Annotated in this window: 70 protein-coding genes, 1 tRNA gene, 8 other RNA genes and 1 pseudogene (2 of these 80 only partly in view); 33 read left to right on the forward strand and 47 right to left on the reverse strand. The window is 71.1% G+C overall.

The annotated features are described in order from the left end of the window. The 43 genes from ACRYR8_RS02750 to ACRYR8_RS02960 all read right to left on the reverse strand — a co-directional run. On the reverse strand, positions 1-1002 hold the 5' portion of the coding sequence (locus ACRYR8_RS02750; protein WP_432482542.1) for a hypothetical protein. The gene continues 186 nt to the left of window position 1, outside the view; 1002 of the gene's 1188 nt are visible here — the first part of the coding sequence; it begins with the start codon at positions 1000-1002; the stop codon falls past the left edge of the window. Next, positions 999-1262, reverse strand: a complete 264-nt coding sequence (locus ACRYR8_RS02755; RefSeq protein ID WP_432482543.1) for a hypothetical protein — start codon at positions 1260-1262, stop codon at positions 999-1001. Before ACRYR8_RS02755 ends, ACRYR8_RS02750 begins: the two co-directional genes overlap by 4 nt. Further along, the gene (locus tag ACRYR8_RS02760; RefSeq protein WP_432482544.1) at positions 1259-1477 is read right to left on the reverse strand and encodes an Acb2/Tad1 domain-containing protein; all 219 of its coding nucleotides are present in this window, start codon (positions 1475-1477) and stop codon (positions 1259-1261) included. Before ACRYR8_RS02760 ends, ACRYR8_RS02755 begins: the two co-directional genes overlap by 4 nt. After that, positions 1474-1797, reverse strand: a complete 324-nt coding sequence (locus ACRYR8_RS02765) for a hypothetical protein (RefSeq protein WP_432482545.1) — start codon at positions 1795-1797, stop codon at positions 1474-1476. Before ACRYR8_RS02765 ends, ACRYR8_RS02760 begins: the two co-directional genes overlap by 4 nt. Continuing rightward, the gene (locus ACRYR8_RS02770; protein WP_432482546.1) at positions 1794-2420 is read right to left on the reverse strand and encodes a toprim domain-containing protein; all 627 of its coding nucleotides are present in this window, start codon (positions 2418-2420) and stop codon (positions 1794-1796) included. Before ACRYR8_RS02770 ends, ACRYR8_RS02765 begins: the two co-directional genes overlap by 4 nt. Positions 2421-2478: 58 nt before the next feature. Further along, positions 2479-2847: a CHC2 zinc finger domain-containing protein gene (locus ACRYR8_RS02775; protein ID WP_432482547.1), complete on the reverse strand. Its 369-nt coding sequence runs from the start codon at positions 2845-2847 to the stop codon at positions 2479-2481. Then, the gene (locus ACRYR8_RS02780) at positions 2840-2956 is read right to left on the reverse strand and encodes a DUF7215 family protein (RefSeq protein ID WP_432482548.1); all 117 of its coding nucleotides are present in this window, start codon (positions 2954-2956) and stop codon (positions 2840-2842) included. Before ACRYR8_RS02780 ends, ACRYR8_RS02775 begins: the two co-directional genes overlap by 8 nt. A gap of 82 nt (positions 2957-3038) precedes the next feature. Further along, positions 3039-3602, reverse strand: coding sequence for a crossover junction endodeoxyribonuclease RuvC (locus tag ACRYR8_RS02785; protein WP_432482549.1), 564 nt, complete (start codon positions 3600-3602; stop codon positions 3039-3041). Continuing rightward, complete coding sequence (locus ACRYR8_RS02790; RefSeq protein WP_432482550.1) at positions 3599-3763, reverse strand: hypothetical protein; 165 nt, start codon at positions 3761-3763, stop codon at positions 3599-3601. The genes ACRYR8_RS02785 and ACRYR8_RS02790 overlap by 4 nt, the downstream gene beginning before the upstream one ends. Positions 3764-3861: 98 nt before the next feature. Beyond that, entirely contained in the window at positions 3862-4170 is a 309-nt protein-coding gene (locus ACRYR8_RS02795) for a hypothetical protein (protein ID WP_432482551.1), read from the reverse strand. A 25-nt stretch (positions 4171-4195) separates the two neighbouring features. Next, on the reverse strand, positions 4196-4999 hold the full coding sequence (locus tag ACRYR8_RS02800) for an AAA family ATPase (protein ID WP_432482552.1): 804 nt from the start codon (positions 4997-4999) through the stop codon (positions 4196-4198). Positions 5000-5076: 77 nt separating this feature from the next. Continuing rightward, positions 5077-5511, reverse strand: a complete 435-nt coding sequence (locus ACRYR8_RS02805) for a hypothetical protein (protein ID WP_432482553.1) — start codon at positions 5509-5511, stop codon at positions 5077-5079. Positions 5512-5597: 86 nt separating this feature from the next. Then, positions 5598-5864, reverse strand: a complete 267-nt coding sequence (locus tag ACRYR8_RS02810) for a hypothetical protein (protein ID WP_432482554.1) — start codon at positions 5862-5864, stop codon at positions 5598-5600. Next, on the reverse strand, positions 5864-6073 hold the full coding sequence (locus ACRYR8_RS02815; protein ID WP_432482555.1) for a hypothetical protein: 210 nt from the start codon (positions 6071-6073) through the stop codon (positions 5864-5866). The genes ACRYR8_RS02810 and ACRYR8_RS02815 overlap by 1 nt, the downstream gene beginning before the upstream one ends. 40 nt (positions 6074-6113) lie before the next feature. After that, a complete protein-coding gene (locus tag ACRYR8_RS02820; protein ID WP_432482556.1) occupies positions 6114-6623 on the reverse strand; it encodes a hypothetical protein in 510 nt (169 codons plus the stop codon). 100 nt (positions 6624-6723) lie between these two features. Next, a complete protein-coding gene (locus ACRYR8_RS02825) occupies positions 6724-7671 on the reverse strand; it encodes a hypothetical protein (RefSeq protein WP_432482557.1) in 948 nt (315 codons plus the stop codon). Further along, entirely contained in the window at positions 7668-8036 is a 369-nt protein-coding gene (locus tag ACRYR8_RS02830; RefSeq protein WP_432482558.1) for a hypothetical protein, read from the reverse strand. Before ACRYR8_RS02830 ends, ACRYR8_RS02825 begins: the two co-directional genes overlap by 4 nt. 191 nt (positions 8037-8227) lie before the next feature. Beyond that, positions 8228-8641, reverse strand: coding sequence for a hypothetical protein (locus tag ACRYR8_RS02835; RefSeq protein WP_432482559.1), 414 nt, complete (start codon positions 8639-8641; stop codon positions 8228-8230). Positions 8642-8735: 94 nt separating this feature from the next. Then, complete coding sequence (locus ACRYR8_RS02840) at positions 8736-8954, reverse strand: hypothetical protein (RefSeq protein ID WP_432482560.1); 219 nt, start codon at positions 8952-8954, stop codon at positions 8736-8738. A gap of 31 nt (positions 8955-8985) precedes the next feature. Then, entirely contained in the window at positions 8986-9228 is a 243-nt protein-coding gene (locus tag ACRYR8_RS02845; protein WP_432482624.1) for a glutaredoxin domain-containing protein, read from the reverse strand. Next, complete coding sequence (locus ACRYR8_RS02850) at positions 9225-9362, reverse strand: hypothetical protein (RefSeq protein ID WP_432482561.1); 138 nt, start codon at positions 9360-9362, stop codon at positions 9225-9227. The genes ACRYR8_RS02845 and ACRYR8_RS02850 overlap by 4 nt, the downstream gene beginning before the upstream one ends. 89 nt (positions 9363-9451) lie before the next feature. After that, positions 9452-9955, reverse strand: coding sequence for a hypothetical protein (locus ACRYR8_RS02855; RefSeq protein ID WP_432482562.1), 504 nt, complete (start codon positions 9953-9955; stop codon positions 9452-9454). A 60-nt stretch (positions 9956-10015) separates the two neighbouring features. After that, positions 10016-10621, reverse strand: coding sequence for a deoxynucleotide monophosphate kinase family protein (locus ACRYR8_RS02860; RefSeq protein ID WP_432482563.1), 606 nt, complete (start codon positions 10619-10621; stop codon positions 10016-10018). Positions 10622-10864: 243 nt separating this feature from the next. Further along, positions 10865-11074: a hypothetical protein gene (locus ACRYR8_RS02865; RefSeq protein WP_432482564.1), complete on the reverse strand. Its 210-nt coding sequence runs from the start codon at positions 11072-11074 to the stop codon at positions 10865-10867. An 11-nt stretch (positions 11075-11085) separates the two neighbouring features. Further along, positions 11086-11625, reverse strand: coding sequence for an antirestriction protein ArdA (locus ACRYR8_RS02870; RefSeq protein WP_432482565.1), 540 nt, complete (start codon positions 11623-11625; stop codon positions 11086-11088). Beyond that, a complete protein-coding gene (locus ACRYR8_RS02875) occupies positions 11625-11747 on the reverse strand; it encodes a hypothetical protein (RefSeq protein ID WP_432482566.1) in 123 nt (40 codons plus the stop codon). The genes ACRYR8_RS02870 and ACRYR8_RS02875 overlap by 1 nt, the downstream gene beginning before the upstream one ends. A 16-nt stretch (positions 11748-11763) precedes the next feature. Then, an RNA gene (locus ACRYR8_RS02880) (hammerhead ribozyme type II) lies at positions 11764-11824 on the reverse strand. Between the two features lie 4 nt (positions 11825-11828). Next, positions 11829-11969, reverse strand: coding sequence for a hypothetical protein (locus tag ACRYR8_RS02885; RefSeq protein WP_432482567.1), 141 nt, complete (start codon positions 11967-11969; stop codon positions 11829-11831). A 15-nt stretch (positions 11970-11984) separates the two neighbouring features. Next, positions 11985-12045: hammerhead ribozyme type II (locus ACRYR8_RS02890), an RNA gene on the reverse strand. Positions 12046-12050: 5 nt separating this feature from the next. Next, positions 12051-12593, reverse strand: a complete 543-nt coding sequence (locus ACRYR8_RS02895; protein ID WP_432482568.1) for a hypothetical protein — start codon at positions 12591-12593, stop codon at positions 12051-12053. A gap of 21 nt (positions 12594-12614) precedes the next feature. Beyond that, an RNA gene (locus ACRYR8_RS02900) (hammerhead ribozyme type II) lies at positions 12615-12677 on the reverse strand. Positions 12678-12681: 4 nt separating this feature from the next. Next, positions 12682-12933, reverse strand: coding sequence for a hypothetical protein (locus tag ACRYR8_RS02905; RefSeq protein ID WP_432482569.1), 252 nt, complete (start codon positions 12931-12933; stop codon positions 12682-12684). Continuing rightward, a complete protein-coding gene (locus ACRYR8_RS02910) occupies positions 12930-13127 on the reverse strand; it encodes a hypothetical protein (protein ID WP_432482570.1) in 198 nt (65 codons plus the stop codon). Before ACRYR8_RS02910 ends, ACRYR8_RS02905 begins: the two co-directional genes overlap by 4 nt. 52 nt (positions 13128-13179) lie before the next feature. Continuing rightward, positions 13180-13482 (reverse strand): hypothetical protein, encoded by a 303-nt coding sequence (locus tag ACRYR8_RS02915; RefSeq protein ID WP_432482571.1) that lies wholly within the window; start codon positions 13480-13482, stop codon positions 13180-13182. Between the two features lie 19 nt (positions 13483-13501). After that, positions 13502-13567, reverse strand: an RNA gene (locus tag ACRYR8_RS02920) — hammerhead ribozyme type II. Between the two features lie 5 nt (positions 13568-13572). Further along, positions 13573-14433, reverse strand: coding sequence for a hypothetical protein (locus tag ACRYR8_RS02925; protein ID WP_432482572.1), 861 nt, complete (start codon positions 14431-14433; stop codon positions 13573-13575). A gap of 26 nt (positions 14434-14459) precedes the next feature. Next, positions 14460-14525, reverse strand: an RNA gene (locus ACRYR8_RS02930) — hammerhead ribozyme type II. Beyond that, complete coding sequence (locus ACRYR8_RS02935) at positions 14526-15836, reverse strand: hypothetical protein (protein ID WP_432482573.1); 1311 nt, start codon at positions 15834-15836, stop codon at positions 14526-14528. 22 nt (positions 15837-15858) lie between these two features. Continuing rightward, positions 15859-15925: hammerhead ribozyme type II (locus ACRYR8_RS02940), an RNA gene on the reverse strand. 119 nt (positions 15926-16044) lie between these two features. Next, positions 16045-16112, reverse strand: an RNA gene (locus ACRYR8_RS02945) — hammerhead ribozyme type II. A gap of 108 nt (positions 16113-16220) precedes the next feature. Beyond that, positions 16221-16634, reverse strand: coding sequence for a hypothetical protein (locus tag ACRYR8_RS02950; RefSeq protein WP_432482574.1), 414 nt, complete (start codon positions 16632-16634; stop codon positions 16221-16223). A 23-nt stretch (positions 16635-16657) separates the two neighbouring features. After that, positions 16658-16720: hammerhead ribozyme type II (locus ACRYR8_RS02955), an RNA gene on the reverse strand. Between the two features lie 200 nt (positions 16721-16920). Further along, on the reverse strand, positions 16921-17094 hold the full coding sequence (locus ACRYR8_RS02960; RefSeq protein ID WP_432482575.1) for a hypothetical protein: 174 nt from the start codon (positions 17092-17094) through the stop codon (positions 16921-16923). Positions 17095-19514: 2420 nt separating this feature from the next. Here ACRYR8_RS02960 and ACRYR8_RS02965 point away from each other — a divergent pair. The 8 genes from ACRYR8_RS02965 to ACRYR8_RS03000 all read left to right on the forward strand — a co-directional run bounded on the left by ACRYR8_RS02965 (position 19515) and on the right by ACRYR8_RS03000 (position 25715). Further along, a complete protein-coding gene (locus ACRYR8_RS02965; RefSeq protein ID WP_432482576.1) occupies positions 19515-20681 on the forward strand; it encodes a hypothetical protein in 1167 nt (388 codons plus the stop codon). An 11-nt stretch (positions 20682-20692) separates the two neighbouring features. Then, a complete protein-coding gene (locus tag ACRYR8_RS02970) occupies positions 20693-21367 on the forward strand; it encodes a PIG-L family deacetylase (RefSeq protein WP_432482577.1) in 675 nt (224 codons plus the stop codon). Continuing rightward, positions 21367-21666 (forward strand): hypothetical protein, encoded by a 300-nt coding sequence (locus ACRYR8_RS02975; protein WP_432482578.1) that lies wholly within the window; start codon positions 21367-21369, stop codon positions 21664-21666. The genes ACRYR8_RS02970 and ACRYR8_RS02975 overlap by 1 nt, the downstream gene beginning before the upstream one ends. Positions 21667-21709: 43 nt before the next feature. After that, positions 21710-23281, forward strand: coding sequence for a fibronectin type III domain-containing protein (locus ACRYR8_RS02980; RefSeq protein WP_432482579.1), 1572 nt, complete (start codon positions 21710-21712; stop codon positions 23279-23281). 46 nt (positions 23282-23327) lie between these two features. Next, a tRNA-Tyr gene (locus ACRYR8_RS02985) sits at positions 23328-23408 on the forward strand. Positions 23409-23476: 68 nt separating this feature from the next. Next, positions 23477-24451 (forward strand): hypothetical protein, encoded by a 975-nt coding sequence (locus ACRYR8_RS02990; protein ID WP_432482580.1) that lies wholly within the window; start codon positions 23477-23479, stop codon positions 24449-24451. Between the two features lie 9 nt (positions 24452-24460). Then, entirely contained in the window at positions 24461-25264 is an 804-nt protein-coding gene (locus tag ACRYR8_RS02995) for a hypothetical protein (protein ID WP_432482581.1), read from the forward strand. Positions 25265-25286: 22 nt separating this feature from the next. Beyond that, on the forward strand, positions 25287-25715 hold the full coding sequence (locus ACRYR8_RS03000) for a phage terminase small subunit (RefSeq protein ID WP_432482582.1): 429 nt from the start codon (positions 25287-25289) through the stop codon (positions 25713-25715). Here the strand turns inward: ACRYR8_RS03000 and ACRYR8_RS03005 are convergent. Next, positions 25669-26274, reverse strand: coding sequence for a hypothetical protein (locus tag ACRYR8_RS03005; RefSeq protein ID WP_432482583.1), 606 nt, complete (start codon positions 26272-26274; stop codon positions 25669-25671). The two genes, ACRYR8_RS03000 and ACRYR8_RS03005, sit on opposite strands and share 47 nt — an antisense overlap. A gap of 26 nt (positions 26275-26300) precedes the next feature. On the opposite strand from ACRYR8_RS03005, the gene ACRYR8_RS03010 reads away from it, so the two are divergent. The 24 genes and pseudogenes from ACRYR8_RS03010 to ACRYR8_RS03125 all read left to right on the forward strand — a co-directional run bounded on the left by ACRYR8_RS03010 (position 26301) and on the right by ACRYR8_RS03125 (position 45826). Next, the gene (locus tag ACRYR8_RS03010; protein WP_432482584.1) at positions 26301-27944 is read left to right on the forward strand and encodes a terminase large subunit domain-containing protein; all 1644 of its coding nucleotides are present in this window, start codon (positions 26301-26303) and stop codon (positions 27942-27944) included. 16 nt (positions 27945-27960) lie between these two features. After that, positions 27961-29448 carry a phage portal protein gene (locus ACRYR8_RS03015; protein WP_432482585.1) on the forward strand — a complete coding sequence of 496 codons (1488 nt, stop codon included), beginning with the start codon at positions 27961-27963 and terminating at the stop codon, positions 29446-29448. Continuing rightward, positions 29438-29719: a hypothetical protein gene (locus tag ACRYR8_RS03020; RefSeq protein ID WP_432482586.1), complete on the forward strand. Its 282-nt coding sequence runs from the start codon at positions 29438-29440 to the stop codon at positions 29717-29719. The genes ACRYR8_RS03015 and ACRYR8_RS03020 overlap by 11 nt, the downstream gene beginning before the upstream one ends. Beyond that, on the forward strand, positions 29719-30294 hold the full coding sequence (locus ACRYR8_RS03025) for a hypothetical protein (protein WP_432482587.1): 576 nt from the start codon (positions 29719-29721) through the stop codon (positions 30292-30294). The genes ACRYR8_RS03020 and ACRYR8_RS03025 overlap by 1 nt, the downstream gene beginning before the upstream one ends. 14 nt (positions 30295-30308) lie before the next feature. After that, positions 30309-31409, forward strand: coding sequence for a VG15 protein (locus ACRYR8_RS03030; protein WP_432482588.1), 1101 nt, complete (start codon positions 30309-30311; stop codon positions 31407-31409). A gap of 6 nt (positions 31410-31415) precedes the next feature. Beyond that, on the forward strand, positions 31416-31967 hold the full coding sequence (locus tag ACRYR8_RS03035) for a hypothetical protein (protein ID WP_432482589.1): 552 nt from the start codon (positions 31416-31418) through the stop codon (positions 31965-31967). Between the two features lie 35 nt (positions 31968-32002). Continuing rightward, positions 32003-33034, forward strand: coding sequence for a phage major capsid protein (locus tag ACRYR8_RS03040; RefSeq protein ID WP_432482590.1), 1032 nt, complete (start codon positions 32003-32005; stop codon positions 33032-33034). Positions 33035-33100: 66 nt separating this feature from the next. Next, a complete protein-coding gene (locus tag ACRYR8_RS03045; protein ID WP_432482591.1) occupies positions 33101-33562 on the forward strand; it encodes a hypothetical protein in 462 nt (153 codons plus the stop codon). After that, on the forward strand, positions 33556-33894 hold the full coding sequence (locus ACRYR8_RS03050) for a phage head-tail adapter protein (protein WP_432482625.1): 339 nt from the start codon (positions 33556-33558) through the stop codon (positions 33892-33894). The genes ACRYR8_RS03045 and ACRYR8_RS03050 overlap by 7 nt, the downstream gene beginning before the upstream one ends. After that, positions 33894-34289, forward strand: a complete 396-nt coding sequence (locus tag ACRYR8_RS03055; RefSeq protein ID WP_432482592.1) for a DUF5403 family protein — start codon at positions 33894-33896, stop codon at positions 34287-34289. Before ACRYR8_RS03050 ends, ACRYR8_RS03055 begins: the two co-directional genes overlap by 1 nt. Continuing rightward, on the forward strand, positions 34289-34798 hold the full coding sequence (locus ACRYR8_RS03060) for a phage tail termination protein (protein WP_432482593.1): 510 nt from the start codon (positions 34289-34291) through the stop codon (positions 34796-34798). Before ACRYR8_RS03055 ends, ACRYR8_RS03060 begins: the two co-directional genes overlap by 1 nt. A gap of 14 nt (positions 34799-34812) precedes the next feature. Then, complete coding sequence (locus ACRYR8_RS03065; protein ID WP_432482594.1) at positions 34813-35376, forward strand: phage tail tube protein; 564 nt, start codon at positions 34813-34815, stop codon at positions 35374-35376. 108 nt (positions 35377-35484) lie between these two features. Further along, entirely contained in the window at positions 35485-35844 is a 360-nt protein-coding gene (locus ACRYR8_RS03070) for a phage tail assembly protein (RefSeq protein ID WP_432482595.1), read from the forward strand. A gap of 65 nt (positions 35845-35909) precedes the next feature. Further along, on the forward strand, positions 35910-36215 hold the full coding sequence (locus tag ACRYR8_RS03075) for a hypothetical protein (RefSeq protein ID WP_432482596.1): 306 nt from the start codon (positions 35910-35912) through the stop codon (positions 36213-36215). A gap of 3 nt (positions 36216-36218) precedes the next feature. Further along, a complete protein-coding gene (locus tag ACRYR8_RS03080) occupies positions 36219-39455 on the forward strand; it encodes a phage tail protein (protein WP_432482597.1) in 3237 nt (1078 codons plus the stop codon). Next, a complete protein-coding gene (locus ACRYR8_RS03085; protein WP_432482598.1) occupies positions 39455-40315 on the forward strand; it encodes a phage tail family protein in 861 nt (286 codons plus the stop codon). The genes ACRYR8_RS03080 and ACRYR8_RS03085 overlap by 1 nt, the downstream gene beginning before the upstream one ends. A 1-nt stretch (position 40316) precedes the next feature. After that, the gene (locus ACRYR8_RS03090) at positions 40317-41555 is read left to right on the forward strand and encodes a siphovirus ReqiPepy6 Gp37-like family protein (RefSeq protein ID WP_432482599.1); all 1239 of its coding nucleotides are present in this window, start codon (positions 40317-40319) and stop codon (positions 41553-41555) included. A gap of 3 nt (positions 41556-41558) precedes the next feature. Continuing rightward, complete coding sequence (locus ACRYR8_RS03095; protein WP_432482600.1) at positions 41559-41873, forward strand: hypothetical protein; 315 nt, start codon at positions 41559-41561, stop codon at positions 41871-41873. A 61-nt stretch (positions 41874-41934) separates the two neighbouring features. Further along, on the forward strand, positions 41935-42330 hold the full coding sequence (locus tag ACRYR8_RS03100) for a hypothetical protein (protein ID WP_432482601.1): 396 nt from the start codon (positions 41935-41937) through the stop codon (positions 42328-42330). A 14-nt stretch (positions 42331-42344) separates the two neighbouring features. After that, entirely contained in the window at positions 42345-43673 is a 1329-nt protein-coding gene (locus ACRYR8_RS03105) for a tail fiber domain-containing protein (protein ID WP_432482602.1), read from the forward strand. A 17-nt stretch (positions 43674-43690) separates the two neighbouring features. Beyond that, positions 43691-44674: a M15 family metallopeptidase gene (locus ACRYR8_RS03110; RefSeq protein ID WP_432482603.1), complete on the forward strand. Its 984-nt coding sequence runs from the start codon at positions 43691-43693 to the stop codon at positions 44672-44674. Positions 44675-44685: 11 nt separating this feature from the next. Beyond that, positions 44686-44862 (forward strand): annotated as a pseudogene (locus tag ACRYR8_RS03115) (holin); the annotation flags it as partial. Positions 44863-44999: 137 nt separating this feature from the next. Further along, positions 45000-45449, forward strand: coding sequence for a hypothetical protein (locus ACRYR8_RS03120; RefSeq protein WP_432482604.1), 450 nt, complete (start codon positions 45000-45002; stop codon positions 45447-45449). Between the two features lie 2 nt (positions 45450-45451). Continuing rightward, positions 45452-45826 (forward strand): hypothetical protein, encoded by a 375-nt coding sequence (locus tag ACRYR8_RS03125; protein ID WP_432482605.1) that lies wholly within the window; start codon positions 45452-45454, stop codon positions 45824-45826. Between the two features lie 89 nt (positions 45827-45915). Here ACRYR8_RS03125 and ACRYR8_RS03130 read toward each other — a convergent pair whose 3' ends face one another. Genes ACRYR8_RS03130 through ACRYR8_RS03140 form a run of 3 tightly spaced genes read right to left on the reverse strand, consistent with a single transcriptional unit; the run spans position 45916 to position 48900 of the window. Next, positions 45916-46788, reverse strand: coding sequence for a type II secretion system F family protein (locus ACRYR8_RS03130; protein ID WP_432482606.1), 873 nt, complete (start codon positions 46786-46788; stop codon positions 45916-45918). After that, positions 46785-47651 (reverse strand): type II secretion system F family protein, encoded by an 867-nt coding sequence (locus ACRYR8_RS03135; protein ID WP_432482607.1) that lies wholly within the window; start codon positions 47649-47651, stop codon positions 46785-46787. The genes ACRYR8_RS03130 and ACRYR8_RS03135 overlap by 4 nt, the downstream gene beginning before the upstream one ends. 1 nt (position 47652) lies before the next feature. Continuing rightward, positions 47653-48900, reverse strand: a complete 1248-nt coding sequence (locus ACRYR8_RS03140) for a TadA family conjugal transfer-associated ATPase (RefSeq protein ID WP_432482608.1) — start codon at positions 48898-48900, stop codon at positions 47653-47655. 157 nt (positions 48901-49057) lie between these two features. On the opposite strand from ACRYR8_RS03140, the gene ACRYR8_RS03145 reads away from it, so the two are divergent. Continuing rightward, positions 49058-52797: the 5' portion of a type VII secretion EssC family protein gene (locus ACRYR8_RS03145; protein ID WP_432482609.1), read on the forward strand. It continues 544 nt past the right edge of the window; 3740 of the gene's 4284 nt are visible here — the first part of the coding sequence; it begins with the start codon at positions 49058-49060; its stop codon lies off the right edge, out of view.

The following is a 52797-nucleotide window of genomic DNA, read 5'->3' on the forward strand; positions in this document are numbered from 1 at the left end:
GAGCAGGTCCGCCCGATGCAGGGCGCTGCTGGGCTCGAACGCCTGCCCCTGCCACCAGTCGAAGTGCCGGCCCGGCCGCCAGGCGTGGCCGTGAGCATGGGCGATGACCGTGCCGGCCACCTCGGTAGCCACCGTCAGCTCGTCCGTCTCGGGCACGAAGAACTCGACGTGCCCGAAAGCCTCGGGGTTGAGGGCTGCGGCGTCAGCGACGGCGATCAGGGACTCAGTGTCGTGGCTGTCGTCGTAGCGCGTGATGCCCTTGCCGCTGAAGCGCACGGCCTCGCCGTGATTGCCCGGCACCGCCACCATCGTCAGCCGCTCAGCCACCGGGGAGAAACTGGTCAGCGCGTGGAGCATCGTCCGGCGAGTCAGGCGGATCTGCTCGTTCAGCGTGAGCGGGGTGCGCCACACGTTCGCTCCCCCCTGGCTCACGAAACCCTCGATGTGGTCCCCGAGCCAGGCGATGTGGACGTGGCCGATGTCGAAGCGGTGCCGGTAGATGTCCAGCAGCTCCACGGCCTTGTCCAGGCAGCCGATCGTGCGCCGCAGCGTGCCCTCCACGCCGTCGCCGTCGATCTTGCCGAACTGCATGTCCCCCAGCAGCACCAGGAACCCGTAGTCGCCAGTCTCCGACACTTGCACAGGCGGCTGCGCCATCACCCGGTCGATGACCTCGGAGAGATCCGGCCGCTCGTCGCCCCCGGCCGAGCCACGGCGCTTGAAGGTGAACCGCACGGACTCCATCGGGTTGTCGATGGGGCCGTACTGGGTCTTCGTGAACCCGCTGACCTCCCACAGCGAGGCATCCTGGCCCTCCTGCGCCAGGTACTCCAGCGCGCGGCCCTCGGTGATGACGCCCTCGGGCTCGCGCAGCTCGGCGACGAGGGTGTCCCCGTTCTGCTCCAGCTTGCGGGTGTAGTCCTTGACCTGGCCGGCCCCGCGAGCCGGCACGGCCGGCCCCACGGGCGTCGCCAGCATCTCCTCCAGTAGCGGGTCGGTCACCTGTCGATAGCTCCGTCCTGCCGCAGGCTGCGGCGGTAGTCCTTCAGCCGCGTGGCGCTCACGCGGTGCCCTGCGCGCTCCAGCCACGTCTCGATGCGCGTGGCCGGCGTGCCGCCGAGCAGGTGGGGCAGCAACGCGGCCTGCCGCTCGGGGCTCAGTGCCCGCCAGGCGGCCTGGAGCTTCTGCGGGGGTGTCCCGGGAAGGGTGGCGGCCTCCTGGGCCGCCTCCGGGGCGCCCCGGGCCTCCTGTGTGGTGGTCAAGACGGCTCCCCCTGTCGCGCGATGGCTGCGTTGCTCCAGAACATCGCCTCCTCCAGCTTGGTGATCGCCAGGGCCTTCTCCCTGCCCTCGGGCAGCAACAGGTCCAGCGACTCGGCCAACGCCTTCGCGCGGTCGCGCACCCGCTGGTGCGTCTGCGCCAGCTCGGGCGTCGGGCGGTGGTAGTCGAAGCGGTTGTTGATGTCGGCACGGTTCACGCCGTCACCCCCGACCGCTCGCGGCTCAGCAGATCCTCGGCCCAGGCGATCGACACCGCCGCCACCTTAACGAGCCGGTCGAACAGCATGTCGTCGGTCGTGGAGGCCAGTGCGCGGTCGGTGCGCTCCTCCAGCAGGTGCGTCCACGTCAGCTCGTCGCGCCCGATGGCGATGTTGCGCTGCACCTTGCTGTTGCTGGCCTGCCACTGCCGGTGCGCCGTCCCGGCGCCGTCCGGCAGATGCTGCTCGCCGTACACGCGGTCCTGGTAGTCACGCTCGGCCCTGATCTGCGCGAGAACCGCGTCGAAGGGGGTGCTCACTTGGTCATCTCCTGTCCGATGTAGGCGTACAGGCGGTCAGCTCCGCCCGCGAGGTAGTTGTCCGTCACGTCGCCGTCCTGGAGACGCACGGCCTTGGCCTGGCGCAGCGCCTTGGTCACCCGAGCGTTGAAGGTGGCGCCCGCGTCGTCCGGGTCGCCCCAAACCCAGATGCGGGAGAACCCGGCGAGCATCCGGCGGTGGTGCTTCTGCCAGAGGTTGACCCCGGGCACCGCCACGGCGTGCAGGCCGATCTTCTCCAGCACCAGGGCGTCCAGCTCGCCCTCGGTGACGTGGATGTCGTCGCCGGCCCGCCAGATGGCGCCCACGTTGAACATCCGGGGGTTGTCGTCGGTCAGGGTGGCGTACTTGCCGTGCCCGAAGTCGCGGCAGTTGTGCTGCGCGAGGCAGCGGAACCGGATGGTCAGCGGGCGGCCGTCCTTGTCGAGGTACGGGATCGCCAGCCACCCCGCGAACCGGCTGTGACCGGGGTGCGGGTCCACAACCACCCCCAGGCGGGCGCGCACGGCCGTCTCGCGGTCGATTCCGCGCCCGTGGAGGTACTGGGCGGCCTGGGCGGTCACGCTGCTCTCGTAGTCGCTGACGGCCTCCTCCAGCGCCTCCATCTGCGACTCACTCAGTGGCCGCAGGGGCTCACGATCCTCGCTCAGTGCTTCTCTCCTCTCAGCGTCGCCAGGAGGGCGTGTAGCCGCCCCCCGTCTTGCTCTTGCCGGCTCCGGCCTTGCGCCTGCGAGCCCCGTAGGCGCTGCCGGTGACCTCCTCCTGTCCACCGACCTCGACCGCCCCCAGGCGGTTCTCCTTGGCGTAGTTCTTCGCCTGCGGGAAGGTCAGGCCGAGCTTGTCCATCAAGAGCTGATAGCTGTCGCCTCCGTGGAGGCAGGAGTGGCAGCTCCAGAGGTTCTTGTGCAGGTCCACGGAGCAGGACGGCGTGCGATCCCCGTGCAACGGGCAGGCGACCATCTGCTTGTCCCTGCCCTTCAGCGTCACGCCCAGGTGCTCCAGGACGTCGCGCAGCTCGGGCTTCTCAGTCATGGGTCACCTCGTAGAACTCCTCCATCACCTCGATCACCAGCGGGTCGGCCTCGTCGTCGGTCACGAAGTCGCGGTAGGCCCGCACCTCGTCGGTCAGCTCGGCGCTCACGGGCGCCCCACCAGGGCCGCCAGCAGAAGCCCGATCAGCACCCCGGTCACGATGGCTGCGGCCACGGGCTTCAGCAGTTCGATCAGCTCGGCCATGCAGCCCCCTCCAGCGCCTCGTCGGTGCGTGCGTGCGTCCGCTCCCCCAGGACTGGCTCGCCCAGCCGGCGAGCCCCCATCGCGGCGAGCACCAGCGCGTCGGCGAGGTCGTTGCCCTGGCGCCAGCCGAGCCTGGCGATCTCCACCACCTCCTCGCCGGGGATGTTCGACACGGCGGCGTTGAACACCTCCTCCTTGCCCGCGTTGCCCCGGCCGGCGGCGTACAGCGCCCGGGTGTTCGGCGGGACGGTGGCGACGCGACCGAAGGCCAGCAGCATGTCCACCACCAGCCACCACAGGCCGCTGCGGTCGTGCTGGGAGCCGACCTGCGAGCCGTAGCTGGGGTTCTCCACCACGAACAGGTCGTGGTCCACGTCGTTGACGATCTCGTGCACCTGCTGGACCACGGAGCTGATCCGCTCGTCGCGCTCCTCCAGGGTGGCCTCGCGCCGGCCCTGCGAGCGGATGCGCCAGTTGCCCGTCACCTCGCCGCCGGACACCTCGGCCAGGCCAGTGCTCGTCAGGCTCAGGTCGAGCCCCAGGACCCTCACGCGGCCTCCCTCAGCAGTCGGTACCCGTTCGGCGCTCCGAAGAAGCGGAGCTGGATGGCGGAGTAGCTGCCCCGCAGGTCGGCCGGCTTGAACAGCACGCCCTCGTCGTCCAGAAGTTGCTGCACCTCGGTGCGGTTCGTCAGCACCTTGACCCGGGCCATCGGGTTTTCCCCGTCCAGCGAGGTCTGGAGGATCTGGACCGTCAGGCCCTCGCGCCCCGGCAGGGCGTCCTCCCAGACCTGGCCGGGCTCGACGCGGCTCAGAGGATCACGCCCTGGACGCGCGCCCTGCTGAGGAGGTAGTCCAGCCACTCGCCGTGCGCCTTCGGGCGTCGCACCGAACCCTTGGCGCTGAACTGGCGGGCCACGATGATGCCCTCGTCGTCGCGGACGATCGACATGCGGATCTCCAGCTCGGGCCGGAACCCCAGCTTGCGGTGAACCTGGCCCTCCAGGTACTGCAAGGCCGCTGCGCGCGTCTCGGCGTTGCGGTAGGCCCACTCGGCGATCTGGACCGTCTCGTCGTACTCGACCGTCTCGAAGTCCAGCTCGATGATGCCGCTGCTCACTCAGAAGCTCCTTACTCGTCGGGGGTCAGGACGTCGGCCGCGTGGCCGAAAACCTGGTCTTGTCGGGCTGGCAGTACATGAGGGCGTAGGTGTTCGCCGTCGGGTCGGACGGCCCCATGCGCTGCTTGATGCAGGCGACGCGGTACTCCAGCGTGTGCGGGTCCAGCGCCACGCTCAGGGACAGCTCGGGCTTCTCCGACAGGCCGCCCTTCACCTGGTCGCGCGAGGGTGGCGACCACGGGTCGGTCCTGGCGTCCCAGCTCTTGTCGCTGGCGTGGTGGAGGATGATGACCGTCGCTCCGGTGTACCGCGACAGGTCAGTGGCCCCCTGCATCACGGCCATCTGCTCGGTGTAGTCGGACTCGGCGCCCTCGAAGTCCATGAGGTTGTCGAAGACGATCACCTCGGGGTAGGCGTTGTGCAGCTCGACGTAGGCAGCCATCTCCTCGTCAACGCGCTCCCACGACAGCGACCCGAAGGCGAAGGTCAGCTTGCTGTCGGCCAGGGCCTCCAGGTAGCGGTCACGATCCCCGCTCGCCATGCCGGCCTCGACCTGCTCCGTCGTTTCGCCCGTGAACATGGACGCGAGGCGACTGGAGGCGGTGAACGCGCTCATGTCGGCCGAGAAGTACAGGGTGGGCAGGTTCATCTGCGCCGCCCAGAACAGGGCGAAGCCCGACTTCTGCGTGCCCGACCGGCCGGCCACCATGATGACCTCGCCGTGGCGGGGCCGAACGCCTCGTGCGTACAGGCCGCTGAACGCCTCGACGCGCGGGAGTTCCCGTCCGCTCTCTGCGTGCAGTGCCAGTGAACGTCCCGGCGTCAGCACTGTGTTCTCCTCTCGCTTGGTGGGCCGGGGGTGAGGGGGCGGGCGGTTCCACGAGGTTCCGCCCGCCCCCGGTTCACTCAGTCGAAGTCCGGCACGCTCTCCATCGCCTCGCCGATCGCGGCCTCGCGCTTGGTGTAGTAGTCGGCGACCTTGGCCTCGGTGCTGGCGTCGGTGTCGCGGAAGACGTAGCCGCTGCCGCCCTTGGTGGGGATCTTGCGGACGATGCTGACCATCGCCTGCCCCATCGCCTGCTCCAGCGTGGAGGTGAGCATCCCGTGGACGACCTTGGCGTTCTTCAGCGTCTCGGTCGGCTCGCCCTTGTCGAGCGACTCGGAGGTGGCGAACACCGCGATGTCGGCGTACACCTCGTCGCGGATGCGGGTCTGGCCCTGGTAGGTGTTCGGCACGCCCTTCTCGATACGCTTGGGCTCGATCAGCAGGGCGAGGTCGTTCATGTGGTCGGCCGGCTTGAAGAACGCGCCGCCGGTGAAGTCGCTGGCCTTGGCGAACATGAAGATGAAGCTCCGTTCAGTCAGGGGTGTGGTTGTAGCCGTGGTGGCTGGTTCCGGTACTAGGTACGCCGGGCGAGGCCCAGGCGCTACAGTCCGAGAGCGGCGCGCATCTTGCTGGCCCGCTCCTGGTAGTCGATGAACGCCTCGCTGGTGGCCCTCTCCAGCTCGTCCAGGCGCTCGATGTCGCGCTGCACCGCCATGCGGATCGAGAACATCTGCTCGGTGGACAGGTCCAGGTCGGCCAAGGCGGCGGCGCAGGCGCGCTCTGCGGCCTCTGCGGTGGCGGCGGCGGCGTTGAACTGCTCCTCGAAGGAGGGCGGCAGGTCGGGCCGGCGCTCCAGGAGTCCGAGCATCAGCCCTCGTCCTCCCCCACGCCGATCGCCTCGACCTCGGCGACCTCCCAGTCCCCCTCGTCGGGGTAGTGGTGGTCCAGGAACATCAGGCTCAGCGAGCGGTCGGAGTTGAACGCCAGGTCCCGCGCCTGCTCCTCGTCGTATGCCTCGACCTCGATCACCGTCGAGACGGCGTTCGTCAGGTGCACCCGGTAGGTGGTCTTCGTCATGCCCTCCCTCTCGCTTACACTGTCACACTGGGTCATGCGCTCAGCCGGCCGCCTTCAGCGTGCGCCCCCTCGCCTTCCAGGCGGCCATGATCTCGTCGTCCCCGAAGATGCCGGTGCCCTGCTGCTCGGCGTACAGGCGCTTCAGTGCATCCACCGACTCCTGCTGCTCGATCAGGGCGAGCATCGCCTCCTTGGGGCTCGGCTCGTCCGCAGCCGGCGCCGCAGGTGCCGCAGGCGCCGCAGGCGCAGCGCCCTGGCCGCCACCCACGCCAGCCCACGGGTCGCCGCTGGGCTTGGCCGCCGGGGCGCTGCTGCGCGGGTCCGGGGTGGACGGCGGGAGCACCCGGCCGCCGAGCACCCGCTGCGCGGTGCCGCCAGCGTGGGCGGTGCGCGTCGCCTCCAGGGTGATCTCGTGGAGCGTCAGCTCGCTTACACTCTCACGGTCCATCCCGAAGTAGGACACGATGTCCTCCCGGACGGCCTCCGGGGAGCCCTTGAAGACCGCCCACGAGTCGTCGTACCCCTTGCCGTACTTCACTGTCACGCTCACGCCCCGCTCGGGTCCGCTCCACGCCTCAGCCGTCATTCTGTGTGTTCCTCCAGTCTCTCTGACCACGCCGGGCGTAGTCTATCACACTTACACACTCCGGTCAAGCAGCCAGGGCGAAGGGGCGCAGAGCCCGACGCCCGAGGTTGCGGGCCACGCGCACCCGCTGGGCGAGCTGCGCGCTCTCGTAGCCGATCTTCAGGTCCACCCAGTAGACGGTGCACTCCCCCGAGCCAGCGGGCAGGTTGATGATGACGCCCCAGTTCTGGTTGACCGGCGGCAGCGGCGAGTACGCCTTGGCCGCCTCCTCGGCCGGCACCTCGCGCTTCTTCCAGGCCGCGAACTCCCTCTTGTCGGAAGTGTCCACCGGGAACATGCGCCAGTCGTACTTCTCGCTGCGCGAGTAGACGGCGAGCTGCATCGCCATCTTCAGGGCGCCGTAGTCCACGGTCCCCGTCTTCAGGTCGCCGATGAGGTTGCCCGCAGGCTCCCCGTCCGGGTCGAGCCCGCCATACCACAGGATGCGGTCGGTGGTGCCCTGGGTGGACAGCTCCGCGTTCACGCAGGACTGCTCGACCGCCAGGACGTCGAAGTCGATCGTCGCCATCTGGTAGGCCAGCATGTCGGCCCGGTCCTGCTCGGTGATGTCGGCCGGCAGCGCCTCGCCTCGGTCGATGTACTCGCTGAGCAGGTGCAGGCGCGTGCCGTCCTCGCGCTTGTCGTTCGCGCCGCTGATCTGCATGAGCCGCTCCGCCAGGGCATTCAGCTCGTCGCGGTTGCCCGTCAGGTCGCCGAGCAGCTCCATCACCCGGTTCAACAGGCGCGGCTCCTTGGCCGCCCCCACCATGACCATGCGCTTGTACCACTTCGCCAGGCTGCTCTTGTCCTCCAGCGCGTCAACGAAGGTGGTCACGCGGGTGAGTGCTGTGGGCTTGCCCCCCTCCTTGGGCACCACCAGCGGCCGGCCGTTGCTGCGGGGGATCTCCAGCACCTGCGACTGCACCTCGGCCTGCGCCGGGGTCATGCCGCTCGGTCTGAGCAGGGTCGTCAAGACACCTCCATCGGGTCGTCGGGAACATGGTCTGCTGCGGTGTGCTCGGCCTCGCAGTGGGCGTAGTTGCAGGTGGGGATGATGGGCGTGAGGTGGATGCGGACCCAGGCGTCCTCCGTCAGGGTCCCGCCGTCCTCCTCCTGGGATAACAGCTCATAGCCCCACGCGAGCAGCATGTCCAGCGCCAGGACGATCAGCGCGTGCTGGGCGTCCCAGTGGGCCTCCATCCAGAACTCGGAGCGGTCGACGTCCAGGCGGATTCGGAGACCGAGGTGGCTGGCGTCGATCCACTTCGGCGGGGTGCACTGCCCCAGCAGCCGACGCAGATCCCGGACCCCAAGCGCCAGCCGGTCACCGTCAAACACGAGCTACCCCCCACTTGCCATTGCCTTGAAAGTGTGCTTGCCCATGTGACCTCCCCTCGGGCGTGAGGATGATGGCGCACCCAGCGCCGAGGGGAGGTCGCTGCTCGGCCATTTAGGCTACAACGCACAACTACCGAGAGTGTGCAACCTGAATCCGGATCGATCCAATGCAACACATCCGCAAGATGTGCTTACGCTGTGTAAGAATCACAGTCACACCGAGCGGGGCCATCCGGGCGGTAGTGCAGCGCATCCGGGTGGTCCTTGAACCACTGGATGCGCCGCTCCAGCTCGGCCTCCTCGGCCGGGCCGTTCGCCTTCATGGCCTGGCGCTTGCGCTCCTGGAGGCGGTGGGCGAAGTACGTGGCCGGCGTGCCGTTCCAGACGGGCAGCACCCAGGTGCGGAACTCCTCCCCCGTGGCGCCCCCGATCACCAGGGACTCGGCATCCTTGCGGGCCTGCCCCTCGGTGGCGTAGCGGCCGAGGGCCACCTTCGCCGCCTGCGCGTCGGCCGGGTCCAGCCAGCGGTGCTCGGGCGAGTAGTACATCTGCCCCACCACCGTGTACTGGCCGCGCTCCTCGTACAGCTCCCACGCCTTCGTCATCGCGGCGGCGGCGGCGTCCTCGACGGACTCGTACTCCCCGTCCAGGACCTCGGCCAGCGCCTTGATCTGCTTCTTCGTCGGACTGATCGCCAGGTCAGACCTCCACGGGGTGCATCGTCACCGACCCGACGGTCACCACGGGCGGGCGGGCGATGCCGGCGCCGGCCAGGCTGCGGCGCACTCGGTCGAGCGCCCCGCGCGGCCCACCCGCGCTGCCCTGCACGCGGTGCAGCAGCTCGAAGACCGCCGACGCCTCGGTGTCGCTCAGGTCCAGCAGCACGCGGCCCTCCAGTGTTGCGGTGCCTGCGCCCACTCGGCTCACCATTGCCACTCGAACGTCCTCCTCATGCCTTCAGTGCGCGGATGCGGTCGGGGCGGAACCCCTCCCACCTCTGGTCCTGCACCGACTCGCCGTCGGTGACTGTGACCACGGGGCTCGTCGTGTGCCCCAGGGCGATCAGCGCCGCCGCCACGTCCGGGTCGGTGGACGTGTCCACCTCAACGAACGGGATGCCCTCGGCCTCTAGCAGTCGCTTGGTGGCGCGACAGGGCTGGCAAGCGGGCTGACTGTAGACGGTGACGTTCAGGCGGCCACCTCCAGGCGTCGGTCGATCAGCTCAGCGATCCGGCCCTCGATGTCCTCGCGCGCCGCCCGCAGCGTGGTGCGGTGCTTGCGCTGCACCAGGGTGGACAGCTCGGCGTCGATGTCGGCGATGCTCAACGTGCTCCTCTCCAGAGCGTCGGGGATGCTTGCGTGCCGCGCGCCCGGCTCGAACGGGCTGCTCTCCTGAGAGGGCGGGCTGCCTGGCGTCAGGCGGTGGGCGGCAGGTACTCGACCAGTGCGCCGTGGATGTCGACCGCCTCGCGGGTGAAGCCGGCCACGGTCCCAGTGCGGGCGCTCACCCACTTGTTGAGTCCCGTCTTCAGGCGCAGGTCGTGCGGGTCGGGCGTCCCCGTCGACCGCTCCCGCAGCAGGCGGATCAGGGTGCCGACCGGCAGGGACTCCAGCGCCCCCCCGTCACCCACGTAGGCCCCCACCTCGAACCGGGGCGCGGGGGCCTCGTCGGGCAGCGCCTCCGGCTCCACCTCGGCGGCGTAGACGTAGGCCCCGGTGTCCAGACGCACCGTGTAGGGGTGCACCTCGCCGTAGAACCTCACCGTGCCGCCCGTGCGGACCACCTCCCCGGCCAGCCCCTCCGTCAGGGGCGAGGTCAGTGCTCGGCGCACCACCACGCGGTCGCCCTCCTGGGTCAACCCCTGGGCCAGCTCACGGATCGCGTCGTTGATCGTGTCCACCAGGCTCTCGAACGTCATGGTCCCCATCTCGTCAGTTCCCCTTTCCATCGCCCTGCTCACACTCGCACGCTAACACAGTCACAGACACCCCACAACCAGGTCGCGGACGACCTGCTGGAGCATGGTGGTGGAGCCCACGTTGTCCACCACCAGGTCGAAGTCGTACCCGTCGAGGGCCGTCTCGCTTTCGTGCACCCCGCCGTCCTCGCTCACGGCCGGCCCGACGCCGGGGCGGTTCACCCGGATCACCAGGCCGTCGCGCTCCCGGATGGCGTCCGCCTCGTTCGGGAAGCGCACGTCGGTGATCGCCACCCTGTCGCCGGGCAGGTCACCCATCAGGGCGTCGACCCACACGTTCTCGCCGAACAGCCGGCGCCCGACGTCCGTGCCGAGCCGCTGGAGGATGCGCCGCACCTCGGGGTACTCCTCCTTGGCCCCCTCCCAGCCGTTCGCCGCCACGACCTCGGCCAGGCGCACCTCCTCCTCCCACTCGTAGTCCTCGTGGCAGTCGCGCATCTCCCGGATGTACTGCGTCTCCGCCCCGACCACCGGATTCAGGGTCAGCGCGGCCTCGCGCAGCTTGTCGGCGTAGGCCGCCAGCCTGTACCCCTGAGACACCAGCGCCTCGGCCGCCGTGTTCTTGCCGCTGCGGGCGTACCCGCTGAACCCCACCAGGGCCGTCACTCGCCCTCCTCCTTCGGCTTGTGGCACTCGTGCTCGCACGGGGCGTACCGGCACCCCGAACAGTCCATCCCTGGCAGGCACCAGCCCGACCAGTTGACTCCCTTGCTCACACCAGGTCCCGCGTGAGGCGCTTCACCTCCAGCTCCAGCTCCATGTCGGCGATGAACCGCTCGACCTCCAGCTCGGCGTCGAGCATGTCGAAGTCCAGCTCCAGGGTGTCCATGTAGTCAGCGAGTCCTCTCGTCAGCGGTCGTTGTCGACGCTCTCCAGCGCCAGGGCGTGCAGTTGGATGTCCTCGGGGTCCACCCCTCGCGGGATGGCGATGATCTTCGGAACGTCGGCCAGCGTGGTGTAGCCCTCGATCACGGCGACCCGTGCGTGCTGCACCTCGCCGCCGTGCGAGAAGGCCACCACCCAGTTCTCCGTGCGGGCGTCCGTCTTGATGGCGGGCATGCCCCCTCCTCTCAGTTCGTGAAGACGTGCACGGCGCCGCCGGCCTCGATGGTCCAGACGTCACCGCCCAGTTCCATGTCTCGGGCGTACTTCTCGAAGTCGATGTAGTAGCGCAGCCCCTCGGGCACCTGGGCCAGCAGGCCGGTGTCCTCCAGGAAGTCCTCGGCGTACCCGGTCAGGCTGTCGTGCTCGCCGCGCCAGTGCTCCTCGAACTGGTCCGCCAGGTCGTCGTCCAGCAGGCTCAGCCCGACGTGCTGGGCGTACTGCACCACCAGGCGGACGTCGAGGCGTCGCTCCTCAGCGAGGTATCGGTGCGCCTCGGCCATCTTCTGCGCGTGGGCCGGCGAGCATTCCCCCTCCATCAGGCCGTCGAAGTCGTCGCCGTCCATGCACCACAGCTCCTCGTGCTCGGCCGGGAGCGGGCGGGGAAATGTGCTGTGCACGTCCTGGATCGTCACGCTCGCGGCGCCCTCAGCCGCGTACCACTGGCCGACCAGGCGGCCCTCGTTGTAGCAGGCCAGGCAGCCGATCCAGACTCTCGGCTCGCTCATCACCATCGCCCCCCGTCCATGTCGTCGCGCGGCGTCAGCAGCAGGATCACCGTCCCTGCGGCGAGCAACTGCACCTGGAGGAGCAGGCGTGCCAGCCGCCCCTGTTTCGTCATCGCGTCCATCCCCCCCGCTCCTCTCTGTCGGCTGCCTCATCAGGACCGGGGAGCCACCCCGGCCGACCCCCGCAGGGGTTTCGGCTCGGCCTAGTCACGCCAAATCCGGTCGACGTCCTCCTGGGTCAGGGGCCTCGGCGGTCGCCGCTTCTCCCTGCGCGCCTGCTCCTGCTCGTGGCGCCGCTGCGCCTCCTGCTGCGCCTCCTGCGATTCGCCCTCCCCGTGCTCCATGAGTTCCCCCTCTGCTCTCGGCTGCCTCGTCAGGACCAGGGAGCCACCCCGGCCGACCCCCGCAGGGGTTTCGGCTTGCGACTACCAGCCGCGCGGTTCGACGGCGACCGGCTGGCCGTTCTCGAAGGTGATGAGGTAGACCACGACCTCACCGTTGGCGGCGTAGACGTTGGCCCCACAGATCAGGTTCCCCATCGTCCGGCAGTCCCAGCGAGGGTCGTCCTCCATGATGACCTCGGGCTCGGGCGTTGCGGTGGGCGTCGGTTCGGTCACCACCACGGGCGGGTCAGCCACGTCGCGGGTGCCGCGCGTCACCACGGGCGCCGGGGTTTGCGTCGGGGCCTCGGTCGCGGTCGGCTCGGGCGTCTCGCTGGCCGTCACCACGGGGGCCGGCTCGGCGGGCACCTCAGTGCTCACCGACACGATGTCCGGCGTGACCGTGGCCCCGGCGTAGGGGCTCACCAGCGCCCCCGGCTGGTCGCCGGCCGACTCCTGGAGGCGCTGCTCCACCACCTCGCGGTGCGCCCTGTCCACGTCCTGCGGCTGCGCCACCAAGGCCATTGCCCCGGCCACCACTGCCATCGGTGCGCCGATCAGCACCGCAACCCCTCTCGCCCTGCTCATGCCCATGTCGTGCTCCTCTCCTCGCGGCTGCCTCATCAGGGGCCGGGAGCCACCCGACCCGACGCCCTCCCGGGCGTTTCGGCTTGCGTCAGTCACCGCTCGACGTGTGCCACCCGAGCACCGCCTCCAGCTCGGAAGCCACGTCCCGCAGTGCAGCGGCGTACCCGTCCCGCTCGCTCTCCTCGTAGGCGCACTCCTCGCAGGCGCAGCGATCCTCGGACTCCAGGTCCGCCTCCTTGCGCTCGTCCATGCGCTCGGCCCGCTTGCGCAGGGCCTCGATCAGCGCGTGCACGTCCTCGTCCAGCTCGCCCCTCGACGCGGGGGCCACGGCCTCTGTCATCGCTCCTCCTCCAGGTAGTCAGTGACGATCTCCAGCAGCGCGCTCAGGTCATCGCCCGAGGCCATGTAGAGGTCCACTCGGGCGTCCCAGGCGTCGAACTCCAGGCTGTCGGCCAGCCTCTTGTGCGCCTCGACGCGCCTCGCCTCGCGCTCCCCGACCTCGCGCACCTTCTCGGCCAGTTCCGCCCTCGTCATCGCCCCCCCTCCAGTTCGTCCAGCAGGTCCAGCAGTTCATCCCAGTCGGGGATCACAGCTCGTCCCTCACGTAGTTCAGGGCGGCGTCCTCGTCCGCCAGGTGGGCGTGCTCGTCCGCCGTCTCCACCACGTCCGGGTCCTCGTCGCCCAGGGCGTGCCCGGAGATCCACTGCGCGGCCACCTCGGGGCGCCCGGCCTCCTTGAACACCCGGGCCAGCGCGTTCGCCTCGTGGCAGGTCAGCTTCTCGCCGACGTGCAGGGCCACCATGTCGGCGAACACGTCGGCCAACTCCTCGACGGCGCCCAGGACCGCCACCTCGCGCCGCCGCATCTCCAGCTCCGCCATCGCACCCATCAGGAACCTCCGTCACGTCGTTGGCTTGCCTCATCAGGGGCGCGGGGGCCACCCGTCACCCGACCCCCTCGCGGGGGTTTCGGCAGTGCGTCAGTCGTTCTCCTCCACGTCGGTGATCTCGTAGTCCGGGTGGACGCTCAGGTACTTGGTGCGACCGAAGTCCACCGATCCGACCAGCTCGTCGTAAGCCTGCTGGCGGGCGTCCTCCTCGTCCGTGGCCTCCTCGATCTCCACCGTGACGTAGGCAGTCACCGCCACCTCGACCGTGTAGGACTTCTTGCGGTTCAGCGCCTCCAGGCCCAGCTCCTCCAGCCACTCGTCGGCCCGGCCGCACCAGTCGCGGTCCTCGGCGTAGTGCCCGACCCGTTCGCGGATCTGCTCCTTGAACTCGGCCAGCTTCGACTCGGCCAGGCGGCGCCGGGCCTCCAGGGAGGCAAGCGAGGGGGCCTCCTCGGTCACGTCACCGGGGAACACCCACATCGTCTCGCCGCCCCGATGGTCGTCGCGGGTCACCGCCTGCCAGTCGGCGCGGGTGGTCAGCAGGCGCTTGCCCCCGGCGAAGCCGTGCTCGACGTTCGTGGCGGTCAGCACGGTTCCGTTCTCGAAGCGGTGGTAGCTGCGGTCACCGATCACGCGGTACTTCTTCCCCGGCACCAGCTCGGTCGCGGGGACGTCGCGGCGAGGCGCGGGGGCGTCCTCGACCACCAGTTCCAGGTCGCGGGGCCGGACGTAGGCCACCCCTCCCATGACGCTGTGGTCTGCGGCAGTGAGGCCCTCCCAGTCGTCGCGGGAGGTCGCCAGGAACAGGCCGCCGCCGTTCGCCTCCAGGCCGGTCACGATGGTGCCGGTGGCGAACCCGTGGAAGCTGGTGTCGCCGATCACGCGGTACTTCTTGCCGCGCTCGACGGTGGTGACCGGAGCAGCGGTGGCGGTGTCGATGGTCGCAGTCATGGTGGAGTTCTCTCCTCGCGTCAGGGGGTGGCTTGCCATCATCAGGAGCAGGGGAGCCACCCCTACCCGACCCCCCGGAGGGGGTTTCGGCACTAGCTGGCGGTGTAGATCACGGCGCGCAGCTTCGCTGCCACGTCGTAGCTGTTCGCGTAGTCGGCGTACCCGGTTCCGTCGGCGCGGCGCACCACCCAGTCGCCGTCCGAGTCGAGGCGTGCCACGCGGTCGTCGTTCAGGGTGACGATCGACCCCTCGGTGGTCGGGAAGCCGTCCGGCAGGGCGGAGGGCAGGCCCAACTCCCCCAGCCACATCTCGATGTCGCGCTGCCACCCCTGGCGGCGAGCCTCGGAGATCACCGCCGTGCGAACCTTCTGGCGGAACTCCTCCAGCTCGGCCTCGGCAGCTTCGGCCCGCGCCAGGGCGGCAGCCACCACCGCGTCGCCACCCTCGGCCGGCGTCGGGGCAGACTCCTCCCCCGTCACCAGCTCCACCTGGTCGGCGTTGATGTAGCGCAAGCGGCCACCGTCCGGACCGTCGAACACCACCCGCAGGTCGCCGTCCCCGTCGCGGGCGCCGGTCACCCTGCCCTCGTCGCCGCGCTTGATGCTGTCCACCCGGTAGCTCGCGCGGGAGCCGTAGGTGGGGCTGTCCACGATCACGCGCACCCGGTCCTCCACCTGCGGCTCGCGCTTCTCGGCGGGCGCCTCGGCGGGCTCGTCGGTGATGCGCTCCAGGCAGCTCGGGTGGGCCAGCGAGGTCCGGTGCGGGCGGTGGTCCCACCTCACCCGCGCATCGCCGTGCATGCTGGCCCCCGGGGCGTCGACCAGCACGCCGGTCGCGCCCAGGTCGGCCTCTGCGGTGTAGACGCTGCCGCCGTTGGCGGTGTGCGGGCCGATCAGCTTCACGCGGTCGCCCACGCCCAGCGGCTCGGGCGCCTCGGCCTTCGGCGTCACGCGCTGCACCTGGCCCTCGCCGACGTAGAACGTGCCCCGCCAGTCGACCGTGCCCTCGGGCACCCGCACTTCCAGGGCGTGATCGCTCGCCCGCTCCCTGACCTCCACGATGGCGCCGACGTGCTGTCGGTAGTCTTCGAGGCGCATCGTGCCGCCCGCGCCCAGGCCGAGGTAGGCGGCGTCCTCCCCGTCGAACAGCACGCGCACCTTGTCGCCCGGCTCGTAAGCCGACGCGGGCTCGGTCTGCGCCTTCCACTGGTCGGCGTACCACTTGGAGCCGTGGCGGTGGTGCGTCGGGTCGATCACCTCGAAGCGGAGGCGCCCGGCCTGCGGCTGTTCAGCCAGGGCCGCGCCGGTCACGCCGGTCAGGTCCGGCACCCCGTCGGCCCGGTGAACGGTCACGCGGGTTCCGGCGGGCAGCGGGCGGGTCAGGTTCTCGGTCGCAGTCGTCATGTAGTGGTGCCTCCCCTAGTTTCGTGGCTTGCCATCATCAGGAGCACGGGAGCCACCCGTACTCGACCCCGCAGGGCGGGGTTTCGGCGCGATCAGAGGTGCATCACCTGGCCTCGCTTGAAGGCCCGCACCTGCGCCCGCCGACGCCGCTCCGCCCCTGCCGCCTTGCGCTCGAACTTGTCCATACGCATTGGAATCGCCCCTCTCGTTGTGGCTGCCTCATCAGCGACCGGGAGCCACCCGGCCGGACCCCCTGCACCGCAAGGGGTTTCGGCTTACACAGTCACACCACGGTCACCAACAGGGCGACCATGCATGCCAGGAACCATGCGAGCGTCAGGAGTTCCAGGACGAACCGGCCACGCGCCGTGAGTTCCAGCTCGTTCACGCGGCCACCGCCGTCCGGCCGTACAGGTCGTCCATGCGGATCTCCTCGCCACGCGCCAGGTTGTAGATCGCCTGCTGCCCGTGCTGGTAGGCCAGGGCCACGGCATCGGAGAAGTCGCGGACGATCACGCTGACGTCGAGCACCAGTCGGCTCCCGTCGATCCAGGCGCCGAAGTACCGGTTCAGGCCGGACAGCTCCTCGCGGTGCTTCTCGATGTACCGGGACACCAGGTACCCGATGAACTCGTCGTCCAGCTCGTGCACCTCCTCGAAGCCGGCCAGGCTGACGGCATACCCCCGCGTCGGGGTGTCGTCGCCGGTCAGGCTCAGGGTGCAGCCGTCGTTCTCGAAGATCAGGTCCGTCGCCGCGTCAACGACCTCGGCAACGTGGTCAGCGATCAGCATGGGCATGGGAGTCCCCTCTCAGGGAAGTTGGTTGGCTGCCTCATCAGCGACCGGGAGCCACCCGGTCGGACGCCCCGGAGGGCGTTTCGGCTCGTCAGTGCACGATCAGGCCGAGTTCATCCAGCGCCACCAGCAGCGCCGGGCCTAGCGACAGGACCCAGATCGCCACGATGACGTCCCACGTCCTCGCCAGGCTCTCCTCGCTCACACTTTCACACCCAGCCCAGGAAGGCCGCGCCAGCACCCAGCAGGCCGCTCGCAGCGAGCCAGCCCATCGTCGTCCGCAGGGGCCTCACTTCCAGGTCACCCCGTTCAGGTAGCCGACGCCGGTCATCTGCCCAGCCTTGCGGCCGTGGTAGCCGCACAGGTCGTACAGCTTGCCGCTGGCGGCACCGGCTGCCGTGGCGACGGCGCGCTGAGCGCAGCAGGGGAACATCGGCTCGTTCTTCGCCAGGCTGACGGCCATCACAGGCTCCTCATCGTGGGGCGGTACGTCGTGGTCTGTCGGGGCCGCATCGGCGGCACTCGGTGGTGGGCCATCTCGCGGCCTCCTCTCTCTCGGCGTGTGCTCACACTATCACACATGGCGTGTGGCGTCCGCCCGGCGCCCTCCGAAGGCGGTGCGTCACGATCACGCAACCGGGCGGTGCTGGCCTTCCACCAGCTCGAACCCCTCCCCTGCCCGCCCATGTTCCGGCGGCTCGGGTCAGCGTCTTGCAGTGTGCTTGCCGTCTCAGCCCCCCTGTCACCGTGTCCAGCCGGTGTCCGGCGGACCCGGGGTGGTGCGCTGTCACCAGCACCACCGCACCCGGTCACCCGGGGGGCTGAGACGGCATCCTCACCTCACGGCTTTCCGCACTCGCCTCCCCCCGTGGCATCCCGGGGGTCAGCGAGACAGCAGCCTCCCACCGTGCACTGCATGGCGAGGGATCGAGTCTCTTGACCAAGGCCGAACCGGTACCCGGTAGCGCGCACCCCTGGCAGGAGATACCTCCTGTGAGTCCCAAGATGAGCGTCCGAGCCCGTGACCGCTTACCACGCTCACACCCCCAGAGCGGGGGCTGCGACGTCCGGCACAGACACCGGGGCCGAGCGTGATCGGCAGGCCCTCGCGGGGGTCGTCCTGCCTTATTCGATTGAAGTTCGTGTCCCGAGCGTTTCCGCTCGGTGTGTGTCTCACACTATCACACTCTCCAGCGGCTTTCACTCGCTGTCGGTGTGAGCATCCGCGTCAGTGGCGACCGTTCCGGGGGCGGTTAAAGGATGCGCGCCCCGTTCCCAGCTCGGCTCTATTCCCTCCCCCGTGGGGAGCGGATCGACCGCCTCGCGTTGCTCCCACCGTACCGGCCCGTGGGCCAGTGTGCAAGTGGTTGCCGCTGTGGAGTTGAGAGTCGTGCGATGCCTCCCGGTTCCCCGTTCGGCGTGGCCTCACACTATCACACGCTGGCCGGTCGTGCTGGCCGTTCGTGCGTGGTGCTGGCCGTTCCCGCTTCCCGGTCTCCCGTTCGGCGTGGTCACGACATTAGCTCACACCCTCACACCCTGTCCAATCGGCCGGGCCGGGCGACGGCGAGGGGCGGAGAAGGCTCCCGCGTGGGCGCGCGCTCGCCTACGTGCGCGAGGCGCGGGCAGACATGCCGCTCCCCGGCCCGTGGTGGCCGCTGTGAGCGTTGCGGCAGTGCTGCCGGGGTGATGGGCCGGGGGGCGGGGTCGCGTCGCTCTCGGGCGCCTTGCAGGGCCAGCCGTGCGGGTGGGGGTATGACCCCCGGAGCCCTGAGAGGCCCACCGCCATGTCGTAGCACCTGAGATCCCGCCACGGTTCCAAGGTCGATCACTGCCGGCCTGCCGGGCGCTGAGCTGACCGTTCTCGCAGGTCAGCCGTCGCCTAGGCCCCCTCCGGGGGCCGTCTGGAGAGCCTGCAAACGGGCCAAAAGCTGGCCCAGGACGGGGCCGAAGGCCCCACAACGCTGAGCTTCTCCTCCTCGCCGGCTCTCCGCCGCCGCTGGGGCCTCCGGCCCCCAGTCCCCGCCGCCGCAGAGTGGAGCGGGGACGCGCGACGCGCCCCGAAGGGGCCTGTCACCGGGTCACGCTCCGTGGTGCAGGGATGAGCGCAAAGTTCTTGCCAGCAGACCCCCCTTAAAGGCCCCTCTGGTGGCGATATATAGATGTAAGACAGTAAAGCTGCGATGCTGGGAAGCCGGTTGGTCCCCGAAGGGGACGCTTGGTCAGCGCATCGCGGCTTTGCGGGCTTGCCGGTTGGCCCCCTGTCGGGGGCAAACAAGGAGAGCTGCATTGCTGTTAACAGCAATGCCTCATGCTGGCTTCGCGTCGACAGCTAATGGCAGCCGGCCCTTCAGGGCCGGGACGTCGGCGAAGCCATTCACTTAGGTGCTGGATCGGGGTGAAGCTCATTCCACAATGGGCTGGCTCCGATAGACGGTCACGCCTTCCCCCGGATTGGCCCCGGCGGCGAAAGCGCATTTTGATCCGTGACGGCCACAGGTGCACACACCGCGATCCCGATACGGGAAGACGATGCACCGAGCCGGCCACGGACGTTGACCACATCGTCCCCGGAGACGACCACAGCGACGACAACCTGCGCTCGCTGTGCGACTGGCATCACAAGAAGAAGTCGGGCGCTGAGGGCGCAGCCGCGAAGGCTGCGAACCGTCGGCGGCACGACCGCAAGTTCCGGCGCCAGGAAGCCCACCCCGGGCTCCTGCCTCGCGGCCCCTAGCCAGGGCGCAAGGAAGCGCCGGCTGCGGGGTTGAGGCGCGGGCATCGCCCCCTCCCCCGCCCCCCGGGCTGCGCCAGGTGCTCCTCTCCCACCTCGACGCGGCTCGGGGGCCTCTCTCGCCCCACCCCTCCCCTCCAAGGAGCTGCGTGCCCAACGCCTACACCTCCCAGCAGGGACCGACGATCCGCGTGCTCAACGTGGACGCTCTGGTCAGCGCGGACACCGAGCCCTCGCAGCTCACCGCGACCATCGGTGACGCGGTGCGGGAGGTGCCCACCAGCGAGCTGTGGGCCGGGCGCTGGGGCGGGGTGGTCAACTTCCTGCTCCCGGACGGCACCGAGTCCGTCCCCATGAAGATCCGGGTGGTGTCGCAGGGCGGCATCAGCTCGACCATCACCAAGTACCTCAGCGTCGCGGCGCCCAGCTCGCCGGCCGACCTGGAGCGCGAGGCCCGCCTGGAGCGCAGCCGCGCGGCCGGCATCCCGGAGGGCTTCGCCGGCTGGCACGACACCGGCCCGACCATTGGCACCGAGTTCACCACGGTGCTCGACGGGGACCAGACCTTCACCGAGGACACCTCGCTCGCCGCCACGCAGATCAACGGCCGCGTCATCGCGGACGGCTGCACGGTGACCCTGACCGACTCGCTCGTGCGGTCGGGCTCGAACCTGCGACTGCACACGGTCAACGGCGGCAGCATCGTCGGCTACCGCGTCGAGCTGGACGGGCTCGGCGGCCAGGGCGGCATCGCGGTCGGCTACAACAACATCGAGCTGTTCGACTCCCTCATCCACAACTGCGTGGACGGGGCGCGCCTCACTAACCGCATCAAGCTCCACCACTGCCTCATCGTGGACCTGACCGACAACGACAAGAAGGACCACAACGACTGCGTGCAGTCGACCGGCGGCGGCGCTGGTGACTGCGTGGTGGACGACTTCTCCACCCTGCTCGGCAACCGCAAGAGCGGCACCTTCGCCAACAGCGCGGCGATCGTGGGCGGCGAGACGAACGACCAGCGGGCGATCCTGTTCGAGGACGTCTACATGGACGGCGGCAACTGCACGCTGTACGTGAAGAACGCGGCCGAGGGCTACGAGACCATCGGCCCCATCGTCTTCCGGCGGGTCCTGTTCGGCGGCAACCACCGCTACAACGACATCGGCCTGAGCCACGAGGTCCCCAACCTCCACTTCGAGGACTGCCGCCGTGTCGACGGCCAGCCCTTCTCGATGCTGCTGTACCGCGCCGACGGCTCGGCGCACAGCGACTCCTGGACCCCGGCGGACCTCGAAGCCGCCCACCCCGCCTGAACGGAGCCTCCTTGCCGATCACGCCCACCATCCCCGTCGCCTCGGCCGCGTCTCCCCAGGACACGCCAAACCCGACCATCTGGCTGCACGCGCACCAGGACGACGAGACCCTGACGCTCGGGCCGGGCATCGAGCAGGCTGTCACCGAGGGGCGCCACGTCATCGCCGTGCTGGCGACCGACGGCCGGTCCTCGGCGGCACGCAGCCAGACGGGCCTCTCCTACGAAACGTTCTCGGCCGCCCGGGACAAGGAGCTGGCCGCCGCCTACTTCCAGCTCGGCGTGCACCAGGCGTTCGCTGAGGGCGGCTACGACGGCGGGCTGACGATGGTCCAGGCGCAGGCCATCGTGGACAAGTGGGTGGACCGTTTCCCGCAGGGCTCGTTCCGCGCGCAGTCCTACCACGACTCCACTCCCGACCACCGCAACCTGGGTCAGGCCCTGCTGAACGCCTGGCGTGCTCGCCCCTGGCTGGACGTGCAGTTCTTCCTGAAGCGCGGCGACTGGGGCAAGAACCCGGCCGGCTGCCGCTACATCTACGGCGGCACCCGGACCCGCAACGCGGCCCGCGAGTACGGGGTCGTCAACCGCGCGGACCTGCGGTACGGCATCGGCCATCTGTCGGTCCCGGAGTCCTTCGACGCCCTGATGGCCGACACGCGCACGATGGTCCACGGCCCCGCCTGATGGCTGTCTCCAGGCGGGCCTGGTACGCCTGGGTCCTCGGCTCTCTGGTGGCCTTCGGGCTGCTGGAGGCCGAGGCCGTACGGAACAAGCGAGCCGGCGACACCCTGAGCGCGAACTGGTGGCGACTGCGCCAACACCCGGTGCCGCGCCTACTGGTGTTTCCGCCTCTCGCCTGGGTGCTCTACCACCTGTTCGTCCCCACCGACAAGAAGACCGGCGGCAAGGATGACGCCGCCGTGGTCGGTGGGGGCGTGCTTCTCGCCCTGGTGGCGCGCTACAAGCCGCGCGCAGGGCGATGAGCCGCAAGCCCCCCTCCCCCCACCGAAAGGGCTCCCCTCCCCCTTGGCTGAATACGTCCTCCAGGCCCTCGAAGCTGCCGCCCTCACCCTGCCGGATGGCAGCGTGGTCGAGGTGCCCGCTGGGGGCTTCATCCGCATGACCGACGCGCTCGCTCCCACCGAGCCCGAGCCCGAGACGCCCACCGAGCCCGAAACCCCCGAGGAGCCGGCCCCCGAGCCGACCATCGCGGTGAGCGCGCTCCCCGTCGAGGACACGAGCGACTCGGTGAGGGTCGAGTACGTCGTGACGAACGGCACCGTCACCACGGCCACCTTCTCCCGAGACGGCTACGACAAGCTCGGCGCCGGCCCGTGGACCACCGAGCCCATCCTGGCCTCGGAGCGCACCTACGCCACGTTCAAGAACCTGGCGCAGCAGCCCTACACCTTCACGGTGGAGGCGACGCTGGAGGACGGCACGGTCCTCACCGCGTCGGCCACCATCGCGCCCTACGCGCCGGCCCTCGTTGCGCCGGCCAACCTGACGGCCGAGGTCGTCAACGAGCGGCAGGTCAAGCTGACCTGGGATGCCGTGGACGGGGCCACCGAGTACCGCATCTACGAGCCGTCCACGACCGGCGTGCTCGCCACGGTCACCGAGCCGACTCGCACCTCGCCGAACCTGTCGGACGGCACGTACTACTACTCCGTCACGGCGATCGTCGGTGGCGAGGAGACGCCTCGCTCCAACGAGGTTGAGGTCGTCGTTCCGCAGGCCGCCGCCCCGACCGACCCGACCACCCCGGGCGAGGTGAGCGGCTACAACATCGCCGAGCCCACCCTGGTCAACCCGACGGTGTTCTACGCGAGCGGCAACACCGGCTACTTCCGCGTGGACGACCCGAACCAGGACGTCCTCGTGATCGGCGACGGCAAGGTGACCAAGGGCGCCGACGGCGGCACCTCGGGCATCACCGTCGTGGGCGGCCGGAACGTGGTTCTGCGCAACGTCGTCGTGGGCCACGAGAGGGACAACGACCCCTCGGGCTCCGACTCCAAGTCGAACCGCATGATTCAGATCATGGGGAACGGCACCTTCGCGGCCCCGACGACCACGCGCCGCACCATCATGGTGAACGGCCTGGTCGCCAGCGGGGTGCTGAAGGACGGCGTGATCGTGGACCTGCGCGGCGACACCAACGTGGAGGTCGTCATCCAGGGCGTCGACATGCGCGACGTGAACCCGATCGGCTCCTACGAGGAGAACCACAGCGACCTGGTGCAGGTCTGGAACGGCCCGGCCGTGCTGCGGATCAACCGCCTCTGGGGCGTCGCCAACTACCAGGGCTTCTTCCTTCAGCAGAAGGAGTTCGGCGCGGACTCGGTGGTCAAGACGTACATCGACAACGTGCACATCGAGGGTCTTCCCACCTCGGCGTACCTGCTGTGGGACAGCCACTCGAACGAGCTGCACGTCGCGGAGAACGGCCCGGTCACGGTCTACTCGCAGCGGTACGGCTCGACCGAGCAGCCCACGGAAATCTACTGGGACTCGACCCAGGGCGGCAAGGGCAAGCACCGCTGGGCTCCGGTGCAGTACAAGCACCGCGAGCCGGCCGAGGTTCTCGGCTCCTGATCGACGGCTCGCGCCTCGCCCATCGCGGCGGGGCGCGAGCCCCCTAGCGCCGGATGCCACAAGGTGTGGCAGCGGACTGTAAATCCGTCGCCTTCGGGCACGCCAGGTTCGATTCCTGGTCGGCGCACACTGACCCAGGCCCCTGCCTTCGCGCACGCCCGGGTCTTCTACTGCCCCACGAAGGGAGGGCCACCCGTGGCTCAGATGCCCGGCGACTTCAACCGCGTGACGGTCGAGGGGCACTACGCCCCCTTCTCCGATGGGCTCCTCAACGGCACCATCACGTTCACGCCGTCGATCACCGACATGGTGTCGAACACGACGGGCACGATCATCCTTGCCAACCCGATCGTCAGCAAGGTGATCGAGGGCGAGGTCTACAACTCCACCGGCACCGGCCCGCTGCGCCTGTACGCCACGGACGACCCGGACGTGGACAAGCAGGGCTGGTACTACACGGTCACGGAGCGGTTCGAGGGCAACGTCACCAACCGCCCGCCCTACAAGATCAACGTTCCGATCGCGGCGGCCGAGACCGGCCTGAACCTGTGGAAGGTCGCGCCGGCCACCCCGCCCCCGGACGAGACGGTCACCTACCCCACGCTCGTCGCCTTCGCCGAGCTGGACCGCCGTGTCGCCGCTCTGGAGGAGGGCGGCGGGGCCTCGGGCGAGTCCGCCTACGACATCGCCGTGCGCAACGGCTTCGTCGGCACCGAGGCCGAGTGGCTGGCCTCCCTGGAGGGCGCAGACGGCGCCCCTGGCGAGCCGGGCGCTGACGGCCAGGACGGCGCTGACGGCGCTCCTGGGGCCGATGGCGCCGACGGTGAGTCGGCCTACGACATCGCGGTGCGCCACGGGTTCTGGGGCTCCGAGGAGGACTGGCTGGCCCAACTGGAGGCCAGTGGCGGCGTCACCGAGCACGCCCAGCTCACCGGCCTGGACGCGCCGGACTCCCACCCGATCTCAGCCATCACCGGGCTCGGTTCGATGCTGGCTCGCAAGGTCGACAAGGGCGAGATGCGCCCGGTCACCCTGGTGCCGGCCAACCTCGATGACTACGCCACGAAGGCGCAGCTCGCGGCGATGCCGACCCTGCTCGTGCTCGGCCCGGACGACCCGGTGCCGGCCGACACCCCCGACAACACCGTGATCCTCCGCCCTGCGGAGTAGGAGGTCCCCTTGGCGCTGCTCGCCTCTGCCGTGACCCCGTGGCCCACCTGGACCTACGACGTCGATGTCACCCTGCCGACCTTCACGGAGGCTCCGAACGGCGTCCTGCTGGTCGGGCTCGGGCGCTGGGCTGCTGGCGACACCACGATGGTGCCTGCGGTCCCCGACGGCTGGACGCTGGTGGACGGCGTGGTCAACACCGCCTACGGCAGCGGGATGCACGTCCTGGCCTACTTCAACCCGCCGGCCGAGCTGTCGGGCGCCACGCTGACGGTCACGTACCCCGTGCAGGCGACGGCCTCCTCGTTCGTGGCGGCCTACCTGGACGACGCGGTGTCGGTGGCCGGCAGCGCCCACCTGGAGGGCTGGACGGGCGGCTACGACCCGCGCGCGGCCGTCTTCGAGAAGCTGGAGGTCCAGGCCGGGCAGACGCTCGTGGGCTTCATCGGAACCCCGGGCTCGAACGACGGCTTCGCGCCCGTCGCCTACGGCCGCGCCATCCCCGCGTACGCAGCCTCCGAGCAGGTAAGCACCGCCCGCTCGGGCCGGAACATCGGCTCCCTGCTGGTGGTCGAGCAGGCCACGTCGAGCGGCCTGTACGCGCCCCGCCCGGTCCCCGTCTCCGCCATGACGGACCCGACCGGGGCGACGAACTACGCCAGCGTCCTGATCGCCCTGAACTCCGCCAACATGCCCGCCCCACCGGCACCGGCTGGCCCGAGGGTGTCGCTGTGGAGCGGTGGCACCGAGGTCCCGCTGACCGTCGAGTCGCTGACGACCGCTGGCGGCATCTCCATCCCCGTCAACTCCTAGCCGCCCGGAAGGGGTGAGCGCCATGCCTGGCCCCGTGCCGAACCGCGAGGAGGACCTCGCTCGCCCCCGCTCCCGCAAGGGCGGCGACCAGCAGGCCGTCACGAAGGGCGTCTCGCGCCCCACGCGGGTGCCGCACGCCGACCCCGACTGGCACCCCATCGCCAAGCGCATGTGGGACTCGCTGAAGGTGTCCGGTCAAGCGGACTTCTACGAGCAGTCGGACTGGGCCATCGCCTTCTCGCTGATGGACGACCTATCCCACTACAAGAAGTCGGGCAAGCGGTCGGGTCAGATGCTCCAGGTCATCATGACCTCCCTGTCGAACCTGCTGGTCACCGAGGCCGACCGGCGCCGGGTCCGCATCGAACTGGCCGACCCCGAGCCCGAGACGGACGACGAGTCGGTCACCGCGATTGCGGACTATCGGGCTCAGCTCGGCGTCGCCGGCTAGTTCCCCCCAGCCCCATCGCCTTCTCCTCCTCTTCAACGATCCAACGCGCTACCGCCTCCTTGGCGATGCGCCGCTCCAGCTTCCTCTGCTCCCTGTCGGCGCGCCTCGCGTCGCTCGTCGGCTCCGTGGCGAGCACGACTTCGTTGACCTCCTCCGTCGCGGCCACCAGGCTTCGCACCTCGTCCGTCATGAACGGGTCGAGCAGGTGGTGCTGGCTGGGTTCCGCGCTGGACCACAGCCCGGCGACGGTGGTGGCCGGGGGCGTGGCGCCGTCCCTGGTGGCGGCATCGAATACCTGCATCCAACGCTGGAAGGCGGCGTTGCGCTCCATCGCGCTGTTGTGTCCCTGCTCCACGCGCAGCTTGTCGACCGCCGTGCGGTAGGCGACTACGGCGCCGATCACGGCAGCTACGCCAGCCGCTCCAGGCGTCCGCACGAAGCCGTCCAGCCAGCTCAGTACGGCGCGCAGGGCCGACCCCTCCGGGTCATGCACCTCGGCGGTCACCAATGCCCCCACGGCGCCGCCCGTGGCGGTCGCCCACGCCCTCCAGTCACGCACGACCCCCACCTTGCCAGGAGCCGCCCATGTCCGCTGCCGAGAAGCTGACGGCCGAGGACATCGAGGCTTTGGAGCCGACCTGCATCGGACCCACCTGGAAGCGCGACGAGAACGGCTGGCACCTGCCGGCCAAGACGCTCGGCTGGGAGATCGCCGGCTGGTGCACCAAGTACCTCGCCGCTGAAGGCGGCGGGCCGTGGAAGTTCACGATGGAGCAGCTCCGGTTCGTCCTGTGGTGGTACGCCCTGGACGACCAGGGGCAGTTCGCCTACCGCACGGGCGTGCTTCAGCGCATGAAGGGCTGGGGCAAGGACCCGCTGCTGGCGGTGCTGTGCCTGGTCGAGCTGGTCGGCCCCTCGCGGTTCGGCGGCTGGAAGAAGGACGGCTCCCCCATCGGCCGGTCGCACCCGGCGGCCTGGGTTCAGGTCACTGCGGTGAACCAGTCGCAGACCTCGAACACGATGAGCCTGATCCCGTCGCTGATGACGGAGCTGCTCATCAACACCTACGACATCAAGCCCGGTGCGGAGCTGATCCGCGCCAAGGGTGGCCGCTGCCGGCTCGAAGCCGTGACGTCCTCGTACCGCGCCCTGGAGGGCAAGCGGACGACGTTCACCCTGCTCAACGAAACCCACCACTGGGTGAGCGGGAACAACGGGCACAAGATGTTTGAGACGATCGACGGTAACGCGACGAAGATGAACTCGCGCTACCTCGCCATCACGAACGCCTACCTGCCCGGCGAGGACAGCGTGGCCGAGCGGATGCGCGAGAGCTACAACGCGATCGTGGAGGGCAAGGCCGTCGACATCGGCTTCCTCTACGACTCACTGGAGGCGCACCCGCTCACGCCCCTCACGCCCGAGGCGCTGGAGATCGTGCTGCCGAAGGTGCGCGGCGACGCGGTGTGGCTGAACGTGCGGGCGATCATCCAGTCCGTCCAGTCCACGACGATCGCCCCCTCGCGCTCTCGGCGCATGTACCTCAACCAGATCGTCGCCGAGGAGGATGCGCTCTACGGCCCCGAGCAGTGGGACCCGATCGCCGAGCCCGGCGCCATGCTGCGCCCCGGCGACGAGATCACCCTCGGCTTCGACGGCGGCAAGACGGACGACGCGACCGCCCTGGTGGCGATCCGCGTCTCGGACGCCACGGCGTTCCTGCTGCACATCGAGGAGAAGCCCGACGGCCCCCAGGGCGAGGGCTGGCAGGTCAACCAGGACCGCGTGAACTCCGCCGTGCACGAGGCGTTCCGCCTGTACGACGTGAAGGGGTTCTACGCCGACGTCGCGCTGTGGGAGTCCTGGATCACCGAGTGGGCGGAGACGTACGGCGAGGGCTTGGCGGTCAAGGCCGAGGGCCGCTACGGCGGCATCGGCTGGGACATGCGCCAGTCCCTCCAGCGGGTGACGCGAGCCCACGAGCGGCTGATGCAAGCCGTGTTCGACCGGAAGGTCCACCACGACGGCGACCTGACGCTGCGTCGGCACGCGCTGAACGCGCGTCGCCGCTCGAACAACTACGGACTCTCCTTCGGCAAGGAGTCGAGGGAGTCCCCCCGCAAGGTCGATGCCTACGCCGCGCTGATGCTGGCGCACGAGGCGCTGCACGACCTGAAGACCCGTGGCAAGAAGACGCGCAAGCGCACGGGGCGGGGCTACTTCCTCTAGCCCGAAGGGAGCCCCTGTGGCCGTTTCCCCTCTGTCGCTGGCGCGACAGTTGCTCACCATCCTGCACAACGACAGGCCCCGGCTGGAGCGCATCGACCGCTACCTCCAGGGCCTGCACGACGACCCGTACATGCCGCCGAACGCGGACGACGAGTACCGCATGATCGCCAAGCGGGCGATCAGCAACTGGACTCCGCTTCTGGTGGACACCCCGGCCCAGGCGCTCTACGTCGACAGCTTCCGCCCCGGCCGCACCCGGGCGATGCAGGTGGCCCTGGCCCCCGAGGCTTACGGCGCGCCGGCCGTCTCGCCCGAGTGGCAGCACTGGCAGGAGTCGCGCCTGGACGCCCGCCAGATCGCGGTGCACCGGGGGGCGCTGGCCTACGGGCACTCGTTCACGGTGACGGAGCGCCTGCGCAACGGCAAGGTCCGCACGAAGGGCCTGAGCGCCATGCGGACCTCGGCCCTGTACGAGGACCCGGCCAACGACGACACCCCCTACGCGGCGCTGACCGTGACGGCCTGGCCGAACGGCGAGGGGCGCGGCAAGGCCCGCATGTGGGACGGCAAGCACGAGTACGTCGTCACCTTCAAGTCCCTGGCGGACGAGGAGGGCGTGTCCGTCACCCGCAAGGGGGTGCACGGCTCCTCGGAGTGCCCGGTCACCCGCTTCGCTGCGGCCGTCGACCTGGAGGGCCGCACGATCGGCGTCATCGAGCCGATGATCGCCCTCCAGGACCGCATCAACCAGACGGTGTTCGACCTGCTGGTGGCGCAGACCTACGCCAGCTTCAAGGTCCGCTGGGCGACGGGCATGGCTCCGCCCCTGCTGATGGAGCCGGTCCACGAGGACCCGGACGACCCGAACTCCCCGGTGGTGGACTACCAGCCCCGGCTGGACGCGCAGGGCAACCCGATCCCGGCCCCGGTCAACCACAACGCCCGGCGGTTCCTATTCGCCGAGGACCCCGAGGTGAAGTTCGGCTCGCTGGACGAGACGCCGCTCGGCGGGTTCATCGAGTCGATCGACATGAGCATCCGCCACCTGGCGGCCATCTCGCAGACGCCGCCTCACCACCTGCTCGGGCAGATCGCCAACCTGTCCGCCGAGGCCCTGACCGCAGCGGAGACAGCCCTGGCGCGCAAGGTCGAGGAGTTCAAGAAGTCGTTCGGCGAGAGCTGGGAGCGGGTGTTCCGCCTGGCCTCCGAGCTGAACGGTTCGATCGAGTCCGCCAGCGACTTCGCCGGTGAGGTGAAGTGGCGGGACATGGAGCAGCGTTCGCTGGCTCAGTCCGCCGACGCGCTGGGCAAGCTGGCCGAGGCGCTGGAGATCCCCAAGCGGGGCCTGTGGACCCGGGTGCCGGACGTGACAGCCACCGAAATCCGCGAGTGGGAAGACCTGGCCGAGCAGCAGAACGGCGAACTCCAGCTCGCGCAGGCGCTGCGCCGGGCCGCCCCGGACGAACCACTCTACGACGACGAAGGAGCCACCGTTGGCGGCTGACCACACCAACCTGACCGTCTCCACGACGGCCGCGAGCCTGACGCGACCACCGGGCGTCGGGCAGAGCTGGAGCACCCCGCGAGCAGTGTCGATGCAGAATGCCGGCGGCGCGTCGGTGTTCATTGGCGGCGCGGACGTGACTCCCGCCTCCTTCGGCTACGAGCTGGGGGCTGGCGACAGGGTTGCTTTCGACCTGGACCCGGACGACGAGCTGTTCGGCATCACCGCCAGCGGCTCGGTCCCGGTGAACCTCCTGTTCCTGGGGGCGTGATGACCTCGCGCATCCGACTGGACGCGCGGCCACATCGCAGGATCGAGCTGGGGTCAGCCGCCCCCCTCGTGCGCTACGGCGCGGGCGAGGTGCGTTACGGCCTGGAGGCGGGGGCGCTCTCCCCCACCAGGTACTCGATCGGCAAGGGCAGTGAGCTGATGCCGAGCGAGCTTTACACGTTCGGCATGGCCGACAGCCTCGGCTACCCGACCCCGGTTCTGCGGGTCGCCTCGGACGCCACGTCCGCATGGGCCACCCGCTACTTCGCTGCGGTGATCGAGGCCCCCGGGGTTTGGTCGCTGGACTCCCTGCGGTACGCGGCTGCGCGAGGCGGTGACGCAACGCCTCGTGGCATCGAGGTCGACACCTCGGTGAACGACTTCGCGTCCTACCTGCCGGGCGGCGGGCACATCACCACCAAGCGGCCCGACCTGTCCACCTACAGCATCGACACCTCGTCGCTGACGGGCCTGACCGGGCCGCTGGAGATCCGCTTCCACCCCTACGCCCCGAACACCGGCTCGACCGTCGAGGTCGGCTGGATCGAGATGACCCTCACTGCCGCACCGGCCTGACCCCTGGAGGTGCCATGCCTGCCACGACTGAGCGCGCTGCCGAAGCGGCTCGCGCGGAGGTGGCCTTCCAGGTGGCCCTGGCGCAGATCGGGGCCGTCACGATCGCCGAGGCCCTGAAGCTATGGGGCGCCGTGCCGGCCACGGGCGGGGCGTCCGTGCGTCGCGCCTGGCTCCGTCGAGCTGTCGCCCTGGTGGCGCAGCGACGGACTCGCGCACGCACCCTCGCCATCGCCTACTACCGCCTGGTGCGCGCCCTGCGCACCGGCTACACGATCCGCGACCCCGGCCGGCCCGACGAGGGCGAGGCGGTGACGTTGGATGACCTGCGCGAGCAGTGGGAGGACGCCCAGCGGCAGGCCCGCCAGGGCGCCTCTCGCGCGTCGAGCGGGTCCACCCCTACTCCCAGCACCCCCGAGCCCGAGCAGGCCACCAGCGAGGCGCCTGCGCCCGCTGACGAGGCCCTGGATGACGGGGCTGACGCGGAGGCTGACCGCATCCTCATCGAGGAGCTGGAGGGCATCGAGCGCGAGGCCGAACGCCTGGAGCGCGAGGCGCAGCGCGAGGCCCAGCTCCTGCTCGATGAGCTGGGCACGCAGAACCTGGACCGCAAGGTCGAGGACATCGACACCGACGCGCCGGCTACCGAGGTCGACGCAGCCCGCCGGGACGCCCACAACCGGGCCGGCACCCGCCAGGCCGCAGCGGCTGAGCGCATGGCGATGGACGGCGGGCGCGGCTGGGTGTGGTCGGCCGCTGAGCGCGACAAGCGCGCCATCGGCTACGTCCGCCTCTCGCGCACCGGCACCCCCTGCGGCTGGTGCGCCATGTTGATCTCCCGGGGCGCGGTCTACAAGACCGCCCGGGGCGCCGAGTACGTGGACGGCGACAAGTACCACGACAACTGCCACTGCTACGCGCAGCCAGTGTTCTCGCGCGAGCAGTTCGGCGGGGATGCGCTCTACGCGCTGAACCGCCGGTACGCCGAGGAGTGGCCCCGGGTCACTCGCGGCCTCAGCGGCAAGTCCGCTGTCTCTGCCTGGCGCCACTACATCCGCCAGGAGCAAAGGCGTGCCCAGGCGGCGCGCTCCACCACCACGAGCGTCCAGGAGGCGTGAGTATCCATGTCCGTCCCCACCACCGAGCAGCCGGCCGGCACCGAGGCCCCGCAGAACGGCCCCGAGGGGGGCCAGGAGGCGACGAGCCAGACCCCTGCGGGCACCGAGTCCACCGAGGGCCAGAGCGCCCCGGAGGGCGGCACCGAGGGCCAGCCCGAGGGCATCGAGTCCCTGCCCGAGTGGGCGCAGCGCGAGCTGCGCACCGCCCGCCAGGAGGCGGCCAACTTCCGCACCAAGCTCCGGGACGCCGAGAAGCGCCTGGAGAGCGCGAAGACGCCCGAGGAGGTCGAGGCTGCGCTGGCCGAGATGCGCGAGGAGAACGCCAAGCTCGCGCGCAAGACGCTGGTGGCGGACGTGTCCCGCCGGTTCGACCTGCCCGACGAGCTGGCCGAACTGCTGCGGGGCGACAGCAAGGAGGAGCTGGAGGCTCACGCCAAGGTCCTCCAGAAGTTCGCGGTCCCGCAGGAGCCGCAGTCGCTGGGCGGTGGCCTCACCCCCGGCGAGCAGGGGTACGAGTCCCTGAACCCCCGCGACCTGGCGCGCAAGTCGCGCCGCTGACCCACGCCTGACCCAAACCGAAAGAGAGAGCCACCGTGCCTTACACGCCGCACCAGGTCGTCAAGCCCGAGGTCCTGGCGAGCACCGCCGTCGGGATGCTGGAGCAGGAGCTGGTCGTTCCCAGCCTGTTCCAGCGCGAGGGCATCGACCAGTTCCGGGGCGCCGACAACGACACCGTGTCCGTCCCCGTCGAGGGCGTCCTGCCGTTCCACGACTACGCCTTCCGCAACGACCGCACGAACCCGATCGAGTTCGACGTCTACAACGAGCGGAAGGTCGCCGTCACCTTCGGCGGCAACGTCTACTCGGCCGTCAAGGTGACCGACGAGCAGAACGACTTCGACCTGGACAACTGGAGCAAGCTGCTCCGCCCGCAGGTCAAGGCGGTCGCCCGTGGCCTGTCCCGCCGGGCCGTCGGCGTCCTCACCGGCCAGGACTACGCCGTCACCATCGGCGGCGCCGAGGCCAACCTGCGCCGGGCGCTCATCGAGGCTCGCCGCGTCCTGAACGCCTTCAACCTGCCGGCCTCCGCGAGCCGCTACCTCCTGGTCGGCTCCGACTTCGAGGCGGCCCTGCTCAACGACGACAAGCTGACGCTCGCGCAGAACGTGGGCGACTCGGCGGCTGACACCGCGCTGCGCCAGGCAACCCTCGGCCAGCTCTACGGCTTCAGCATCATCGTGGACCAGACCATCCCGTCCGACGCGGCGTACGCCTTCGGCAGCTCCGCGTTCATCATGACCACGGCTGCGCCGAGCGTGCCGCAGTCCGTGGCCTTCGGCTCCACCCAGTCCTTCGAGGGCTACGCGATGCGCTGGGTCCGCGACTACGACCCGAGCTTCATGATGGAGCGTTCCGTCGTGAACACCTACGCGGGCTTCCGCGAGGTGAAGGACGTCCTGGTCGGCTGGGATGAGGGGGCCGGCAAGGAGGTCGTGTCCAAGCAGGAGCACTTCGTCCGGGGCATCAAGCTCACCCTGGACGGCACCAGCACCTACCCCGCTGCGGGGTCCGAGCTGGCGACCATCACCGGCGTGACCGCGCCGGCCACCGAGCCCGCTGCCTGACCGAGTGTGAAAGTGTGAGCGGGGCCAGCTTCGGCTGGCCCCGCTCGCCTGGCCGAGAGGAGGCTCATGGAGCCCTTCGCAACCCTGGATGACCTCCAGGGGCGGCTGGAGTGGGACCTGGACCCCGGCGAGCAGGCCATCGCCCGCGACGCCTTGGAGGCGCTGTCGGAGGACGCGAGGTTCTACGCCCGTCGGGATTGGCCCACTCGCGCAGCGGCCCCGCGACAGGTGTTCACCCTGGTCATCCGAGCCGCCGCCCGATTCATGCGGAACCCGGATGGCTACACGCAGAGCCGGGCTGGCGACGAGACGCTGGCCTGGACCGACCGGGGCGAGAACGCCGGCTCCCCGGTCTTCACCAAGAGCGAGATCGCCATGCTCCACCAGCTCGGCGGGGGCTCGCGCCTCCAGACCGCAGAGGTGACCGCATGGCGCTCTCAGCAGCGCCCGGTGGCTGCTGGCCTGGTGCCGGTCGACTACGGCGGCGACGGCTTCCCTATGTTCTCCCGTGAGGACTCCCCCTGGTGAGCGTGCAGCGCAGGCGCGGCCAGAAGGCCCTGGTCTGGCGCACGAAGGTTGTCACCGACCGGCGCGGCAACCAGGTGCAGATGGCCGATGCGGAGGGGCCGATCGAGGTCACCGCTGTGTTCATCCCGCAGCGGTCCAGCCGGGCCGAGGTGCCCGGCCAGCAGCAGATCAACGTCACCCGGATGATCGTGGACCCACACATCCCCGACCTGACGCTGTGGTCGCGGGTCGAGTGGCAGGGCAAGCAGTGGGACATCGTGTCCCCGCCGGCCTTCCACAACGGCTCGCGGCACACCCGGCACTGGAGCATCGACATCCGGGAGCGGCCCTGATGGCGCACATTTACGAGCGGGTCGGCGGCCGGAAGTTCGAGAAGGCCATCGCCCTGAACGAGGGCGTGCAGGCCGACCTGGAGCAGCGCACGTTCCTCATGGCCGCTCGCGCCGAGGAGCTGCTGGTGCAGCACCACGCGGACGGCGACTCCGAGATCGACGTCGAGCACGGAGACGTGGACTACTACGTGATCCTCTCCGACGAGCGGGGCCAGGACGCCGCCCTGTCCATCGAGTACGGCCGCGCCGGCTACATCGACCAGTACGGCAACGAGTGGGGCGAGATGGAGGGGCTCTACATCCTCCATCGCGCAGCCCACCTGTCGAAGCGCGGCGGAGCCCGCGTGCCGAAGCTGAAGGTTCGGCGCAACGCCAAGCGAAACTACGGAGACTGATGGCCGGACTACCCGAGAGCGTGAAGCGGCTCACCGAGTTCGCCCCCGTCGAGGACTTCATGCTGGCGCTCCTGCGCCGCGCCCTGCCGGACATCTCGGTGCAGTCCCTTATCTGGGACGAGCCGGTGTTCCCGTTCATCCTGGTGCGCCGGGGCTCCGGGCTCGGCGTCTACAACAGCGACCACCGCTTCCTGGACTCCGCGATGGTCGAGGTCCACACCTTCACGCAGGACCCCGACGGCGACGAGGACGGGGCGATCCTGTCCGAGGCGGTGCGGGTGTCCATCTTCCGCGCACTGGACGAGCAGCAGGTGTTCCCGTCGCTGGGCCACCTGACGAAGGTGGAGATCGACCTGCCGCCTCGCCGCGTGACGGACTGGGCCACCGCGTCCGGCCCGGTGCAGTACGCCGACCTGCCTGCCGGCGTCTGGCGCTACCAGACGACCTACCGGGTGGAGATCCGCAAGCCGCGCCGGGCGCCGTCCGCGCTCACCATCCCCACCACCTGAACGGAGACGCCTGAATGGCACTGAACGACGCCGCGACCCTCATCGTCGGGGCCGGCAACTACCTGACCGCCCCCACGGGCACGGCCCTGCCGACCGACCTGACCGCCCCGCCCTCCCCGTGGGAGAACGTGGGCCACACCTCGCTGGAGGACATCTTCGGCATCACGTCCGAGGGCGGCGAGGCCACCACGATCGGCACGCTCCAGAACTCCGCGCTGCGCACCAAGTACAGCGCCCGCACGGAGACGCTGACCTTTACCCTCCAGCAGTTCGATGAGCCGGGCCTGAAGCTCTACTACGGCTCGAACATGGAGGTCCTGGCGGACGGCACCCTGGGCGTTCCGCAGAACCCGACTCCCACCGAGGCCGCATTCCTCGCGGTCTTCCTCGATGGCGCGAACGTGTTCGCCTTCTACGCGCCCAAGGCGGAAATCTTCCGCGCCGACGACCTGTCCATCTCGGACACCGAGTCGCTGGCCGGGATGCCGCTGGGCGTCAAGCCGCTGGTGATGAGCCCGAACAAGTGGGCCTACGCGGTGACCCCGCTCGGCTCCACCGCGACCACCCCGGCCGCCTGATCCGGCACTGACCACCTCCCCGGCGGCGCTGCGGACCCGCTGCCGGGGAGGTTCCCCTCCCGCTAGGTCCGCTCCCCACACACTTCAACCACGGAGGTCCGCACCCTCATGGCTAGCTTCTCCCTCGATGACATCCGCTCCGCCGCCGAGGCCCGGTACGCCAGCACCGACATCGACCTGGGCGGCGGCAAGACCGTCAGCCTGGTCAACCCGCTGCGCCTGTCCAAGGCCAAGCGCGACCGCTTCCGCGCCCTCCAGGAGGACCTGACCCGCGACGTCCCCGAGGGCGAGGAGGGACCGGACCAGGAGGAGATCCTGAAGGACGTCTTCCGCGTCGTCGCGCAGACCGAGGCGCAGGCTGAGCGCCTCATCAAGGCCCTCGACGGCGACCTCGCGCAGATGGTCCTGATCTTCGAGCGTTACGGCGAGGAGACCCAGCCGGGGGAAGCCTCGGCCTCGCAGGACTGATTGACGAGTACGGGGAGGGGCTGTACGCCGACCTGCGGTTCTACTACGGCATCGACCTCGGTGACGTGATCGCAGGGCGCGGCCCCTCCCCGGCACTGGTCGGTCTGCTCGTGCAGAGGCTACCCGACGACTCCCTGACCGCCGCCCTGGCGACGGGCGGGCGCGAGCACTTCGGGTGGGGCATCGACCGCCACCTGCTCGCTGACTTGTTCGACGCCCTCAACGCGAACACCCGGGCAACCGGGAACTGGGGCAAGGGCAAGGCTCCCAAGATCCCGCTGTGGCCTCGGCCCAAGCCGAAGGCCAAGAAGCAAGAGGCGAAGAAGCCGTCCTCGGTGGCCGAGCTGTTCGCCAAGTTCCAACGGAGGTAGCCCATGCCCGCAGGCCAGGTGATCGGTCGCGTCTCTGTTCGGGTCCTCCCGGACACTGACGACTTCCGGCGTAAGGCCAAGAGTGACCTCGACAAGATCGAGAACAAGCTCAGCCCCATCAAGATCCCCACCAAGCTCGACATGAGCGGGGCGAGCCGTGAGTTCCTGACCGAACTCCAGAAGATCAACCAGCGGAACCGGAACTCGAACGCCCGCAAGATCCGCTTCCACTCGACCATCTCCACCGACGGGATGCGCGAGGAGATCACCCGGGCGATCCGAGCACTGGAGGCCCGCACCGCTGGCCGGCCAGTGAAGTTTAAGGCGGACGTGACGGCCAGTGTGACCGCCACGGAGATCGACCGCGAGTCGCTGAAGAACGTCCAGCGCGAGCTGGAGAAGTGGCGGGACGACAACTCTCCGCTGGAGATCGACGTCACGCTGAACTGGGTGGCCGGCTCGTCCAGCTACATCAACCAGCGGCTGAACTACCTGACGCGCCCGCGCACGGTGCACATCCTGCCGATGCTGGACAAGATCCAGACGGCCAAGGTGGCGACCGCGCTGGCGGCCCTGTCGGGCCTGCGGTTCGTCAGCTCGACCCTGACCAACATCACGGACCTGTTCAAGAACCTGGACAAGAACGTGACGCTGATCGGCTCGCTGGCCCTCGCCATCGCTGGCCTGTCCGGCTGGGCGCTGTCGGCTACGGCGAACCTCGCCAGCTTGTCGTCCAGCCTGGCGCAGATCGGGCCGGCGGCTCTGGCCCTGCCCGGCATCTTCATGGGCTTCGGCCTGGGGCTCGGCGCCACGATCGCCGTGCTGAAGGACTTCAACGCGGTCCTCCCGAACATCGGCAAGAACTTCACCGACCTCCAGGACCGCATGAGCGAGTCCTTCTGGGCGGTGGCTCGCGGCCCGATGGCGAACATGCTGGACATCCTGCTGCCTCAGCTCAATGAGGGGCTGGAAACGACGGCGGCCTCGCTGGGCACCTGGTTCGGCGCGCTGTCGGACTCGATGGCGAAGCACCTGAACGGCGTCATGGTCCCGGCCTTCCAGGACCTCGCGGCCTCCATCGACATCGCATCGAGGGGGACGGACGCCTACACGAGCATCATCGCCACGCTGGGCACGACGGGCGCGGGCTACCTGCCCCAGCTCGCCCAGTGGTTCGTGGACATCTCGACCAAGTTCGACAACTTCCTGTCGGCCGCCGCTCAGGACGGCCGGCTCCAGGGGTGGATCGACCAGGGCATCTACAACCTCGGCCAGCTCGGCGGGGTCCTGTTCAACCTGGGCGGCATCCTCTCCGGTGTCGCTCGCGCGGCCACCGCTGCGGGCGCAACCACCCTCGGCACGCTGAACGACAAGCTCCAGCGGATGCACGAGATCGTGGACTCGCCTTCCTTCCAGACGGGTCTGACGAACGCCTTCACGGGCGCGCAGATGGCGATGGACAACATCGCCAACATCGCCGGCCCGTCGGTCACGAGGGCGTTCGAGAACATCGCCAACACCGCCCTGACGGTATTGCCCCTCGCGGGCACGGCGATCGGCACGCTGTTCGCCGCGATCGGCGACGTGCTGGCGAGCCCGGAGTTCTCGGCCGGCCTGACGGCCATGTTCGCGGGCATTGCCAATGCGGTGCGGACGCTCCAGCCGGCGATCGTCGCGCTGGCCCCGGCCTTCGGCGCCCTGGGCGAGACCTTCGGGGTGCTGGCGACGAGCTTCGCGCCCCTGCTGGCGACCGTCCTGGGCGCTTTGGGGCAGGCGTTCACTGCGCTGGCTCCGACGATCCAGGTCATCGTGCAGACGCTCTCGGGCGCCCTCCTGGGCGTGCTGACGGCCATCGCCCCGCTGTTCGTCACCGTGGCGAACGTCGTGGGCTCGGTCCTGCTGGCGGCCTTCACGGCGCTCCAGCCGGTGCTGCCGATCCTGGCGGACCTGTTCACGCAGATCGCCACGGTGCTCGGCGAGTTCGCCACGGCGGCCCTGCCGGTCCTGGCTCCGCTGCTGACAACGCTGGCGACGGCGTTCGTGCAGATCCTCGCCGCCGTGGCTCCGCTGCTGCCGGTGCTGCTGGAGCTGGTGGTCGCGGTGCTCACGCCGCTGCTGCCGATCATCACGCAGATCGTCACGGCGCTGGTGGGCATCCTCGTGCCGGCCATCGAGGCGCTGATCCCGGTCATCACGCAGATCGTGGAGGCGTTCGCCGCCCTGGTGAACTTCCTCATGCCGGTGCTCGCGCCGGCCCTGTCGCTCCTCGCCACGCTGCTCACCGACACGGTGGGCACGGCGATCGACGGCGTGGTCAATGTGGTGACGGGTGCGTTCGACATCATCCAGGGTGCCTGGAACATCTTCTCGGGGCTGTTCTCGGGCGACTGGTCGCAGATGTGGAACGGCGTCAAGCAGGTCGCCTCGGGCATCTGGGACGTGCTGAAGGGCGCGTTCGAGATCCTGGTGACGGTCGGCATCCTGGGCGTTGCCCGCAAGGGGCTGGCCGCGCTGAAGGGGTTCTGGGACAACATCTGGAACGCCATCAAGACGGCGGCCACCTCCGCGTGGACGGGGCTCAGGACGGCGTGGGACAACTTCCTGACGGCGCTGCGCACCGCGCCCAGCAACGCGCTGAGCGCGATCCGCAGGCTGTTCAGCGAGGCGTGGGACTCGATCCGCACGACCGCGACCTACGCCTGGACGCTCGTCAAGTCCGCCTTCACGACGGGCGTGAGCAACGTGCTGTCCACGGTGCGAGCACTGCCCGGCCAGGTTCGCTCGGCGCTGGGCAACCTGGGCAGCACGCTGGTGTCCGCCGGCCAGTCGCTGATCCGGGGCTTCATCAACGGCATCACGTCGATGATCGGCTCCGTTCGCTCCACCCTGTCGGACCTGACCTCCCGACTGACCTCGTGGAAGGGTCCCGAGTCCCTCGACCGCGTGCTGCTGGTGAATGCCGGCCAGCTCGTGATCGGCGGTTTCGTCAAGGGCCTGGAGTCCCGCTACGGCGAGGTGCGCAAGTCCCTCCAAGGGCTGACGCGCGAGGTCGGCAACTGGGACGTCGAGGGGCCGAACGTCGGCTCCCTGGGCTCCCGCATCTCCGGGATCGTGGACGGTTCCGACGTCGAGGGCGTGCAGGTGCGCGTCCTTCAGTACAACGCTGCCCCGAACAACTCCATCGACTCGTTCGAGGACCTGTTCACGGCAGCCAACCGATCGAGGATGGTGGCCTGGTAATGCCGACACTCCGCCTGGAGTCCGAGCTGGACACCCTGGATCTCGACGGTATCGCCAGCACCGGGCAGGGCGTCCAAGCTCTGTCCGGTGCTGGCGGCTTCGGCCTGCCGCAGGTGAGCGTGCAGTGGCTGGAGGGCGCCGGGGACGGCGCCACGTACCGGGGCCGGCGCGTCCTCCCCCGGGACATCGACCTGCCCCTGTTCTTCCAGGCGCATGACCGCGCCGGGCTCCAGGACCTGCTGTCCCGGTTCGCCCGCATGATGGCCGGTCGCTGCACTCTGCGGCTGATCGAGGACGACGGCTCCGACTGGAGCACCACCGTCTACCGGATCGGCGGCGGCGACTACGTGTACGGCGCCGACACGATCGGCGAGACGGAGTTTCAGACCACCGTCACGCTGCGGGCCGGTGACCCCTACTGGACCAGCTCCCGGGCGATCCGGCAGGAGATCACCAACCGTGGCGCCGGGCGCGGCCTGCTGGGTGGCTCGCTCATGAAGTTGGCGATCTCGTCCTCGCAGGCGGTGGGCGAGGTGCAGATGGAGAACCCCGGGGACGCGGAGGCGTACCCCGTGTGGACGGCTCGCGGTCCCGGTCGGGACCTGAAGGCCATCTCATCCACGGGCCAGGGGTTCGAGTGGCTGGGCACGTTGGCGGCCGGCGAGACGCTGACCATCGACACGAAGACGGGCCTGGTGCAGGACGACAAGGGCCAGAACCGCTACGAGGAGCTGGCCCCCTCGCCTCGCCTGTGGACTGTCCCTCCGGGGATCTCGATGGCAACCATCTCGATGCAAGACGTGGACGGCAGCTCGCTGATCGTCGCCCAGTGGCGACCCCGGAAGTGGATGGTGGTGTGACGTGCGCCTGGATGACCTGACGATCGAGGTCCGCGACAAGCAACTGCGCAGGCGGGGCCTGATCCTGCCGCACGAGCTGGACTTCCAGGTCACGGGCGAGTTCAACAACGTGACGTCGTGGACGATGAAGCTGCCGGTGGAGCATCCGCTGGCGGACGACCTGCGCAGCCCCGGCGCGGGCATCATCGTCACGACGCCGCAGGACGTGCTGTTCTCGGGGCCGGTCATCAAGCCCGAGTGGGCCAGCACGGTGACCGACCCCGGGGGCACCGTCACCTACGAGGGCGTGGACGACACCGTGCTCCTCGCCGACGCCCTGGCCCTGCCGGACCCGACCAACCCCGACCTCGCCAAGCAGACCCTCGCCCACGACATCCGCGAGGGGACGGTCGAGGACATCATGCACGGCTTCGTGCGGGCCAACATCGGCCCCGGTGCGCCGGCCGCCAGGCGCGAGGGGAACTTCTTCCAGTACGTCGTGAACGGCCCCTCGCTGGGGCGTGGGCCGGTGACCAAGAAGTCCGCCCGCTTCCCCGTGCTGGGCGACCTGCTCGCCGAGCTGGCGATCACCGCCAGCCTGGGCTTCCGCATCGTGCAGCGCGGCGCCCAGCTCGTGTTCGAGACCTTCGAGACCCGCGACCTGTCCCGCCGCATCCGCCTGGACGTCTACAACAACACCCTGTCCGCGCAGAAGGTGGCCCAGTCCGGCCCCGGCGTGACACGGGTGCTGGTAGCCGGCCAGGGCGAGCTGACCGACCGCGCCTTCCTCTACGCCTACAACGACGCCTCCGTGGCGGGCGAGGCGGAGTGGGGCCGGCGCGTCGAGCGGTTCGTGGACCAGCGGCAGACCGACGACCCCGACGAGTACAAGCAGGCCGCCGAGGAGGCCCTGGCCGAGGACGGCTTCTCCGCCGTGACCGCGCAGGCGGTGCCGATGGAGGACTCGGCGATGGAGTACGGCCGAGACTGGGCGATGGGCGACATCGTGACGGTCGTGGTCGAGGGGCGCGAGCTGCAAGCCCTGGTGAGCGGCTACGCCATCAAGGCCGACAGGGAGGGGTTCCGCCTGGGCGCGGTGCTCGGCGACACCTCCGCCTTCGATGACCAGACCGCACTCCAGAAGCGCGTAGGCCGCGTGGAGAACCGAGTTTCCGCCCTGGAGCGGAACACCGAGCTGACGAACATCGCCACGAAGACCGTCGAGACGGCGATGGTGATGCAGATGATGGGAGCGTGGTAGCCGATGGCGATGCCCAAGACGTTCTGGCGCGGGCAGGCGTCGTCTGGCACCTGGGTCACTGCCGTGGTGCCCGGCGACAAGCTGTGGGTCATCACGAACATCGCCCTGACGAACACCGGGAGCAGCGACATCACGGCGTTCGTGCACCTGGACGGAACCCCCCTGGTGAGCGGGCTGCTCATCAAGCCGCAAAAGCTGTTCGCGCTCGACGTCAAGCAACCCCTGGAGGCGGGCAAGAACCTGCGGGTCGCCTTCCAGGGGTCCGGCGTGATGGCCGGCCATGTAGCAGGAGTGGAGATGAACGTCGATGGGAGCTAGTTTCCCCGCCCCGGTCCCCGGGCAGTACCCGCCGATGGCCTTCGCTCGGCGGCGCATCGCCGTGGCGACCAGCATCCCCGATGCGGTGAGCACGCAGTTGCTGTGGGACGTGGACTCGGACCACCGTGGCGACATCATCACCGACCCGGCGGGAATCCGGGTGACCATCGGCGGCATCTACATCATCACCGCGACGCTGCGCTGGCTTGCCGGCGCCCCGGGCGAGCGGTACTTCAACGTCATCCGCGACACCAACCGCAACGACCGCCTCGCGCACGCTGGCGGGTCCTACGACGGCGCTGCGCCGGTCACCCTGAACCTCTCGGCCGTGGTGTCGATGGAGGCGGGCGACTCGGTGCTGGCCTACGCCTACCAGAAGACCGGCGGCCCGCTTGGGCTGGACCTGGCGTTCTCTGGCCCCCTTCTTGCGGTCGGCCTGATCCGACCCTTCGACTGACCCCAGGAGACTTCATGGCAATCACCGGCTACCCGTTCGACGGGCAGGACAGCACCGAGGACCAGTACACCCTGCTGTTCCGGGAACTCCAGGACTCCGGGGTGGCCGACAGCTACGCCTCGTCCGGGTTCGAGGTCACTGCGGACAGCACCGGCATGTTCGTGACGGTCAAGCCCGGGTTCGCTCTGCTGCGCGGGCACGCGGTGCGGTCGACCTCGGTGGAGGTTGTGGACATCGGGCCGGCCAGCTCGTCCAACCGCATCGACCGGGTGGTGCTGCGCCTGGACCCGGCGCAGAACTCCATCGTCCTCGCGGTGGTGCAGGGCATCCCCGGCGCCTCGGCCCCGGCCCTGACGCAGACCGACACGGGCGTGTACGAGCTGCCGCTGGGCAAGCTGACCGTCCGGGCGGGCTCGGGCGTGATCGCGCCCAGCGACGTCGCGGATGATCGGCGCTTCGTCGGCCACCACGTCGGGGTGTGGTCCACGGGCACGCGCCCGAGCAGCCCCCGCAGGGGCAAGATCGGGTTCAACGTGACCCGGGGCACCTGGGAGTTCTGGACCGGCAACGAGTGGGGCGACATCACCCGCTCGGGCACGATCTACTGGGACCAGATCCAGAACCCGCCCTACGCCTACACGCCGAAGCAGCACAAGCACACCTGGGCGGACATCGAGGGCACTCCCCCGTCGATGACTCCGGGCGCACACCGCCACAACGCGCGGGACATCGACTACCGGCCGATCCCGGACCCGACCATCCAGACCACGGTGGACGACGAGATTTGGCGCCTGTGGTTGCAGGTGAACAACAACCTCGCACCCCGGAACCACAACCACGACGACCGCTACTGGCTGCGCAGCGAGTCCCCGGGCTCGGCCACGAACTACAACCAGACGGTGCGCCGGGCGGACGGCACCGACCGCGCCCACACGCACACGCCGGCCGGCTCGGGCTGGTTCTCCGTGTGGGTGGACGGCAACCGCGACTTCTGCCACAACACCTCCTCGCGTCGCTACAAGAAGAACATCCGGGACTACCCGATCGACCCGGCCAACGTGCTCGCGCTGCGCCCCGTCGCCTACGACCGCAAGGACGTGGTGGACGAGGAGACGGGCAAGGTCACGCCGGGCCGCACCAATGAGTTCGGCCTGATCGCTGAGGAGGTCGCCGAGACGCTGCCCGAGATCGTCCAGTGGCTCGACAAGGGCGACGGCGAGGGCGAGCAGATCGAGGCCATCAACTACGAGCTGCTGAGCGTGGCGCTGCTGTCCGTCGTGAAGGACCAGGAGAGCCGCCTCGCGCGCCTGGAGCGCGCCCTGGAGGGCCAGCTCGCTGACTGAGATAGGAGTGTGAGAGTGTGAGCAGCGCCGCAGATCGCGGCTGGCCCGTCGCCCGATTGGGCAGCAGCCAGCTCACCGCCGTCGCCAAGCCGAACCCGACCCAGCGCGAGCTGGAGGCGGGTGTGTTGAAGGTGCCGGGCATCCAGCTCAACCTGCGCAACGAGGTGGCCCCGCTGTTCCGGGCCTTCATCGTCAAGCTGGACGAGGCGCGCAGGCGGGACGGGCGCAGCCCGGTCACCTCCGGTGGCGGCTACAACTTCCGCGCGGTGCGGGGCTACGAGAGCAAGTGGGCCAGCACGGGCGACCCCCGCTACCTGAGCAACCACTCCTGGGGCCTGGCAGCCGACCTGTGCGTGGCGACGAACCCGATGGGCAGCCCGCTGCGCACGGACATGCCGGCCGACACCCGCGAGATCGCCGCCTCCTGCGGCCTCCAGTGGGGCGCCGAGTGGTCGCGCCCAGACCCCATGCACATCGAGTTCGTCGGCACCCCCGCAGAGGCTGCGGAGTGGGCTCGCCGGCTAGAGGAGGAGGACTTCTTGTCCGCTGACGCCATCGCCAAGATCAACGCCATCCACGACGAGCTGTTCAAGCGTCACGCCAACCGCACGGGCGACCCCGGCGCGGACGGCGTGGACACGATGGCCGGCTACGCCATCAACGCCGACGGCTACGGCTACAGGCTGGAGCACCTGTTGCGCGACCCGCAGCCGTCCCGGGTGGCCGGCTCCGACGTGACGCTCTCGCCCATCGACGCGCTCTACAACATCGACGCGGCGACCTTCCGCACCGAGCAGCGCATCGCGGGCCTGGACGCGGGGCTGAAGTCCCTCGCCGACCTGCTGGCCGCCCGGGTGACCGGCCTGACCTCCGAGCAGGTGCTCGCCACCGTCCGCGAGGCCATCGAGGAGGCCGTCGTGAAGGTCGACGTCTCCGTCACCCAGCCCTCGCCCCCGACGCCCCCGGTCGCCATCGGGGAGACCACGAAGGAGTCCGCATGAACAGCGTCCTGATGACCGCCGCCTTCTGGATCGCCACGGGCGAGCGGGCGGTGAAGACCTTCGCCCAGTCCGCCGTGGCCCTGCTGACGGGGGGCTACACCGGCCTGCTGGATGTCGACTTCAAGGCCCTGCTGTCCATCGCCGGGCTCGCCACGCTGGTCTCGGTGCTCACCAGCATCGCCTCCGTGGGCGGCCCCGTGGGCGGCAAGAAGGACGAGCAGCCCACCTACGTGATCGGCGGGCATGTCGTGCCCGAGGCCACCTACGGCGAGCCCGAGCTGGTCGACCAGGTGGACACCACCCCGCCCCTGAGCGCGAGCGTGGCGTGAGGCGGCGACTCGGGAGCCGACGGGAGCGGCTGCTGTTCCGGCTCCCGTCGTCGCTGCTGTCCGCCCCGTTCGAGGTCTTCGCGGCCGTCTCCTCGCTGGTGCTCGGCGCGACGATCCTGCTGGGCATGACGCGCCCGGAGTCGCTGCACACCCTGCTCCCCGGCCTCGTGGTCGGGGTGTGGGGCGGAGCCCTCGTGCTGGGCTCCGTGACGCTCCTGGCGGGCCTGGTGAGGCGCGACCCCGAGCCGCCCTTCATGGCGGCCGGCCTGCGCCTGCTAGGCGGCCTGTACGGCATCTACGCCGTCGCCCTGCTCGCCGTGGCGGGCTTCCACGACGCCGCCCAGGTGGCCGGCAGTCAGCTCACCATCGCCGCCCTGTCGTTCTACAGGGCCTTCCAGCTCCGCACCGTCTCCGACGTGGGAGATCGCATCCACGAGGAGGCTTAGCCGTGGTGAAGGACGTCCTGACGCCCCTCCTGGTGGCCCTGATCGGCGCGGGCCTGCTCAACTTCGTCCGCGACGGCATCAAGGCCCTGCGGGCGCGCCGGGAGCGGGACTCCACCGCCGGACGGCAGGCCGCACACGTCAGCGCGGTGGACCAGTCCCTCCTGGTGGTCGTCAAGGCCCGGGACGAGCTGGCTGAGGACAATGAGAGACTGCGCGCCATGCTTGCGCAGGAACGACAGGGCAGGGCCGAGGACAACGAGCGGGCCGCCGCCCGAGAGCGCGCCTACCGCGAGGAGATCGAGGCCCTGGAGACCCGGGTGCGCGCGATCCTCTCCGAGCTGGAGGCCCTGCGCACCCGGCACGCCCCTGGAGATTGACCCACCGCAGACACCGGCCCCCCGGCTAGGCATCACGCCTGGCCGGGGGGCCTTTTTGCGTTGTCTCGCAACGGATTCCCGGGCACTCATTATGCCCCCAAATGGCATACGGTGAACAGGACGGTCACCGGCAGCACGCCGAACACGACCGGGACGAGCATGCGAACCTCGCGCCGGCCACCCTCCTCCAGCAGCCGCCGCCGCTGCGCCTCGCGGGCGTCGACGGCCTGGGCGCGCAGCACCGCGGCCAGCGGGCTGCCCGTCTCCACGGCCACCGCCAGCCCGTCGGTGAACCGGCCCAGCGCCGCCACGCCCAGCCGGTCCGCGGTCGCCGTCAGCGCCTCCACCAGCGGCGAGCCGGTCCCGACGTCCGCCAGCGCGCGGCGCAGGTCCGCAGCCAGCGCGCCACCACCGGTGGCCACGCGCGCCAGCGCCGCCGCGACGCCCTCCCCCGCCCCCACCGACAGGGCCAGCAGTTCCGCGACGGCCGGCAGGTCCTCCTCCACCTCCGCCCGGCGCCGGCGCACGGCCCGCGCCAGGGCGGCGTCGCGCAGCAGCGCCCCGGCCAGGCTCCCGCCCACCAGCAGCCCCAGCGCGGCCGGCGCCGTCAGCGACCCGCGCACCGCCGCCGCGGCGCACAGCAGCGCAGCGGCGCCCGCACCACCCAGCGCCCACAGCACCTGCTCGGCGCGGTGCTGCGCCACCTCCCGCTCGGGGTCCAGCACGTCCAGACGGGCCCGCACCGTCGCGGAGGAGCCCAGCACGGCCCCGCAGGCGCCCGCAGCGGCCTCCAGCGACCGCCGGGCCGCCGCGCGCCAGCCGCGCCCGGCCGGGCGCGACAGGTACGGGGCGATGCGCGCCTCCAGCGACGGGGTGCGCCGCAGCGGCACCCCCAGCAGCACCAGCGCTCCCCCGGCACCGCCCAGCAGACCCAGCAGCGCGCCGGTCGCCGCCGGCGTCACGCGCTCACCCGCCGCGGCTCGGGCAGGCGCCCCAGCCGCACCATCAGGCGGTACGACACCGCGGTCGCCACGGCACCCCCGCCGAGCACGACGGCTCCGGCGGGCGTGTCGTACGCCTCCAGCGCCCCCGGGCGGGTGGCCAGCAGCGCCAGCACCAGCCACGGCGCCGCCGCCGCCAGCCGCGCGGCCGACACCGTCCAGCTCTGCCGCGCCAGCAGCTCCCCGCGAGCGCGCTGGTCCTCGCGCAGGTACGCCGACAGGGTGCGCAACGTCCCACCCAGGTCGCTGCCGCCGACCTGGCGCGTCATGCGCAACGTCGCAGCCAGCCTGTCGAACACCGGGTCGGCCAGCTCCTCGCGCAGGTGCGCCAGCTCCACCTCGAACGCGCCGCTGGCCCGGTACCCGGCCGCGAACGCCGCGAACGCCGGGCGCAGGCGCTGCGGACCGCGCACGGCCAGCGCGCACACCGCGTCCGGCAGGGCCGCGCCCGCGCGCACCGCCGAGGCCAGGGCGTCCACCGCGTCGGGCCACTCCTGCGCCCGCCCGGCACGCCGGCGCCGCACCCGCGAACGCACCAGGAGCACCGGGGCCGCCGCCCCCGCCGCGGCTGCGGGCAGCGCCGCGACCACCGCACCGGTCAGCGCGGACGCCAGCAACGACCCCGCGGCGGCGCACAGCACGCACACCAGCACCAGGACCGCCGGGGGGAGCGCGGCCAGACCCGCCGCGTCCAGCGCCCGGCGCACCCGCCGAGGACGGGCGCTCGCCGCGGCACGGGGTGCGCGCTCCCAGCACGACCACCACGCGCAGAAGACCCCCGCCCCCAGCAGGCCACCCGCCAGGACCCCGCCCGAACCGCCCACCTCAGCCCCTCCCGGACAGCAGGGCGGACAGGTCGAAACCTGCGCGCGCGAACCGCTCGCGGTGCGGCGGCCAGCCCGCCTCGCGCAGCAGCGGCGAACCGGCGTCCGCCGCGCGGCGGAACAGCGGCGCGGTCTCCACCACGCCGCCCTCCACCCGCCCGGTCACGGCCAGCACCTCCTCCACCCGGCGGCGGCCGCCGGCGTCCGCCGCGGCGTGCACGACGAGGTCCACCGAGGAGGCCACCGCCGGCACCACGAAACCGCTCGTGACGTTCTGGCCGGCCAGCAGCGGCAGCGTGCACATCTTCGCGACCGCACCCGCGGCGGAGTTCGCGTGGATCGTCGCGGCTCCCGGCAACCCGGAGTTCAGGGCGACCAGCAGGTCCAGGCTCTCCTCCTGCCGGACCTCGCCCACCACGAGGCGGTCCGGGCGCATGCGCAGCGCCTCCTTCACCAGCCGGCGCAGCGGAACCTCTCCACGCCCCTCCAGGTTCGGCTGCCGGCACTGCATGGCCACCACGTCGCGGGCTGCGACGTTCAGCTCGAACACCTCTTCGCACGTGACGATCCGCTGCTGCGGCGGGACGGCGCTCAGCAGGCAGTTCAGCAGGGTCGTCTTGCCCGCCTGCGTCGCCCCGCTGACCAGGACGTTCAAGCCGGACGCGACGGCGGCGGCGAGGAACCGCGCCGCCTGCTCCGACAGGGAACCCAGCGCCACCAGGTCCTCCAGGCGGCGCGCGCGGGCGACGAACCGCCGGACGTTCACCGCCCAGTGCCGGCGGGTGATGTCGGGGATGACCACGTGCAGGCGCGAACCGTCCGGCAGGGAGGCGTCCACGAACGGGCTGGACAGGTCCACGCGACGGCCGGTGCTGGCGAGCATCCGCTCCACCAGCTCCGCCACCGCGTCCTCCTCCAGGATCGTCGTGGTGAGTTCCGCCACGCCGTCGCGGGCGACGAACACCTTGCCGGGCTCGTTGATCCAGATCTCCTCGACGTCGGGGTCGTCGAAGTAGCGCTGCAGCGGCCCGTACCCCGACACCGCGGCGACGACCGCGCGCACCGCCGCATCGCGGTCGGCCAGGAACGGCAGGGAACCGTCCAGCGAGCGCAGGTCGTACCCGGTGACGGCCTCGTCCACGAGGGCGCGAAGCTCGCCCGGGGTGGCGCGGAAACCCCCGGCGGAGATGCGGCGGCGCAGTTCCACCCGCACCTCGTCCTCGACCAGCCGCACGGCGTCCACGCGCACACCCCCTCCCGGGACCGGAACCGCGCGGAACCCCTCCGCGCCCGGTCACGGTAGGCAGGGGCCACGGCGGGCGTCCGGGGGATGTGGACAACCCCGCGGGCCGTCGCGGGCTGTGGACGGTGGGGGCCCGGTGCGCCGCGGGGAGCACCCTGCCGGGGTGCGCCTGCGCTTCACCGTCGTCGGCGTCGGCGACCCGGCGGGCACCGACGTCCTCGTCGAGGCACCCGCCGGAACCCCGTTGTTCGCGGTGCGCGAGCGGCTGGAGGCCGTCACCGGTCCCTGGCCGGGGGTGCCCCGCGTCGCCGGCCGGGAAGTGGCGGACGGCGCGCTGGGCGCCGTCCCGCTGCTGCAGGGCGCCCTGGTGGACGTGAGCGCGCCGGCGCCGGCGGACGCCCCCGCCGGCCCTCCCCCGTCGGCGGGGGTGCCCGCCCCCGCGGTGAGGGTCGTGGTGGCCTCCGGCCCGGACGCCGGCGGCCGGTTCGACCTGCCACCGGGACGGCACGTCGTGGGCCGCGCCGGCGGACCGACCCGGTGCGCGCTGCCGCTGGCCGACCCCGGCGTCTCGCGCGCCCACGCCGTGCTCGACGTGGCCCCCGACGGGACCGTGGATCTGCGGGACAGCGGATCGCTCAACGGCACCGCGCTGCTGCTGCCGGGCAGGGCGCTCGACGTCGCGGACGCGCCCCGGCTGGAGCGCGGTGCCCGGGTCCGGGTGGGGGCCAGCGTCCTGCAGGTCGAACCGCCGGCCGTGGAGGGCGCCGAGGTCCGTCCGGACGGCTGCGGTCACCTCCTGCTGCACCGGGCGCCCCGCTGGAGCGCGGCGCCCGCCGGACCCGGCGGCGGGGTGCTGCGCTGGCCGCGGCCGGCTCCCGCCCGCGAGCTGCCCGGTGTGCCGTGGCTGGCGCTGCTGGTGCCGCTCGGCGTGTCCGTGGTGCTGGCGCTGGCGTGGTCGCCGCTGTCGCTGCTGCTGGGCGTGGCCTCCCCGCTGCTCGTGGGCGGGCAGTGGTGGTCGCAGCGCCGGCGCGCTCGCGCAGAGGGGCGACGGGACGCCGCCGCCGGCGCAGCGGCCCGTGAACGGGTGCGCGCCGCCCACGCCGGAGTCCTCGCGGCCGAGCACCACCGGCTCCACGAGGCCGCCCCGGGTCCCGCCGAGGTGCTCGCCCAGGCCGCCGGCCGTGGTGTCCGCCTGTACGAGCGGACCCGCAGCTCCTCCGACGCGCTGGTGCTGCGCGTCGGGCTCGGCCGCACGCGGGTCGAGGGCGCCGTCGTGCGCGAGGAGGGCACCGGCGCCGACCCCGGTGCAGGGGGCGCTGCGGCCGAGGAGCCGCCCGGCGCCGACCTCGACGACGTCCCCGTCACGGTGGACCTCACCACCGGCCCGCTGGGCGTGGCCGGTCCCCGGGAGGAGGTGCTGGGGGTGGCGCGCCAGCTGCTGGGGCAGGTGGTGGCCTGGCACGGCCCCGGCGAGGTGGGCGTGGCCCTGGCCGGTGGCGGTGGGCGCGGGCCGTGGCGCTGGCTGCACCTGCTGCCCCACGCACGCGGCGACGCGCCGTGGGAGGCGCCCGGGAGCGCGGTGACCGCCGCCCTCGGCGCAGAGCTGGAGCGGCGGGTCCGCGGCGGCGGTGCGCGCGGCGGCACCGCCGGTGCCGCCGCGGCGCGCGCCGTGGTGCTGCTCGTCGACGGCGCCGCGGACCTGCGCGCCGACGCGGACCTGACCCGCCTGCTGCGCGCCGGGAGCGCCGAGGGCCTGCACGTGCTGTGCCTGGACCGCGACCGCACCCGCCTGCCCGCGGAGTGCACGGCGGTGCTGGACCTGACCGCCGGCCCCTGCGGCGAGGCGGTCCTGCACGGGACGGGCCCCGACGGCCCCCGCGGCCCCGTCGCGGTGCGCGCCGACGCCGTGGGGCCCACCTGGGCCGAGGAGCTCGCCCGCGCGCTGGCCCCCGTGCGCGACGCCGCCCCCTGCAGCACGGCGCAGGTGCCCCGGAGCGCCGGGCTCCTGGAGCTGCTGGGCCCGCCGGGTGCGCTGGACCCGGCGGTCCTGGTGCGCACGTGGGAGCAGCGCGCGCCCGGTGCCGTGGCGGTGCTGGGCGCCGGGGCGTCGGGCCCCTGCCGCCTGGACCTGGTCGCCGACGGCCCGCACGTGCTCGTCGCGGGCACCACGGGCTCGGGCAAGTCTGTGCTGCTGCAGGCGCTCGTCACGAGCCTGGCGCTGCAGGCGCCGCCGGACGCCGTGCGCTTCGTGCTCGTGGACTACAAGGGCGGTGCGGCCTTCGCGGGCTGCACGGGGCTGCCGCACGTGGCCGGGCTGGTCACCGACCTCGACGAGCACCTCGCGCAGCGCGTGCTGCGCAGCCTGCGCGCGGAGGTGCGCCGCCGCGAGGGCGTCCTGCGCGCCGCGGGGGCGGCCGACGTGGCGGACCTGCCGGCGTCCTCGCCCGCGGCGGCTGCCGCACCCCGCCTGGTGATCGTCGTGGACGAGTTCCGCGTGCTGGCGCACGAGCTGCCGGAGTTCGTCGACGGGCTGGTGCGGCTGGCCGCCGTGGGACGTTCCCTGGGCCTGCACCTGGTGCTGGCCACGCAGCGGCCGGCGGGCGTGGTGAGCCCGGAGATCCGGGCGAACACCAACGCGCGCATCGCGCTGCGCGTGCAGGACCGCGCCGACGCGGAGGACGTCGTCGGCGACGCGGCACCGGCGGCGATCAGCGAAGCGACCCCGGGCCGGGCCGTGCTGCGCCGCGGCTCGCGCGGGCTGGAGGTCTTCCAGACCGCGCTGCTGCGCACGGGCGGCGACCCGGCCGCGGTCCACGTGCGGCCCGCAGACGGCGACGAGGGGTGCGCCGACCGCAGCGGCGCCGGCCCGGGCGGGCGGGCCGCACCGGTGGACGCGCTGAAGGACGTGGTGGCGGCCGTGCGCGCCGCGACCACCCTGCGCGCCCGGCCCGTGCCGCCCGGCCCGTGGTTGCCGCCGCTGCCGGCGCACGTGCCGACGGCGCGACTGCCGGACCCGCCGCCGGCCCCCGGCACGCTGCAGTGGGGGCTGCTGGACCTGCCCGACGAGCAACGGCGCGCGAGCGCCGGCTGGGACCTGGCCGCCGGCGGCCACCTGCTCGCGGTCGGCACCGTGCGCAGCGGCCGCAGCACGCTGCTGCGCGCGCTGGCGGCGGCGGCCGCGGTCCAGGACGCGGAGGTCAGCGTCCTGGACGGCGGCGGTGCGCTGGCCGACCTGGCGGACCTGCCGCACGTGGGCTCGGTCGTGGGCGGCACGGAGCCGTGGCGGGCGGGACGGCTGCTGCAGCGCCTCACCGAGGAGGTGCAGCGACGGCGGGAGCTCTTCGCGCGCCTGGGGGTGAGCGACCTGGCCGGGGCGCGGCGGGCACCGGGGGCGGGGCCGCTGCCGCACCTGGTGCTGCTGGCGGACGGGTGGGACGGCTGGGCCGCCCACCTGGCGGCGGTGGACCTGGGCGCACCGGTGGACGCCTTCCACCGCCTGCTGCGCGAGGGCAGCGCCGCCGGGGTGCGCATCGCCCTCACGGGGGACCGGGGACTGCTCACCGCCCCGGCGGCCGCCGCCGCGGCCGAGGTGGTGCTGCTGCGGCTGGCGGACCGTGCCGACGCGGCGCTGGTGGGCGTGTCCGCTCGCGAGGTGCCCGTGCTGCAGCCGCCGGGGCGCGGGCTGCTGGTGCGCGACCGGACCGCGCTGGAGGTGCAGGTCGCCCTCCCGGCGGCGCCCGCGACCGCCCACCGCGTCAGCGGCCCGGGAGCGGCGGTGCGGGTGCGGGCGCTGCCGTCGTCCGTGGCGCTGGAGGACCTGCCCGCGCCCGGCGGCACGAGCGTGCCGCTGGGCGTGGGTGGGGACGACGCCGCGCCGGTGCGGGTGGACCTGGCGGGCGGGGT

The organism is Kineococcus esterisolvens (assembly GCF_050871405.1).
Lineage (GTDB): Bacteria > Actinomycetota > Actinomycetes > Actinomycetales > Kineococcaceae > Kineococcus.

Excerpts from the sequence above, each read along its gene's own strand:
- ACRYR8_RS02770 (WP_432482546.1), bottom strand. The coding sequence starts at position 2,420 with ATGGAGGCGCTGGAGGAGGCCGTCAGCGACTACGAGAGCAGCGTGACC.
- ACRYR8_RS02775 (WP_432482547.1), bottom strand. The coding sequence starts at position 2,847 with ATGACTGAGAAGCCCGAGCTGCGCGACGTCCTGGAGCACCTGGGCGTG.
- ACRYR8_RS02790 (WP_432482550.1), bottom strand. The coding sequence starts at position 3,763 with ATGGCCCGGGTCAAGGTGCTGACGAACCGCACCGAGGTGCAGCAACTT.
- ACRYR8_RS02805 (WP_432482553.1), bottom strand. The coding sequence starts at position 5,511 with ATGTTCGCCAAGGCCAGCGACTTCACCGGCGGCGCGTTCTTCAAGCCG.
- ACRYR8_RS02810 (WP_432482554.1), bottom strand. The coding sequence starts at position 5,864 with ATGCTCGGACTCCTGGAGCGCCGGCCCGACCTGCCGCCCTCCTTCGAG.
- ACRYR8_RS02815 (WP_432482555.1), bottom strand. The coding sequence starts at position 6,073 with ATGACGAAGACCACCTACCGGGTGCACCTGACGAACGCCGTCTCGACG.
- ACRYR8_RS02835 (WP_432482559.1), bottom strand. The coding sequence starts at position 8,641 with ATGACGAAGGCGTGGGAGCTGTACGAGGAGCGCGGCCAGTACACGGTG.
- ACRYR8_RS02855 (WP_432482562.1), bottom strand. The coding sequence starts at position 9,955 with ATGACGTTCGAGAGCCTGGTGGACACGATCAACGACGCGATCCGTGAG.
- ACRYR8_RS02865 (WP_432482564.1), bottom strand. The coding sequence starts at position 11,074 with ATGCCCGCCATCAAGACGGACGCCCGCACGGAGAACTGGGTGGTGGCC.
- ACRYR8_RS02870 (WP_432482565.1), bottom strand. The coding sequence starts at position 11,625 with ATGAGCGAGCCGAGAGTCTGGATCGGCTGCCTGGCCTGCTACAACGAG.
- ACRYR8_RS02875 (WP_432482566.1), bottom strand. The coding sequence starts at position 11,747 with ATGGACGCGATGACGAAACAGGGGCGGCTGGCACGCCTGCTCCTCCAG.
- ACRYR8_RS02885 (WP_432482567.1), bottom strand. The coding sequence starts at position 11,969 with ATGGAGCACGGGGAGGGCGAATCGCAGGAGGCGCAGCAGGAGGCGCAG.
- ACRYR8_RS02895 (WP_432482568.1), bottom strand. The coding sequence starts at position 12,593 with ATGAGCAGGGCGAGAGGGGTTGCGGTGCTGATCGGCGCACCGATGGCA.
- ACRYR8_RS02905 (WP_432482569.1), bottom strand. The coding sequence starts at position 12,933 with ATGACAGAGGCCGTGGCCCCCGCGTCGAGGGGCGAGCTGGACGAGGAC.
- ACRYR8_RS02910 (WP_432482570.1), bottom strand. The coding sequence starts at position 13,127 with ATGACGAGGGCGGAACTGGCCGAGAAGGTGCGCGAGGTCGGGGAGCGC.
- ACRYR8_RS02915 (WP_432482571.1), bottom strand. The coding sequence starts at position 13,482 with ATGGGTGCGATGGCGGAGCTGGAGATGCGGCGGCGCGAGGTGGCGGTC.
- ACRYR8_RS02925 (WP_432482572.1), bottom strand. The coding sequence starts at position 14,433 with ATGACTGCGACCATCGACACCGCCACCGCTGCTCCGGTCACCACCGTC.
- ACRYR8_RS02935 (WP_432482573.1), bottom strand. The coding sequence starts at position 15,836 with ATGACGACTGCGACCGAGAACCTGACCCGCCCGCTGCCCGCCGGAACC.
- ACRYR8_RS02950 (WP_432482574.1), bottom strand. The coding sequence starts at position 16,634 with ATGCCCATGCTGATCGCTGACCACGTTGCCGAGGTCGTTGACGCGGCG.
- ACRYR8_RS02960 (WP_432482575.1), bottom strand. The coding sequence starts at position 17,094 with ATGGCCGTCAGCCTGGCGAAGAACGAGCCGATGTTCCCCTGCTGCGCT.
- ACRYR8_RS02975 (WP_432482578.1), top strand. The coding sequence starts at position 21,367 with ATGGCTGTCTCCAGGCGGGCCTGGTACGCCTGGGTCCTCGGCTCTCTG.
- ACRYR8_RS03000 (WP_432482582.1), top strand. The coding sequence starts at position 25,287 with ATGCCTGGCCCCGTGCCGAACCGCGAGGAGGACCTCGCTCGCCCCCGC.
- ACRYR8_RS03010 (WP_432482584.1), top strand. The coding sequence starts at position 26,301 with ATGTCCGCTGCCGAGAAGCTGACGGCCGAGGACATCGAGGCTTTGGAG.
- ACRYR8_RS03025 (WP_432482587.1), top strand. The coding sequence starts at position 29,719 with ATGACCTCGCGCATCCGACTGGACGCGCGGCCACATCGCAGGATCGAG.
- ACRYR8_RS03030 (WP_432482588.1), top strand. The coding sequence starts at position 30,309 with ATGCCTGCCACGACTGAGCGCGCTGCCGAAGCGGCTCGCGCGGAGGTG.
- ACRYR8_RS03035 (WP_432482589.1), top strand. The coding sequence starts at position 31,416 with ATGTCCGTCCCCACCACCGAGCAGCCGGCCGGCACCGAGGCCCCGCAG.
- ACRYR8_RS03045 (WP_432482591.1), top strand. The coding sequence starts at position 33,101 with ATGGAGCCCTTCGCAACCCTGGATGACCTCCAGGGGCGGCTGGAGTGG.
- ACRYR8_RS03055 (WP_432482592.1), top strand. The coding sequence starts at position 33,894 with ATGGCGCACATTTACGAGCGGGTCGGCGGCCGGAAGTTCGAGAAGGCC.
- ACRYR8_RS03060 (WP_432482593.1), top strand. The coding sequence starts at position 34,289 with ATGGCCGGACTACCCGAGAGCGTGAAGCGGCTCACCGAGTTCGCCCCC.
- ACRYR8_RS03065 (WP_432482594.1), top strand. The coding sequence starts at position 34,813 with ATGGCACTGAACGACGCCGCGACCCTCATCGTCGGGGCCGGCAACTAC.
- ACRYR8_RS03070 (WP_432482595.1), top strand. The coding sequence starts at position 35,485 with ATGGCTAGCTTCTCCCTCGATGACATCCGCTCCGCCGCCGAGGCCCGG.
- ACRYR8_RS03080 (WP_432482597.1), top strand. The coding sequence starts at position 36,219 with ATGCCCGCAGGCCAGGTGATCGGTCGCGTCTCTGTTCGGGTCCTCCCG.
- ACRYR8_RS03085 (WP_432482598.1), top strand. The coding sequence starts at position 39,455 with ATGCCGACACTCCGCCTGGAGTCCGAGCTGGACACCCTGGATCTCGAC.
- ACRYR8_RS03095 (WP_432482600.1), top strand. The coding sequence starts at position 41,559 with ATGGCGATGCCCAAGACGTTCTGGCGCGGGCAGGCGTCGTCTGGCACC.
- ACRYR8_RS03105 (WP_432482602.1), top strand. The coding sequence starts at position 42,345 with ATGGCAATCACCGGCTACCCGTTCGACGGGCAGGACAGCACCGAGGAC.